At 64.7% G+C, this 55403-nt stretch carries 51 protein-coding genes, 1 tRNA gene and 1 other RNA gene (1 of these 53 running past the window's edge); 26 read left to right on the top strand and 27 right to left on the bottom strand.

Annotated features, from left to right (window positions below; translation table 11 throughout):
- A protein-coding gene (locus SIL87_RS18495) for a CsbD family protein (RefSeq protein WP_319615619.1) crosses the window boundary here: on the top strand, positions 1-16 show its 3' portion. Its footprint begins 170 nt before the window's first position; the window shows 16 of its 186 coding nt (coding positions 171-186); the start codon falls outside the window, past its left edge; the stop codon is at positions 14-16.
- Positions 17-114: 98 nt separating this feature from the next.
- A complete protein-coding gene (locus SIL87_RS18490; RefSeq protein WP_319615618.1) occupies positions 115-375 on the top strand; it encodes a GlsB/YeaQ/YmgE family stress response membrane protein in 261 nt (86 codons plus the stop codon).
- A 106-nt stretch (positions 376-481) separates the two neighbouring features.
- Here SIL87_RS18490 and hemB read toward each other — a convergent pair whose 3' ends face one another.
- Complete coding sequence (gene hemB / locus SIL87_RS18485) at positions 482-1474, bottom strand: porphobilinogen synthase (RefSeq protein WP_319615617.1); 993 nt, start codon at positions 1472-1474, stop codon at positions 482-484.
- 788 nt (positions 1475-2262) lie between these two features.
- Here hemB and SIL87_RS18480 point away from each other — a divergent pair.
- A complete protein-coding gene (locus tag SIL87_RS18480; protein WP_319615616.1) occupies positions 2263-2985 on the top strand; it encodes an Npun_F0296 family exosortase-dependent surface protein in 723 nt (240 codons plus the stop codon).
- Between the two features lie 605 nt (positions 2986-3590).
- Here the strand turns inward: SIL87_RS18480 and SIL87_RS18475 are convergent.
- From SIL87_RS18475 to SIL87_RS18460, 4 genes are read right to left on the bottom strand one after another with little or no spacing between them, the layout of a single operon-like run.
- Positions 3591-5684 (bottom strand): ABC transporter ATP-binding protein, encoded by a 2094-nt coding sequence (locus SIL87_RS18475; RefSeq protein WP_319615615.1) that lies wholly within the window; start codon positions 5682-5684, stop codon positions 3591-3593.
- Positions 5681-6541, bottom strand: coding sequence for an ABC transporter permease (locus tag SIL87_RS18470; RefSeq protein ID WP_319615614.1), 861 nt, complete (start codon positions 6539-6541; stop codon positions 5681-5683). The genes SIL87_RS18475 and SIL87_RS18470 overlap by 4 nt, the downstream gene beginning before the upstream one ends.
- A gap of 1 nt (position 6542) precedes the next feature.
- Positions 6543-7505 carry an ABC transporter permease gene (locus SIL87_RS18465; RefSeq protein WP_319615613.1) on the bottom strand — a complete coding sequence of 321 codons (963 nt, stop codon included), beginning with the start codon at positions 7503-7505 and terminating at the stop codon, positions 6543-6545.
- 17 nt (positions 7506-7522) lie between these two features.
- Positions 7523-9172: an ABC transporter substrate-binding protein gene (locus SIL87_RS18460; RefSeq protein ID WP_319615612.1), complete on the bottom strand. Its 1650-nt coding sequence runs from the start codon at positions 9170-9172 to the stop codon at positions 7523-7525.
- Between the two features lie 456 nt (positions 9173-9628).
- Here SIL87_RS18460 and SIL87_RS18455 point away from each other — a divergent pair, with 456 nt between their 5' ends.
- A complete protein-coding gene (locus tag SIL87_RS18455; protein WP_319615611.1) occupies positions 9629-10786 on the top strand; it encodes an MFS transporter in 1158 nt (385 codons plus the stop codon).
- Here the strand turns inward: SIL87_RS18455 and SIL87_RS18450 are convergent.
- From SIL87_RS18450 to SIL87_RS18420, 7 genes are all read right to left on the bottom strand, one after another.
- Complete coding sequence (locus SIL87_RS18450; protein ID WP_319615609.1) at positions 10764-11492, bottom strand: ABC transporter ATP-binding protein; 729 nt, start codon at positions 11490-11492, stop codon at positions 10764-10766. The genes SIL87_RS18455 and SIL87_RS18450 overlap by 23 nt on opposite strands.
- A gap of 325 nt (positions 11493-11817) precedes the next feature.
- The gene (locus SIL87_RS18445; protein WP_319615608.1) at positions 11818-12825 is read right to left on the bottom strand and encodes a taurine ABC transporter substrate-binding protein; all 1008 of its coding nucleotides are present in this window, start codon (positions 12823-12825) and stop codon (positions 11818-11820) included.
- 17 nt (positions 12826-12842) lie between these two features.
- The gene (locus SIL87_RS18440; RefSeq protein WP_319615607.1) at positions 12843-13691 is read right to left on the bottom strand and encodes an ABC transporter permease; all 849 of its coding nucleotides are present in this window, start codon (positions 13689-13691) and stop codon (positions 12843-12845) included.
- Positions 13692-14164: 473 nt separating this feature from the next.
- On the bottom strand, positions 14165-15781 hold the full coding sequence (ctaD, locus tag SIL87_RS18435) for a cytochrome c oxidase subunit I (RefSeq protein ID WP_319615606.1): 1617 nt from the start codon (positions 15779-15781) through the stop codon (positions 14165-14167).
- 27 nt (positions 15782-15808) lie between these two features.
- Positions 15809-16669, bottom strand: a complete 861-nt coding sequence (locus tag SIL87_RS18430; RefSeq protein WP_319615605.1) for a cytochrome c oxidase subunit 3 — start codon at positions 16667-16669, stop codon at positions 15809-15811.
- 268 nt (positions 16670-16937) lie between these two features.
- The gene (locus SIL87_RS18425; protein WP_319615604.1) at positions 16938-17801 is read right to left on the bottom strand and encodes a DUF2189 domain-containing protein; all 864 of its coding nucleotides are present in this window, start codon (positions 17799-17801) and stop codon (positions 16938-16940) included.
- 154 nt (positions 17802-17955) lie between these two features.
- Positions 17956-18032, bottom strand: a tRNA-Ile gene (locus SIL87_RS18420).
- A gap of 91 nt (positions 18033-18123) precedes the next feature.
- Here SIL87_RS18420 and ppa point away from each other — a divergent pair.
- Together ppa and SIL87_RS18410 are read left to right on the top strand one after the other, a co-directional pair.
- Positions 18124-18645, top strand: a complete 522-nt coding sequence (gene ppa, locus SIL87_RS18415) for an inorganic diphosphatase (RefSeq protein ID WP_319615603.1) — start codon at positions 18124-18126, stop codon at positions 18643-18645.
- A gap of 176 nt (positions 18646-18821) precedes the next feature.
- Positions 18822-19730, top strand: coding sequence for a formate/nitrite transporter family protein (locus tag SIL87_RS18410; protein WP_319615602.1), 909 nt, complete (start codon positions 18822-18824; stop codon positions 19728-19730).
- Positions 19731-19854: 124 nt separating this feature from the next.
- Here SIL87_RS18410 and SIL87_RS18405 read toward each other — a convergent pair whose 3' ends face one another.
- Both SIL87_RS18405 and SIL87_RS18400 read right to left on the bottom strand, forming a co-directional pair.
- Positions 19855-20709, bottom strand: coding sequence for a Rossmann-fold NAD(P)-binding domain-containing protein (locus SIL87_RS18405; protein ID WP_319615601.1), 855 nt, complete (start codon positions 20707-20709; stop codon positions 19855-19857).
- A 25-nt stretch (positions 20710-20734) separates the two neighbouring features.
- A complete protein-coding gene (locus SIL87_RS18400) occupies positions 20735-21373 on the bottom strand; it encodes a DedA family protein (RefSeq protein ID WP_319615600.1) in 639 nt (212 codons plus the stop codon).
- A gap of 84 nt (positions 21374-21457) precedes the next feature.
- Between SIL87_RS18400 and SIL87_RS18395 the strand changes: the two genes are divergently transcribed.
- The 11 genes from SIL87_RS18395 to SIL87_RS18345 all read left to right on the top strand — a co-directional run bounded on the left by SIL87_RS18395 (position 21458) and on the right by SIL87_RS18345 (position 28793).
- Positions 21458-21688: a hypothetical protein gene (locus tag SIL87_RS18395; RefSeq protein WP_319615599.1), complete on the top strand. Its 231-nt coding sequence runs from the start codon at positions 21458-21460 to the stop codon at positions 21686-21688.
- Positions 21689-22012 carry a cell division protein ZapA gene (locus tag SIL87_RS18390; RefSeq protein WP_319615598.1) on the top strand — a complete coding sequence of 108 codons (324 nt, stop codon included), beginning with the start codon at positions 21689-21691 and terminating at the stop codon, positions 22010-22012.
- Between the two features lie 9 nt (positions 22013-22021).
- Positions 22022-22179: non-coding RNA, 6S RNA (gene ssrS / locus SIL87_RS18385), on the top strand.
- 29 nt (positions 22180-22208) lie between these two features.
- Entirely contained in the window at positions 22209-22769 is a 561-nt protein-coding gene (locus SIL87_RS18380; protein ID WP_319615597.1) for a 5-formyltetrahydrofolate cyclo-ligase, read from the top strand.
- Positions 22766-23959, top strand: a complete 1194-nt coding sequence (locus tag SIL87_RS18375) for an aminotransferase class I/II-fold pyridoxal phosphate-dependent enzyme (RefSeq protein WP_319615596.1) — start codon at positions 22766-22768, stop codon at positions 23957-23959. Before SIL87_RS18380 ends, SIL87_RS18375 begins: the two co-directional genes overlap by 4 nt.
- A gap of 29 nt (positions 23960-23988) precedes the next feature.
- Positions 23989-24528, top strand: a complete 540-nt coding sequence (locus SIL87_RS18370; RefSeq protein ID WP_319615595.1) for a hypothetical protein — start codon at positions 23989-23991, stop codon at positions 24526-24528.
- 107 nt (positions 24529-24635) lie between these two features.
- Positions 24636-25712 carry a type III polyketide synthase gene (locus SIL87_RS18365; protein ID WP_319615594.1) on the top strand — a complete coding sequence of 359 codons (1077 nt, stop codon included), beginning with the start codon at positions 24636-24638 and terminating at the stop codon, positions 25710-25712.
- An 8-nt stretch (positions 25713-25720) separates the two neighbouring features.
- Positions 25721-26419 carry a methyltransferase domain-containing protein gene (locus SIL87_RS18360; protein ID WP_319615593.1) on the top strand — a complete coding sequence of 233 codons (699 nt, stop codon included), beginning with the start codon at positions 25721-25723 and terminating at the stop codon, positions 26417-26419.
- On the top strand, positions 26416-27567 hold the full coding sequence (locus tag SIL87_RS18355) for an NAD(P)/FAD-dependent oxidoreductase (RefSeq protein WP_319615592.1): 1152 nt from the start codon (positions 26416-26418) through the stop codon (positions 27565-27567). The genes SIL87_RS18360 and SIL87_RS18355 overlap by 4 nt, the downstream gene beginning before the upstream one ends.
- Positions 27568-27694: 127 nt before the next feature.
- Positions 27695-28243, top strand: coding sequence for a GPR1/FUN34/YaaH family transporter (locus SIL87_RS18350; protein ID WP_319615591.1), 549 nt, complete (start codon positions 27695-27697; stop codon positions 28241-28243).
- Between the two features lie 412 nt (positions 28244-28655).
- Positions 28656-28793 (top strand): hypothetical protein, encoded by a 138-nt coding sequence (locus SIL87_RS18345; protein ID WP_319615590.1) that lies wholly within the window; start codon positions 28656-28658, stop codon positions 28791-28793.
- 104 nt (positions 28794-28897) lie between these two features.
- Here SIL87_RS18345 and ftsY read toward each other — a convergent pair whose 3' ends face one another.
- The 7 genes from ftsY to SIL87_RS18310 form a co-directional block, all read right to left on the bottom strand.
- A complete protein-coding gene (gene ftsY / locus SIL87_RS18340) occupies positions 28898-29839 on the bottom strand; it encodes a signal recognition particle-docking protein FtsY (protein WP_319615589.1) in 942 nt (313 codons plus the stop codon).
- Positions 29839-31074, bottom strand: coding sequence for a tRNA (N(6)-L-threonylcarbamoyladenosine(37)-C(2))-methylthiotransferase MtaB (gene mtaB, locus SIL87_RS18335; RefSeq protein WP_319615588.1), 1236 nt, complete (start codon positions 31072-31074; stop codon positions 29839-29841). The genes ftsY and mtaB overlap by 1 nt, the downstream gene beginning before the upstream one ends.
- Positions 31071-31904, bottom strand: coding sequence for a diaminopimelate epimerase (gene dapF / locus SIL87_RS18330; RefSeq protein ID WP_319615587.1), 834 nt, complete (start codon positions 31902-31904; stop codon positions 31071-31073). Before dapF ends, mtaB begins: the two co-directional genes overlap by 4 nt.
- 43 nt (positions 31905-31947) lie before the next feature.
- Complete coding sequence (locus tag SIL87_RS18325; RefSeq protein ID WP_319615586.1) at positions 31948-33420, bottom strand: APC family permease; 1473 nt, start codon at positions 33418-33420, stop codon at positions 31948-31950.
- Complete coding sequence (gene nth, locus SIL87_RS18320) at positions 33417-34094, bottom strand: endonuclease III (RefSeq protein ID WP_319615585.1); 678 nt, start codon at positions 34092-34094, stop codon at positions 33417-33419. The genes SIL87_RS18325 and nth overlap by 4 nt, the downstream gene beginning before the upstream one ends.
- Before the next feature lie 81 nt (positions 34095-34175).
- Positions 34176-35627: a dihydropyrimidinase gene (gene hydA / locus SIL87_RS18315; RefSeq protein ID WP_319615584.1), complete on the bottom strand. Its 1452-nt coding sequence runs from the start codon at positions 35625-35627 to the stop codon at positions 34176-34178.
- Between the two features lie 13 nt (positions 35628-35640).
- Positions 35641-36363 carry a TetR/AcrR family transcriptional regulator gene (locus tag SIL87_RS18310; protein ID WP_319615583.1) on the bottom strand — a complete coding sequence of 241 codons (723 nt, stop codon included), beginning with the start codon at positions 36361-36363 and terminating at the stop codon, positions 35641-35643.
- 68 nt (positions 36364-36431) lie between these two features.
- Here SIL87_RS18310 and SIL87_RS18305 point away from each other — a divergent pair, with 68 nt between their 5' ends.
- From SIL87_RS18305 to SIL87_RS18290, 4 genes are all read left to right on the top strand, one after another.
- Entirely contained in the window at positions 36432-37820 is a 1389-nt protein-coding gene (locus SIL87_RS18305) for an NAD(P)-dependent oxidoreductase (protein WP_319615582.1), read from the top strand.
- A complete protein-coding gene (preA, locus tag SIL87_RS18300) occupies positions 37813-39096 on the top strand; it encodes an NAD-dependent dihydropyrimidine dehydrogenase subunit PreA (protein WP_319615581.1) in 1284 nt (427 codons plus the stop codon). The genes SIL87_RS18305 and preA overlap by 8 nt, the downstream gene beginning before the upstream one ends.
- The gene (locus tag SIL87_RS18295) at positions 39093-40358 is read left to right on the top strand and encodes a Zn-dependent hydrolase (protein ID WP_319615580.1); all 1266 of its coding nucleotides are present in this window, start codon (positions 39093-39095) and stop codon (positions 40356-40358) included. Before preA ends, SIL87_RS18295 begins: the two co-directional genes overlap by 4 nt.
- 75 nt (positions 40359-40433) lie before the next feature.
- The gene (locus SIL87_RS18290; protein WP_319615579.1) at positions 40434-41930 is read left to right on the top strand and encodes an NCS1 family nucleobase:cation symporter-1; all 1497 of its coding nucleotides are present in this window, start codon (positions 40434-40436) and stop codon (positions 41928-41930) included.
- Positions 41931-41969: 39 nt separating this feature from the next.
- Here SIL87_RS18290 and SIL87_RS18285 read toward each other — a convergent pair whose 3' ends face one another.
- The 3 genes from SIL87_RS18285 to SIL87_RS18275 form a co-directional block, all read right to left on the bottom strand.
- The gene (locus tag SIL87_RS18285) at positions 41970-43316 is read right to left on the bottom strand and encodes an MFS transporter (protein ID WP_319615578.1); all 1347 of its coding nucleotides are present in this window, start codon (positions 43314-43316) and stop codon (positions 41970-41972) included.
- Entirely contained in the window at positions 43309-46056 is a 2748-nt protein-coding gene (locus SIL87_RS18280; RefSeq protein ID WP_319615577.1) for a bifunctional YncE family protein/alkaline phosphatase family protein, read from the bottom strand. Before SIL87_RS18280 ends, SIL87_RS18285 begins: the two co-directional genes overlap by 8 nt.
- 98 nt (positions 46057-46154) lie before the next feature.
- Positions 46155-48461, bottom strand: a complete 2307-nt coding sequence (locus tag SIL87_RS18275; protein WP_319615576.1) for a TonB-dependent receptor — start codon at positions 48459-48461, stop codon at positions 46155-46157.
- 542 nt (positions 48462-49003) lie between these two features.
- On the opposite strand from SIL87_RS18275, the gene SIL87_RS18270 reads away from it, so the two are divergent.
- The 4 genes from SIL87_RS18270 (at position 49004) to SIL87_RS18255 (ending at position 52018) form a co-directional block, all read left to right on the top strand.
- A complete protein-coding gene (locus SIL87_RS18270; protein ID WP_319615575.1) occupies positions 49004-49462 on the top strand; it encodes an energy transducer TonB in 459 nt (152 codons plus the stop codon).
- A gap of 33 nt (positions 49463-49495) precedes the next feature.
- Positions 49496-50206: an NRDE family protein gene (locus SIL87_RS18265; RefSeq protein ID WP_319615574.1), complete on the top strand. Its 711-nt coding sequence runs from the start codon at positions 49496-49498 to the stop codon at positions 50204-50206.
- Between the two features lie 69 nt (positions 50207-50275).
- On the top strand, positions 50276-50794 hold the full coding sequence (locus SIL87_RS18260) for a DUF2244 domain-containing protein (protein ID WP_319615573.1): 519 nt from the start codon (positions 50276-50278) through the stop codon (positions 50792-50794).
- Between the two features lie 69 nt (positions 50795-50863).
- A complete protein-coding gene (locus SIL87_RS18255; protein ID WP_319615572.1) occupies positions 50864-52018 on the top strand; it encodes an MFS transporter in 1155 nt (384 codons plus the stop codon).
- A 118-nt stretch (positions 52019-52136) separates the two neighbouring features.
- Here SIL87_RS18255 and SIL87_RS18250 read toward each other — a convergent pair whose 3' ends face one another.
- The 3 genes from SIL87_RS18250 to groES form a co-directional block, all read right to left on the bottom strand.
- Positions 52137-52718, bottom strand: a complete 582-nt coding sequence (locus tag SIL87_RS18250) for a TMEM175 family protein (protein WP_319615571.1) — start codon at positions 52716-52718, stop codon at positions 52137-52139.
- A 111-nt stretch (positions 52719-52829) separates the two neighbouring features.
- Complete coding sequence (gene groL / locus SIL87_RS18245; protein ID WP_319615570.1) at positions 52830-54482, bottom strand: chaperonin GroEL; 1653 nt, start codon at positions 54480-54482, stop codon at positions 52830-52832.
- 39 nt (positions 54483-54521) lie between these two features.
- Positions 54522-54839 carry a co-chaperone GroES gene (gene groES, locus SIL87_RS18240; protein WP_319615569.1) on the bottom strand — a complete coding sequence of 106 codons (318 nt, stop codon included), beginning with the start codon at positions 54837-54839 and terminating at the stop codon, positions 54522-54524.
- A gap of 274 nt (positions 54840-55113) precedes the next feature.
- On the opposite strand from groES, the gene SIL87_RS18235 reads away from it, so the two are divergent.
- Entirely contained in the window at positions 55114-55371 is a 258-nt protein-coding gene (locus tag SIL87_RS18235; protein WP_319615567.1) for an usg protein, read from the top strand.
- Positions 55372-55403 lie beyond the last annotated feature (32 nt).

The following is a 55403-nucleotide window of genomic DNA, read 5'->3' as shown; positions in this document are numbered from 1 at the left end:
CGCCGTCAAGCGCTGAGTTTCAACGGGATTTGACCCGGCTCCCGGCCCCGATGCCGGGGGCCGGTGCGTGTTCGAGGCATCGGGATCATATCAAACAACAAGAGGTGACTTCACATGGGTATCATTGCATGGCTCGTTCTGGGCCTGATCGCCGGTTTCATCGCCAGCAAGCTTGTGAACAAGCAGGGTGAGGGGCTGATTCTCGACATGGTGCTCGGCATCATCGGCGCGATCGTCGGCGGGTTCATCTTCAACGCGTTCGGCAGCGTGGGGGTGACCGGGTTCAACATATATAGTCTGATCGTGGCCGTGATCGGTGCGGTCGTGGTGCTGGTGATCTACCACGCGCTGGTCGGCGGACGCCGCCGGATTTAAAGGCTCGACGATCAGGGGCGTGAGCGGCTTCACCCGCACCACCCCTGATCACCGAAGTTTTTTTGCTTCTTTTTTGTTCACAAAAAAGAAGACGCTGTGTTCCCTTTTACGCCCTGAGCAGCCGCGCCGCTTCGACCGCGAAATACGTCAGCACCCCCGAAGCGCCGGCCCGGCGAAATCCCATCAATGTTTCCAGAATGCCGCGTTCGCGGTCGATCAGGCCGAGATTCATCGCGGAGGCCAGCATCGCGTATTCGCCGGACACCTGATAGGCGAAGGTGGGGACGTGGAACGTCTCGTGGACGCGGCGGACGATGTCGAGATAGGGCATGCCGGGCTTGACCATGACCATGTCCGCCCCTTCATCCAGATCCATCGCGACTTCGCGCAGGGCTTCATCCGAATTGGCCGGGTTCATCTGGTAGGTTTTCTTGTCGCCCTTGAGGGCGGCGTTCGAGCCGAGCGCCTCGCGGAACGGGCCGTAAAAGGCGGAGGCGTATTTTGCGGCGTAGCTCATGATGCGGGTGTGGATCAGCCCCTCGGCATCGAGTGCGGTGCGGATGCTGCCGATCCGCCCGTCCATCATGTCCGAGGGGGCGATGATGTCGATGCCGGCCTGGGCCTGATTGACCGCCTGACGTTCGAGAATCTCCACCGATTCGTCGTTGGCGACGTAGCCATTACGCAGCACGCCGTCATGCCCGTGATCGGTGTAGGGGTCGAGCGCGACATCGCCGATCAGGCCGAGATCGGGGAATTCCGCCTTGAGCAGGCGCGCGGCCTGACAGATCAGGTTTTCCGGGTTCAGCGCCTCGGTGCCCTCGGCGGTCTTGAGGTCGGCGGGGGTCGCGGGGAACAGGGCGATGGCGGGGATGCCGAGGCGGGCCGCGTCCTCGACATGCCTCGCCAGCCGGTCGAGCCCGACACGGACCACGCCGGGCATGGTGGCAACCGGAGTCGGCTCGCCCTCGCCCGCGCGGACGAAGATCGGCCAGATCAGATTGTCCACCGAAAGCGTGGTCTCGGCGACCATGCGGCGGGTCCACGGATCGAGCCGGTTGCGGCGCAGGCGGGTGGTGGGGAAACTGCCGGTGATCATGGGATGCTCCTGAAACGCTGGATCTGATATCGCCATCGCGCGAACATGGGCGAGGCGCAAGGTTCCCGTGCTGCTGGCCGGCCGTTATTCCTCAGGCTACGAGAGACGCGTGGCTGCCGGGGTGGGCGGGAAGGCGTTGGTGGGGGCAGGGAAGTGAGCAAGGCTTCTTTTTTGGAAAAAAGAAGCAAAAAACTTCCTTTAATCTGGGACATGGGCGTTTCGACTGGCACGGACTCAGGGAATTAAAGTTTTTTGCTTCTTTTTTTCAAAAAAGAAGCGCTTTCTTCCTCCTTCCCGCTGCCCCCACGGCACTCACACATTTCAATCGACGCCACGCTGATGCCGGCTGCCGAGGCTATCGCCCCGACGCTCGACGGCAAAACACGGCGCCAGCAACACCCTCATCCGCCCCGTTCTCTCGCATGGCTTTGCTGGATCGTGGCACGCCTCGGAGGCTGGAACGGCTACTACAGGCCTCCGGGACCAGAAACCATGCGTGCCGGATAGGCATGTTTCGCCTCAATGGCCGCAGGCTTCGCCCTCGCGACCCCGCCAATGTGTGAAACTGGTCGGCAAGACAGGGGAGGGTGTGAATGGTGATGCGTCTCATGGATCAAGAAATCGTGTGTCAGAATTCTTTACACTTCCGAGCAATGCCTAATGTTTCGTTTTCGCTAATAGACTGTATTCCGAGTACTTTTCATTGTGGCATGTTTTTTGCTTTATAGAGTGGCCGGGCTAGAAATGGCAAGAACGTCAACTTCGTAAATGAGATTGGATCGTAAAAAATGAGAATATCCTTAAAATCAATACTACTCGCAAGTGCTGTAGCGGGATTTGCGACTGTTGGAATCGCTCATGCAGGTGCCATCAACTTCTACGGATCGCCGAGCGCCCTGCTAACTGGTACAACCCCGATCGCTGCTGTGGCCGGCACCACGGGTAACGTCACAATCACGGCTACTTATCCGGGTGCAATCGTCACCGGTAGCGTAGCGGACAAGTATGCTGCGCCGATCACCGACGCCGCCGGAACAGCCTATTCCGGACCTTATTTCTCGACCGGGCTGACATCCGATCCGTCGATCTCCGGAAGCTATTCCGTATCCCCGACATCGAACGGAACAATCGATTTCACGTTTGGGACCTCGCAGAGCTACCTCGGACTGCTCTGGGGTTCGGTCGATGGTCAGCCTAATAACGAAAATGTTCTGTCCTTTTATAATGGTTCAACGCTGCTCGGATCGATCACAGGCGCCGAGGTCGCAGCAGCGGCAAATGTCCCTGCCACCGGTGTCCGGACGTATGGTGGATCAGCTTACATCAACATTAATGTCGATGGCGGATTCAATGAGGTTGTCGCTGGAAGCCAGAAAGTCTCGTTTGAATTCGCTGCTGTGACATCGAGCGCCCAGGAAATCCCGGTTCCGGAACCTGGCTCGTTGCTGTTGCTTGGTACTGGCCTTCTGGGTCTGGGCCTTGTTGTTCGCTCCCGTCAGAAGCGTGCCTAACCGACCAGGCGCTTGCGTCTGTTGATGCGCTGCCCTGCCTTTTGTGGCGCGGTGGTGCCAGGAGGCCCGACAGGTTCCGGGGGAGAGTAAGCTTGGGCTGGTGTCACAGTTTCAGGTAAACATGATCCTCCGGACCCAATTCGGCACCAATCCTTCGGTTGATGTGGCGTTGTGAAGCTTGTTGGCAGTCGCTGGCCTGTGGGCCGGGCCGGGAGAACACAGTTCGTGCCGGGCTTGTCCACAGGAGGGCCGCGTCTTCGCCGTCGGGCGCGACGATGGGCAGCCGACTGTCATAAATTCACAAGGTCGTGGTTCTGTTGGCTGCTTCAGTCCTCAAGCCCGACGGGTAGCTGATCCCAAGCTGCGTGGCTGCTACCCAGTCAGATGTGCGGACCCCTTTACACCCAGAATCGTTGCCATTGACGCATCTGTTGGATGCTTCGGTATGGATTGCTTTGTCGCGAGCGCTCCTCGCGATGACGGGTATTTTGCAGCGGGTGCGATTTGGTTCGTGCTCGGTCGTTTCAGCGGCGTTCGGCCCGACTCATGGGAGTTTTTTGCTTCTTTTTTGCAAAAAAGAAGCCTTGCCTTTGCTTCTTTTTGCCTTACGGGCGGCGGCCGAGTTGGGGGCGGGGGATGTGGCAGGCGATGGTGTGGTTGTCGAGGGTTTCGGGTGGGGGGGTGGTGGTTTCGCAGATGGGGCCGAGTTTGCGGGGGCAGCGGGTGTGGAATGGGCATCCGGTGGGGGGGTTGAGGGCGCTGGGGATTTCGCCCTGGAGGCGGATGCGGGTGGTTTTGGGTTGGAGCGGGGTTGGGATCGAGGAGAGGAGGGCTTCGGTGTAGGGGTGGTGGGGGCCTTCGAAGACGCTGTGGGCGGGGCCGATTTCCATGATGCGGCCGAGGTAGAGGACGGCGATGCGGTCCGAGAGGTAGCGGACGACGCCGAGGTCGTGGCTGATGAAGATGTAGCTGGTGTGTTCGCGCGCCTGGAGGTCGGCCAGGAGGTTGAGGATGGCGGCCTGGACCGAGACGTCGAGCGCGGAGGTGGGTTCGTCGCAGATGACGATTTCGGGGGAGCCGGCGAAGGCGCGGGCGATGGCGACGCGTTGTTTGAGGCCGCCGGAGAGTTGGCGGGGGCGCATGGGGAGGTGGCGGTCGGTGAGGCGGACGGCGTGGATGAGTTCGGCGAGGCGGGTGGTTCGGGCGGGGCCGGAGAGGTTGGCGAGGCGGGCGAGGGCGCGGGTGATGAGGTGGCGGACGGTGTGGGCGCGGTTGAGGGCGGAATCGGGGTTCTGGAAGACGATTTGGAGGGATTTCTGCTGGGCCCGGGTGCGGGCGGCGGCGGTGGGGGCGGTGGGGTGGCCGGTGAGTTCGATGGTGCCGCCGGGGTCAGGCTGGATGAGGCCGAGGAGGAGGCGGGCGAGGGTGGTTTTGCCGGAGCCGGATTCGCCGACGATGCCGATGGTTTCGCCGGCGGCGAGGGTGAGGGAGATGTCGGTGACGGCCTGGAGGCGGTGGGGGCCGAGGTGGAAGGTTTTGGAGAGGTTGGTGGCGCGGAGGACGGGTTCGGCCGGAGCGCGGGTGGGTACGCTGGTGGGGGTGGGTGTGGTTGTGGTGGTGGGCGGGGTGGTGGGGAGTTCGGCGGCGCGTTGCCAGTGGTGGCAGCGTGCGGTGTGGGGGGTGGGCGAGCTGGCGGGGGCGTGGTGTTCGGGTGGGGGGGTGGTTCGGCAGAGTTCGGTTGCGAGATCGCAGCGGTCGGTGAAGACGCAGCCGGGGAGGGTGGCGCCGGGGGGTGGCAGGAAGCCTTTGATGGTGTCGAGCCGGGCGGTGGTTTTGCTGCGTCCGGGGGTGGGAAGGCAGCGGAGCAGGCGGGTGGTGTAGGGGTGGAGCGGGCGGCGGAGCAGGGGTTCGGTGGGGCCGGTTTCGACCAGGCTGCCGGCGTAGAGGATTCCCACGCGGTCGCACATGCGTTCGATGACGCCGATATTGTGGCTGATGAAGAGGATGGCGGTTGAGAATTCGTGGCGGAGGGTTGCGATGAGGTCGAGCACTTCGGCTTCGACGGTGGCATCGAGGGCGGTGGTGGGTTCGTCGAGGACGAGGAGGCTCGGTTGTTTGGCGAGGGCCATGGCGATGACGACGCGTTGGAGCATGCCGCCGGAGAGTTGGTGGGGGTAGGCGTCGAGCACGCGGGCGGGGGCGGAGATTTGGACGCGGGTGAGGATGGCGGTGCAGCGCTCGCGGGTGTCGGCGCTGGTGGGGGGGAGGAGGTCGAAGACTTCGGCCATCTGGCGGTGGATGGTCAGCGAGGGGTTCAGGGCGCGCCCGGCATCCTGATAGACCATCGAGATCTGTTCGGCGCGGAGGCGGCGGAGGGCGTGGGGAGTGAGGCTGGCGAGGGTTTGGCCGGCGACGCGGATGGTGCCGGCGCGGACGAAGCCGTTGCGGGGCAGGGCGGCGAGGGCGGCGAGGGCGACGGTGGATTTGCCGCAGCCGGATTCGCCGACGAGGCCGTAGCTTTCGCCGGGGCCGATGGTGAAGGAGACGTTGCGGAGGACTTTGAGGTCGCGGCCCCGGGTGCGGTAGGCGACGTCGAGGTTTTCGATTGCCAAGGCGGGGGCCAAGGCGGTTGTGGCGGCGGGTGTGGCGGCGGGGGTTAGGGTTTCGAGGGTGGGGGTGGTGAGGGTGGTTTGGGTCATTCGATCGCGCCCTGGATGCCGTCCGCGATGAGGTTCACGGCGATGACGAGGGAGGCGATGGCGATGGCGTCGAAGGTGACGGTCCACCAGTAGCCGCCGGTGATGAGCTGGTAGTTTTCGGAGATGGCGAGGCCCCAGTCGGGCGAGGGGGGCTGGATGCCGAAGCCGAGGAAGCTGAGGGAGGCGACGGTGAAGATGGCGTAGCCGAGGCGGACGGTGGTTTCGACCAGGATGGGGCCCATGACGTTGGGGAGGATTTCGACGAACATGATGTGGAGGGAGGATTCGCCGCGGAGCTGGGCGGCGGCGACGTAATCGAGTTCGCGTTCGGAGAGGACGGCGGCGCGGACGGTGCGGGCGATGAGGGGGGCGAAGATCAGGCCGATGACGACGATGACGGTGGTGTTGGAGGGGCCGAGGGCAACGAGGGCGAGGAGGGCGACGATGATGAGGGGCAGTGCGAGGAGAACCTCGATGAAGCGGCTGATCGCGGTATCGATGAAGCCGCCGAAATAGCCGGTGATCAGGCCGATGGTGGTGCCGAGGAGGGTGCCGAGCAGGGTGGCGAGGGGGGCGACCGAGAGGATGGAACGGGCGCCGACGATGACGCGGGAGAAGATGTCGCGGCCGAGCTGGTCGGTGCCGAACCAGTGGGCGGCGCTGGGCGGGGCGAGGGTGTTCATGAGGTCGTCGGCGTAGGGGCTGTAGGGGGCGATTTCGGGGCCGAGGATGGCGCAGACGATCCAGAAGGTGAGGATGGTGGCGCCGACGATGAACATCGGCGCGGTGAGGACGGCGCGGAGGTGGCTGGTGCCGGGGGTGGTGGGGTCGGTGAGGATGGGGAGGGCCTGGCTCATGTCAGCGGCCTCCGGTGCGCAGGCGGGGGTTGAGCAGGATCAGGGCGATGTCGGCGAGCATGGTGACGAGGACGTAGACGATGCCGATGGTGAGGATGCCGCCTTCGAGCATGGGGAAGTCTTTCGAGCGGGCGGCGGTGAGGATGAGGCTGCCGATGCCCTGGTAGCGGAACAGGGTTTCGACGATGACGAGGCCGCCGACGAGGTAGCCGACCTGGGTGGCGACGACGGTGATGGTGGGGAGCAGGGCGTTGCGCAGGACGTGACGGCGGATGACCACGGATCGGGGCAGGCCCTTGAGGATGGCGGTGCGGGTGTAGTCGGCATCGAGGGCGTCGATGGTGCCGGCGCGGGCCATGCGGGCGATGTAGCCGAACAGGATGAAGACAAGCGGCAAAGCGGGGAGGATGAGGTGGTCGATCACCACGAGCGGGCCGGCATGGGGTGGGGGTGTGGCGGCGATGGGGAGCCAGTGGAGCCAGATGCCGAGGATCAGGATGAGGATGATCGAGGAGACGAATTCGGGGATCACGGTCATTGAGAGGCCGGCGATGCTGATGGTTTTGTCGATCCAGGTGCGGGCGTGCATCGCCGCGTAGACGCCGCCGATGATCGAGAGGGGGACGACGATGACGAAGGCGACGGCGGCGAGTTTGAGGGAGTTCAGCAGGGCGGCGATGACGAAGGGGGCGACCGGGGTGCGGTAGGTGTAGGAGATACCCATGTTGCCGGTGACGAAATTGCTGATCCAGCGCCAGTATTGGACCGGGATGGGCAGGTTGGTGCCGAGCTGGCGGTTGAGGGTGGCGACGGCGACCGGGCTGGCGAGTGGGCCGAGGATGGCGCGGCCGACATTGCCGGGGAGGAGTTGCGCGCCGGCGAACACCACCATGCTGAGCAGCCAGAGCGTGATCAGCGCGAGGCCGAGACGCTGGGCCAGCATTGTCGCGAGGCGGGCGGGCATGGTTCAGATGCCCATGGTCAGGCGATGGTTGCGTGTTGCAGGAAGACCTGGGACATGCCGGTGACCGCGACGCCGGAGACGTTGGGGGCGGTGGCGGCGAGGTAGTTGTAGAAATAGGCGAAGATGATCGGGGTTTCATCGAGCAGGAGGCGTTCGATCTTGCCGGAGGTGACGCGCTGGCGGCTGAGATCGACGTCGGCGATGTAGTCGGCGACCAGCTTGTCGTAGGTCGGGTTTTTGAAATGGGCGGCGTTCCAGGTGCCGTTGCTGAGCAGGGGGGCGGCGAGGAAGACATTGGGCACGCCGCGCGCGCCGTAATCGGTGATGCCCATCTGGCTGTCGAGCCAGTCCGAATTTCCGAAGGTGGCGGCACCGTAATAGGCGGCGCCGGTTTCGATTTTCAGGTTGATTTTGATGCCGATTTCGGCGGCGGCGTTCTGGATCAGGACGGCGTAGTCGGGGATTTCCTGGACCTGTTCCGTGGTGAGGGTGACGGTGGCACCTTTGGACATGCCGGCTTCCGCCATCAGGTGCTTGGCCTCGGCGATGTTCATGGCGCGCTGGGGGACGGATTTGTTGGTCGAGGGGAAGATGGGGGCGAAGGGACTGTCGTTGCCGAGGTCGGAATAGCCGCGGAACAGGCCCTGGATGATGCCGGGGCGGTTGAGGGTGAGGGCGACGGCGCGGCGGACCCGTTTGTCGGTGAAGGGGGCCATGTCGCAGCGCATGTGGACCTGACGGTGGGCCGACGAGCGGAGGTTGAGGATCTTGACGCTCGGGTTGTTCAACAGGCCCTGCGCGCCCTGCACCGCGATTTGCTGGATGACGTCGACCTGATTGCCCTGCAAGGCGAGGATTTGCGATTGCTGGTTGGTGTAGAAGCTGAATTCGGTGCGGGCGGGCAGGACCTTGCCGCCCCACCAGTGGGGGTTGGGCAGGAAGCTGGCGCCGCGACCCGGCGTGTATTTATCGAGGATGAAGGGGCCGGTGCCTTCGAATTTTTCCTGATATTTCGCGGCGTCCGACCCGGCGGGGCAGATGATGGCGTTGTAGTTGTCCGACGAGACCAGATAGGGGAAGTTGCCGTTCGGGGCGTCAAGATGGAAGGCGACGGTGTGATCGTCGACCTTGACGACGCCTTTGGGGCTGAGCACGCCCTTGAAGGTCGAGAGGGCGTTGGAGCCGAGTTTGGGGTCGGCGAGGCGGGCGAGGGAATAGACCACGTCATCCGCGGTCATCGGCTTGCCGCCGTGGAATTTCACGCCTTTGCGGAGCTTGAAGGTCCAGATCGCGCCGGTTTTGTCCGACGACCAGGAGGTGGCGAGCTGGGGTTTCAGATGGAGGGTGGGATCGTCGAGGCAGAGGAATTCGCCGGCCTGCTGGAGCATGCAGAGGCCGCCGGTGTCGCCCACGGTGATCGGGTTGATCGGGCCGGTCGGGCCGAGCATGGCGACGCGGATGGTGGCACCCGGTTTGCCGGCGGCGCGGGCGAGGCCGGGGGTGCCGAGAAGGCCGGCGAGCATGGCGGCGGACAGACCGTAGGCGGTGCCGTGGCGGAGCAGGCCGCGACGGTCGATATGTCCGGCGAGGTATTCGTCGATGACGTGGCTCTGCAGCTCGTTCGCGCTGCGGCGGAGAAGGTCGAAATCGTTGGATTGACGCGTCACCTGTTGGTCTCCCGATGCTTGTTCATGTCTGGGCGTGAACCCGGTTGGGTTTGGGCCCGGCGGCTTGGCAGGGTGATGTGATCCGGAGCGAGTGTGGGGGGATTTTCCGGTCAGATCAAATCATTTGTGTGCAGGGCGGGTGAAAGCGGGCAGGAAGCGGGAAGACTTCTTTTTGTGAACAAAAAGAAGCAGAAAAACTTTGTTCCTTTGGGACTGGGGCGTTTAAGCCACTTGAGACCCAGATCAAAAAAAGTTTTTTGCTTCTTTTTTACAAAAAAGAAGCGCTTCCTCTCGCCTGCGGAAACCACAATGCTGCCAAACTGAAACATCCGGCCAGCGCAAAAATGCGATTTGCCTATCTGATTTCGTCATATCGCTACGGCGTCGATCTGCTTTCGGGGGCAGGCGCGATCTGCGATAATCGGGTCTTCCAGCCAGGGTCGTCCGTTCACTGCAATGATAAAATATGCGCCGCTCTACGCGACCGTGCTGTTCGCCCAGATCGCGCTGGGGCTGCTGACGCCGCTGACCCCGATTTTGCTGCTTTCCCACGGGATTGCGACCTTCGCGATCGGGATCGTGGCGTCGGCCTATTATGGCGGGACGCTGGTGGGCAGCCTGGTGGTGCCGTGGGTGCTGATGCGGATCGGGCATATCCGGGCGCTGGTGATTTTCTGCGTGGTGGCGGCGGATGCGACGCTGCTGACGCGCGGGGTGGGATCGGTGGTGCCGTGGATCGGCATCCGCTTCGTCGTCGGGATGTGCAGCATCGGCGTGTTCACCGTGGTGGAAAGCTGGCTCAATGCCACGGCGCGGCGCGGGGTGCGGGGGCGGGTGTTCGGGTTTTACATGTTCGCAAGCTGGACCGGCAGCGTGTTGGGGGCGTCCTCGCTCTCGCTGTTCAAGTCCGCCGGGTCGCTGCTGAGCCTCGGGGTGGCGGCGTTTCTGACCGCGTTGCTGCCGACCACGATATTGACGAGGGTAGGGCCGGCGCTGCCGGCGCGGGCGCGGCTGTCGCTGCGGGATTTATGGGCGCTCTCGCCTGCCGGGGTGGTGACCTGCTTTACCGCCGGAATGTCGAGCGGGATGTTTTTCTCGATGTTTCCGGTAGTGATGGAACGCGCCGGGATCAGGCAGGACGGGGTTTCGGTTGCAGTGTCGCTGAGCCTGCTCGCGGGGATGGCGATGCAGTTTCCGGTGGGGATGCTGGCGGACCGGATTCGGCGGGTGGTGATCGTGCGGCTGGTGCTCGCGGTGGCGGTGGCGGCGTGCGCGGGGTTGTTCGTCAGTCATGGTCTGGTCTGGTTCGCGGCGTTTGGTGCGGTGTATGGCGCGACGGCGGGGGTGCTCTATGGGCTCGGCGTGGGGTTGACCGCCGACCGGGCGGCGCAGGAGCAATTGCTCGGGGTGAGTTCGGGGGTGCTGTTCGCCTGGGCTTCGGGCGCGTGCACCGGGCCGCTGATCGCCGCCGCCGCAATGGCGCGGCTGGGGTATTCCGGGGTGTTCGCCATGCTGGTGACGCTGTTCGTCATTGCGCTAGTGGTGGTGATGCGCCGCCAGCCGGCCGGGCGAATGGACGATGAGGTCGGGACTACGCTGCCAGAACCGACATGACCCTGCGCTTGAGATGGAGAAAGTCGGGCTCCAGCGTCATGTCCCAGCTTCGGGGGCGGGCGAGGGGAATCGGCTGATCGATCGCGATGCGGCCGGGGCGGGCCTGCATGACGACCAGACGATCGCCCAATATGATCGCCTCGTCGATATCGTGGGTGATGAAGATGATGGTGGCGCCGATCTTGTCCCACAGTTCGAGCAGAAACGCCTGCATGCGGTGACGGGTCTGGGCATCGAGCGCGGCGAACGGTTCGTCCATCAGTAGCACCTTCGGGTTCATCACCAAGGCACGGGCGAGGGCGGCACGCTGCTGCATGCCGCCGGAAAGTTCGTACGGGCGATGGGATTCGAAACCGCCGAGACCCATGATGCCGATGACCTCGTCGATGCGGGGCCAGTCGATGCTGCCGCGCATGCGCTGGCCGAAGGCGATGTTGTCGCGCAAGGTTAGCCACGGATACAGGCCGGGTTGCTGGAAGACCACGACACGATCGGGGCCGGGCTTGGCGATCGGCACACCATCGATGGCAAGACGGCCCGAACTCGGCGCATCGAGCCCGGCAATGAGGTTCAGCAATGTCGATTTGCCGCAGCCGGACGCGCCGAGAATGGTCAGGAACGTGCCATCCTCGATGGTGAGATTGATGTCGTCGAGGGCGCGAATGGAGGCGAAATCGCGGGTGACGCGGGTGAGGGTGATGGGCATCAGAAAGGCAAGGACTTCTTTTTTGTAAAAAAGAAGCAAAAAACCTTCCTTATCCGGGGCACGGGCGTATTCAACAGCACAGTCCCAAAGGAACAAAGTTTTTTTGCTTTTTTTTGTTCACAAAAAGAAGTCTTACCCTGTCTTGCCCTCATATCGCTGCATCGTGCTGTTGGAAGAAAAGGAAGGGCTTCTTTTTTGTAAAAAAGAAGCAAAAAACTTTTTTGATCCGGGGCATGGGCGTGTTCAACGGCGCAGTCCCAAGGGAGCAAAGTTTTTTTGCTTCTTTTTGTTCACAAAAAGAAGTCTAGACTTCCCCGACCTCATTTCAGTGTGCTGCGGTTTCGGCATATTGCGGCAGCACGGCGTTGGCGGGATGGGGGGGCAGTTTGTCGATGCGGCCGATTTTGAGGAGGGTTTTGGCGGTGTTTTCGATGGTTTTGGTGGTGGCCGAGGTGGCGACGGTTTTGGGTGTGCCGAGGACGTGGGGTGTGGTCTGGTCTTTGGCGGAGAAGATCTGGTAGCCGGCGAGTTCGGTTTTGGCGGTGGCTATGGTGATGCCGGCTTGTTTGGCCATGAGGGCGAGGGCCTGGTGGGGGTGGGTGCGGGTGAAGGTGACGCCCTGGTCGAGGGCGCGAATGAAGTCGGTGACCAGTTTGGGGTGGGTTTTGGCCCATTGCGTGTCGGCGATGCAGATATTGTAGGAGGAGGCGTCGGGCGGGAGGTCGGCGTCGGTTTTCAGGATTTTGCCGCCCATGCTGTGCAGCGCGTCGAATACCGGGTCCCAGACGATGGCGGCGTCGATGCTTTTGGTGGTCCAGGCGACGCGCATTTCGGGCGGCGACATGTTGAGCTGGTGGACGGCGCTGAAGGGGATGTGGGCTTCGGCGAGGAAGGTGGCGAGTTCGAAGGAGGATTGGGAGCCTTCGACGATGGCGATTTTTTTGCCCTTGAGGTCGGCGATGGTTTTGATGCCGCCGCCGGGGCGGACGACGATGCCGGCGGCGCTGGTGTAGCGTTCCTGATTGAAGATGATGCCGAGGGGGACGCCCTGGGAGATGGCGGCGACGAAGGGCGGCACGCCGAGGCCGCACATGAATTGCAGGGAGTTCGAGGCGAGGGCGCTCATGGCGGCGGGGCCGGAATCGAAGAATTTGAGCTGGACGTTGGCGGGCATGGTTTTCTGGAACAGATGTTGGGCCTGGCTGACCATCCACGGATCGGCGCCGTTGTTTTCGTAGCCGATGACGACGCTGGGTTTGGCCCAGGCCGGGGTGGTGGTGACGGTGGTGATGACGGTGGAGAGGATCAGGGCGGCGAGGGCGGTTTTGCGCATCGGGGGCTCCGGTTGGGTCAGTTGTGGCCGCGCCAGGGGACGGCGCGGCGTTCGAGCAGGCGGATGATCAGTTCCATCGCGTAGCCGAGCAGGCCGATGACGATGATGCCGACGATGACGATGGCGACCTGCAGGGCCTGACCGGCATATTGGACCAGCCAGCCGAGGCCTTTATCGGCTGCGATGAGTTCGGCGGCGACCAGACAGGTCCAGGCGACGCCGATGCCGACGCGCATGGCGGTGAAGATTTCGGGCAGAGCGGAGGGCAGGATGACGTGGCGGAAGATCTGGCTTTCGGTGGCGCCGAGGGTTTTCGCGACCGAGATGCGCAGGGCGGGGGTGGCTTTGACGCCGGAGATGGTGCCGATGATGATGACCGGAATGGTGCCGAACAGGATCAGCAGGATTTTCGGCAGTTCACCGATGCCGAACCAGACCACCAGCAGCGGAATATAAGCCAGCGGCGGCACGGGGCGGGCGAATTGCAGGAACGGATCGATCAGGCGGAAGGTGAAGGCGTTGCGGGCCATCAGCAGGCCGATCGGCACGCCGAGGACGATCGCGGCGACGAAACCGACCGCGATGCGGGCGGAACTGACCCAGATATCGTCGAACAGGGAATTGCCGCCATAACCGTGCAGCAGCAGCCGGATGAAGGCACGCCACACCGCGACCGGTGAGGGCAAGGCAATCGGGGGGAAAATATGAAGGACACTCGCGGCCTGCCACAGGATCAGGGCGATGATGACCGCAATCAGGGTGGTGAAACGCGATACATGATGCCAGGTGCCGCGCACCTCGCGGGCGGCGAGGGGGTCCACTTCGATGAGGGGAGGCTGCGCACTGACCTGATCGGAATTCGGCATTATTCCGATTGTCGCGCATGCCATGCTGCGATGCAAGAATAATGCGCCGGCGTGGAGTGGCGGTGCGCTGGGGAGGGGCGGTTCGGGAAGGAAGGGCTTCTTTTTTGTAAAAAAGAAGCAAAAAACTTTTTTGATCTGGGGCATGGGGGGTTTCGAAGGCGCAGTCCTGCGGGAGCGAAGTTTTTTTGCTTCTTTTTGTTCACAAAAAGAAGTGCTGGCTGGATTATGCGCGGGATGGGGTGAGGATTGCAGGGAAGGAAGGGCTTCTTTTTTGTAAAAAAGAAGCAAAAAACTTTTTTGATCTGGGGCATGGGGGGTTTCAAAGGCGCAGTCCTACAGGAGCGAAGTTTTTTTGCTTCTTTTTGTTCACAAAAAGAAGTCTTGACTCCCCTGCCACCTTCGCAAGTGAGGCAAAAAAAACCCCTCCGCACAGACGTGCGGAGGGGGCTTTGTCGGCCGAGTTGTAGGGAGACTCAGCGGATGACCGGGATTTCCGAGAAGGTGTGTTCGGGGGCCGGGGAGGGGATCATCCATTCGAGGGAGGTGGCGCCTTCGCCCCAGTAATTGTCGGCGAGGACTTCCTTGGAGGTGAAGATGCGCACGATGACGTAGAAGAAGATCAGCATGCTGAGGGCATCGACTGCGGCGCCGACCGAGGAGACGAAGTTCCAGCCGGCGAAGGCGGTCGGGTAGTCCGGGTAGCGGCGGGGCATGCCGGCGAGGCCGAGGAAGTGTTGGGGGAAGAAGGTGAGGTTGGTGCCGATGAAGAAGGTCCAGAAGTGCACTTTGCCCCAGAATTCCGGGTAGGGTTTGCCCGACATTTTGCCGATCCAGTAGTAGAAGCCGGCGAAGAGGGCGAAGGTGGCGCCCATCGAGAGCACGTAGTGGAAGTGGGCGATCAGGAAGTAGGTGTTGTGCAGGTCGGTATCGAGGCCGGCATTGGCGAGCACGACGCCGGTGGCGCCGCCGACGGTGAACATGAAGATGAAGCCGAAGGCCCAGAGCATCGGGACTTTGAAGTCGATCGAGCCGCCCCACATCGTTGCGATCCAGGTGAAGATTTTAACGCCGGTCGGGACTGCGATGACCAGGGTGGCGGCTTCGAAATAGGCTTTGCTGTCGTGGCTGATGCCGGAGACGAACATGTGGTGGCCCCAGACCAGGAAGCCGACGAAGCCGATGGCGCAGGTGGCGTAGACCATGCCGGCGTAGCCGAAGATGGGTTTGCGCGAGAAGGTGGGGATGACCTGGTTCATGATGCCGAAGGCGGGCAGGATCATGATGTAGACTTCGGGGTGGCCGAAGAACCAGAACAGGTGCTGGAACAGGACCGGGTCGCCGCCGCCGGCGGGTTCGAAGAAGGAGGTGCCGAAGCTGCGGTCCATGGTGAGCATGGTGATGGCGCCCGAGAGGACGGGGACCGCCATCATGAGCATGAAGGAGGTGACCAGCATGGCCCAGACGAACAGGGGCATTTTGAACATGTTCATGCCGGGGGCGCGCATGTTCAGGATGGTGACGATGAAGTTGACCGCGCCCGCGAGGGAGGAGACGCCGGCGAGCTGGAGGCCCATCAGGGTGAAGTCGACCGCGGGGCCGGGCTGGTACTGGGCATCGGACAGGGGCGGGTAGAGCGACCAGCCGATACCGGCGCCGGGGCCGACCAGCAGGCCGAGGTTGACGAAGAAGAAGCCCATGACCAGGAACCAGAAGCTCATGTTGTTCAGGCGCGGGAAGGCCATGTCCGGCGCGCCGATCATGATCGGGACCATCCAGTTGCCAAAGCCGCCGATCAGGGCGGGCATGACCAGGAAGAAGATCATGAGGAGGCCGTGGGCGGTGACGATGGCGTTCCAGGCCTGACCGTTGGCGACGACGGTGTTGCCGGGTTCGGCGAGCTGGGCGCGCATGATGAAGGAGAGCACGCCGCCTTCGATGCCGGCGACCAGCGCCCACACCATGTAGAGGGTGCCGATATCCTTGTGGTTGGTGCTGAGGAACCAGCGGCCGAGGAAGGATTTCCGGTCGGTGTGGTGGTGATGGTCGGACACGGCGTGGCCGTGGGCCGCCTGGAAGGTGTTATCGGACATTGATTGGTCTCCGGAGGGTCAAACGGGTCAGCCTGCGGTCACGGCGCTGGCGCCGATCCAGTAAACGGACACGAACATGAACAGCCACAGCACGTCGACGAAGTTCCAGTACCAGGCGATGGTCTGGAAGCCGGCGTAGCGCTCGGGGGTGAAGGCGCCGCGCATGATGCGGATGGTGGCCATGGCGAGCAGGATGACGCCCATGATCACGTGCAGCATGTCGAAGCTGGTGAGGATGAGGAAGAGCGAGGGGTAGATGCCGCCGTGGTAGACCGGGAAGGGCAGGTTCGCGAATTCCCAGATCTGGCCGAGCAGGAAGACGATGGCGAGGAGGGTGGTGGCGGCCATGCCGAGGGCGGCGTTGGTGCGGTTGCCTTGCAGGATGCCGTCGAACGCGCCGGTCAGGGTGGTGCTGGAGAGGAGCATGACCAGGGTAGCGAACAGGGGTTCGCCGAGCGGGTTGATGGTGTGGATATGGGCGGGCGGCCAGACGGCGACGTGGCCGATGCCCATTTTCGCGGGGAAGAAGAAGAAGTTGAAATAGCCCCAGAAGAAGGCGACGAACAGCATGAGCTCGGCGACGATGAACAGGGTGACGCCGTAGCGGAAGCTGATTTGGGGGATGATGCCGGCTTTGATGAGGTTGGGGCCGTCGTTCAGGGCATCGCGCGCCCAGAGGGCGATGGAGGCGAGGAACATCAGCAGGCCGACCGCGAGCAGGGTGATGCCTTCGTGGAAGGTATAGGCGATCACGCCGCCGGCGGTGACCATGGCGGAGACAGCGATGGCGAGCGGCCAGGGGCTGAGGCCGACCGGGGTGAACGGGCTGGTGACCGTGGCCGGGCCGTAATGATGCGCATCGGCATCGGGAAGTGTGTGATCAGTCATCCAGCGTCACCTTGCAGATCATGGGGCGTCCCCGACGATGTTGTTTTATGGAGTTGTTCGGCAACAGTTACGAATTTAGCTTAGAACACGCATTATTGAATTGGAATATATCAACCGTAACGGCGAGGCAAGAGGTGTTTTTGCCTCGCCTGCCATTATGGCCGGGATATTACGATGATGTTCCGGTTTGCCGGGCGGATTCGGGATCAAGTTCCCGCGAGGCGGCGCTCCCCTGCGCGTTGGATGGGTGGTGCGCCGCTGTGGGGTGTCAGTAATGGACGAGGCGGCGGTAGAGGTGCCAGGTGGCGTGGCTGAGGATGGGCAGGACGACCACGAGGCCGACCAGGGCGAAGGCGACGCCGACGAACAGGCCGAGCGAGACGATCAGGCCCCAGGCGAGCAGCGGGCCGACATTGAAGGCGAAGGCCTTGAGCGAGGTGCCGATGGCGCCGACGAAGCCTTCGGGACGATCGAGCACCATCGGGAAGGAGACCACGCTGAGGGCGAGGACGATGACGGCGAAGACGAAGCCGACCGCGAAGCCGCTGATGATGAGGCCCCAACCGCGCAGATGGGTCAGGATGTGGACCAGCATGACGCCGAGGCTGATCGGGTGCTGTTTGCCGGAGAAGGCGACGAACAGGAAATGGGCGGCACCTATCCAGAGGATGAAGATGGAGATCAGGGTCAGGCTGAGCAGGGCGATGGTGCCGATGGCGGGCGAGGTGAGGACGCCGAGCGCATCGGTCCAGCCGGCGCGCTGATCGGTCTCGAGGCGGCGGCTCATTTCGTAGAAGCCGAACGCGGCGATCGGGCTGACCAGGACGAAGCCGGACAGGAGGGGAAACAGCAGGTCGGCATAGCCGGGGCCGCTGGCGGCGACGATGGCGGCGACGCCGATGATCGGCAGGATGAAGACCAGGAGGATGGCATCGGCGCGGGTTTTGGCGAAATCCTGCGCGCCTTCGGACAGGACGGCGAACAGGTCGCTATAGGTGATGCGCTGGATGACCGGGGTGGTGCGCGCGACGGCGGCGCTGTCCCAATAGGTTTGGTCGGCTGATTTTCCGACCGAGGAAAAGCCGCTGAAGACCATCTGGAACGGCCAGAAGAACGGGTTTTGCGCACGCATGTCGGTTCTCTCCACTATCGGCAGCTTTTTTCTCGTCGTCATGGCCGGCCTGTGGGGCCGGACACGGATTGGCGAGCTTATTCGAATTATAGAATGAAAAGGCAAGCCCCGCCAGAATTTTCTGAGCGGGGCGGGTCCGGGTGGGGTGGTGACCTGGTGCGCCGGGCAGGACTTGAACCCGCAACCAAACCGTTATGAGCGGTCCGCTCTGACCAGTTGAGCTACCGGCGCACACGGGGCCTGTATGGCCAGTGCCGGGCATGATTGGCAATATGCGGTGCGGCGGCTAGAAGGCGGGGCAGGATTTTTCGGGAGATTTTTTATGGATCTGAGCAAGCTTTCAGCCGGCAAGGCGCCGCCTTCGGATATTCATGTGGTGATCGAGATCCCGCAGGGGTCGGCGGTGAAGTATGAGGTAGACAAGGAAAGCGGGGCGATCATGGTCGACCGGTTTCTGTTCACGCCGATGGCGTATCCGGCGGCTTACGGGTTCATTCCGGGAACGCTGGCGGATGACGGCGATCCGGCGGATGCGCTGGTGCTGACGCCGGCGGGGGTGGTACCGGGGGCGGTGATCCGGGCGCGGCCGATCGGGGTGTTGCGGATGGAGGACGAGGCGGGGATGGACGAGAAGATCGTTTGCGTGCCGCACGACAAGATCCATCCGCAATGGAGCGGCGTGACCGAGGTTTCGGAACTGCCGGCGATCACGCGCGATGCGATCGAACATTTTTTCACCCATTACAAGGATCTGGAAAAGGGCAAATGGGTGAAGGTGACCGGCTGGGAAGGACGCGCGGCGGCCGAGGCGGCGATTGCGGAGAGTTTGGCGCGGGTGAAGTGAGGGAAGCGCTGTTTTTTTTGTAAAAAAAGAAGCAAAAAAACGTCTATTCGCGGGGCGGTGCCGGTTCCACAGCCGCAGACCAGATTGAAAAGAGTTTTTTGCTGCTTTTTTTCAAAAAAGCAGTGCTGTCTCGTCTTCTCTTGACCGGGCGCGATCATCATGTGCGGACAACGTGCATGGGAGTCGGAATGGACGAGGATGGCAAGGCGGCGGGATCGGACTCGCCGCATCTCGATGAGGGCGAACAGTCGCAGGCGGCGCAGCATTCCGGGCTGAGGCCGCTGGTGATCCATGAGATCATCCGCGAGGAGGGCGAGGACGAACTCGAGAGGTCGAATGGGGCGCTGACGCTTTCGGGGTTTGCCGCCGGATTGTCGATGGGGTTTTCGTTTCTGACCGAGGCGTTGATCCGCGCGGATCTGCCGGCGAGCAAATGGCGGCATCTGATCGCGAGTTTCGGCTACAGCGTCGGATTCATCATCGCCGTGCTCGGGCGGCAGCAATTATTCACCGAAAGCACGCTGACCGCGATTCTGCCGCTGCTGACGCGGCGCAACGGCGAGACGGCGCTGGCGGTCGGGCGGTTATGGGCGATCGTGCTGGTGATGAATCTGGTGGGAACTTGGGCGTTCGCCGCGCTGCTGCTGGTTCATGGCGTGTTTTCGGATGCGGTGGTTGACTCGCTCGGGGTGATTGCGCGCGAGGCGATCCATGACGCGTTCGCGGCGACCTTTATCAGGGCGATGTTCGCGGGCTGGCTGATCGCGCTGATGGTGTGGATTTTGCCGAGCGCGCGCTCGGCGCGGTTGCTGACGGTGCTGCTGATCACCTATGTTGTCGCTATCGCGAAACTGTCCCACATCGTCGCGGGATCGGCGGAAGCGGCCTACGCCGTGCTGACCGGGACCGCTTCGTTCGGACAATATCTGACTGGATTTCTGGCCCCGACCCTGCTGGGGAACATCGTGGGCGGGGTGGCGCTGGTCGCGCTGCTCAACCACGGCACGGTGGCGGAGGAAATTCAGGATGGGATCGATGAGCGGGGTGGGCGGAAGGCCGAGGGAGGTACGGTAAGGGAAGGGTAAGACTTCTTTTTGTGAACAAAAAGAAGCAAAAAAACTTTGTTAATTGGGTTCGTGCCGGTTTAAGCGCCCTTGCCCCAGGGAATAAAAGTTTTTTGCTTCTTTTTTACAAAAAAGAAGCGCTTCCTTACTTCCCCTCTACTTCCATAATCGCCGCAAGCCCCTCCCGATAGCTCGGATAGCGCCATGCGAGGCCGAGGGCGGTTTTGGTGTCGTGGTTCAGGACGACGCGGTTTTCGCTCCAGAAGGACAGGGCCATGGGGGACATGGTGCGTTTCGCGTCTTCGAAGGGGATGGGTGGGGGTGGGGCGATGCCGAGCAGGGTGGCGGCGTAGGTGATGACGGTGGCGCTGGGGGCGGGTTCGTCGTCGCCAAAGTTGAGGATGCGGGTGCCGGTGGTGGCGGTGGCGATGGCGGCCATGGTGCCGTGGGCGATGTCGTCCACATGGATGCGGCTGAATTTGTGGCCCGGCTTGTCGATCCGGCGGGCGGTGCCGTGGCGGAGGTCGTCGAGCACCGAGCGGCCCGGGCCGTAGATGCCGGCGAGGCGGAGGATGTCGACCGCGTGGTGTGCCGCGCGTTGCGACCAGGCGGTTTCGGCGGCGACGCGGCGGCGGGTGCGGTCGGTGCCGGGGGCGGGCGGGGTGGTTTCATCGACCGCGCCGCCGCCGTGATCGCCGTAGATGCCGGTGGTGGAGCAATAGCCGATCCAGCGGAGGTTGGTTGCGCGGTTCAGGCCCGCTTCGTGCTCGGTGAGGATGGGATCGCCGGTTTCGGTGGGGGCGGCGGTGATGACGAGGTGGGTGGCGGTGGGCAAAACCTCGCCGATGGCGGCGAAGGGGATCAGGGTGACGCCGTCCGGCGGGGATTTTCCGGCGGGGTCGCGCGTGGTGGCGGTGATACTCATGCCGGCGGCGCGGGCGGCGCGGGCGATGGCGGTGCCGCTGTAGCCGAGGCCGGCGATGAGCAGATGGGGGGTCATGATTGCTTGCTCCGCGCGGAATTCATCATTGCTTGCTTTGCGCGCGGGCGGCGGCGATGCGTTCGAGGCGGTCGCCGTGGCGGTGGAACATCACGGCGGCGACGATGATGGCTGCGACGATGGCGACGCCGATCGCGACGCCGACCGGGCCGGCGACGTGTTCGATCTGTTTGCCGAAGATGTCGGCGGCACCGCCGTAGAGCCCGGCCCAGAGGATGCTGGCCGCGATCTGGAAGATCAGGAAGCGGCGCCAGTCCATGCGGGTGACCCCGGCGAGCAGGGCGGCGAGGGCGCGCAGGACGGCGAAGAACCGCCCGAACACCACGATTTTGCCGCCGTGGTTTTCGAACAGCCAGTGACCGGCGAGCAGGCGGCGTTCGGTGAGGCCGATGCGCGAGCCGTGGCGCAGCAATGCCGGGTAGCCGGCGCGGCGGCCGATCCAGTAGCCGATGATGCCGCCGAGACTTGCCCCGGCGGCGGCGCTGGCGATCAGGACGACGATATCGATGTGATGGGTGGTGCCGGCATAGATCGCGGCGGAGACCAGGGCGGTTTCGCCGGGCAGCGGCAGGCCGAGGCTTTCGAGCATGACGAGGACCGCGACCGCGAGGCTGCCGTAGGAGGTGATCCAGGGTTCGAGGGCGTGGTGGAAGAAATGGAGCATCGTTTCCTTGTGCCGTGATGCGGTGGGGCGGGCGATCGGGTTTCCCGACTTCCCATGTAACGCAAAATCTCCGATAACCATGCCATGAGTGAGCCGGAAACCGAAATCGACACGCTGGATCGCCTCGAAGCCGCGCTGGGACGGATTGCCGCCAGTGCGGGCAGGCCGGATCGACCGCGCCCGGATGAGCAGCGGCGGCAGGTGGCGGAGGCGCTCGACCGGATGATCGGGCAGCTGCGCGCGGCGCTGGCGGCGACCGGGGACGATGCCGGGGATGGCGCCCCGGTCGATACGGCGCAGGGGGAGGGCGGCTAGATGGCGCAGGTGACGATCCGGATCAACGGCTATTCCTATGCGGTGAGCTGCGAGGATGGTCAGGAGGGGCATCTGGCGGAGATGGCTTCCGAGATCGATCGGCGGGTGGGAAGCATCAAGTCGATCGGCGGGCAGTCGGGGGAATCGCGGCTGCTGGTGCTGGCGGCGCTGCTCCTGGCCGACGAGTTGCACGATACCAAGGCGTCGCTGGAGATGGCGAAGCATGCCAGGCCGGGCGGGGCGGCCTCGCCCGAGCATAACGCGCGGCTGCGGCGCATCGCCGCGCGTGCGGAAGAGATTGCAGCGGACCTCGCGGAGCCTTAAGTTATGCGGGCGAGGCTGCCCGGTTCGTCAGGCACGTTCATCCCCGGGGCCAATAAGTACTCCCAGGGAGCTGGCTCTGTCGGAACCGTGGTTCCGGTATTTCCGGCGCCCACCTGCTCTGCAGGCCTTGGGAGGATGACATCGCCAACGGCCAGGGCGGCTTCGCACTTTCCAGTTTCGATCCTGATGATGATCCATGCGTGACGAGGGGCTTGCGGTTGCGAAGGTGGCGGCGCGGGCGGCGGCGCTGGCGCGGCGGGCGGGTTCCTGCGGCGATCGCGGCGAGCGGCTGGCGGCGCATGTTCTGGCCGATTGTGCGCCGCCGGCGGGGGCGGTGGTTTCGGGGTTCTGGCCGATCGGGGATGAGATCGATGTGCGGCCGCTGATGGTGGCCTTGTCGGCGCTGGGGCATCGATTGTGTCTGCCGGAGACGCCGAAGCGGGGACTGCCGCTGGTGTTTCGGCACTGGATGCCGGGGGAGGCGCTGGTGGCGGGCCGGTTCGGGACGTCGCACCCGGTGGGGGAGGTGGTGGTGCCGGATTTCGTGCTGGTGCCGCTGCTGGCGTTCGACCGGAAGGGTAATCGGCTCGGGTATGGGGCGGGGTATTATGACCGGACGCTGGCGGCGATGCCAGGGGCGTTCCGGCTCGGCTGCGCCTTTGCCTGCCAAGAGGTGGCGGCGGTGCCGGTGGGGCCCCATGATGAGCGGCTGGATGCCGTGGCGACCGAAATCGGGGTGATCGGGATGATGCGATGAGTGGGGCGACGAGCGGGATGATGCATGGGGCGATGCATGGCGCGATGGGGATTTCGGAGGTGCCGCGCTCGAAGATCGGGGATATCGGGCGGATCGCGTTCGGGGACCCGGCGATTGTCAATCTGGCGTTCGGGGAATCGGATTATCCACCGCCGGCGGCGGCGACGGCGGCGCTGGTGGGGGCCGTGGCGGCGGGGGAGACGTTTTATGTGGATAGCCGGGGCAAGTCGGCGCTGCGGGCGGGGTTGGCTTCCTATTTGAGCGGGTTGCACCGGTTGCCGGTCGATGAGGGGCGGATCGTGGTGACCGCTTCGGGGATGGCGGCGATCGCGGTGGCGTTTGCCGCGCTGGTCCGGGCGGGGGATCGGGTGGTGATCCATGAGCCGGAATGGCCGAACCTGGCTGCGGCGGCGCTGGCGCGGGGCGCCGAGCTGGTGCGGTTCGGGCTCGATGAGGATGGCGCGGGCGGGTTTCGGCTGGATCTGGCGCGGCTGGAGACGGTGCTCGTCGGGGCGCGGGTGTTCTGCCTGAATTCGCCGAACAATCCGACCGGGTGGATGGCGAGCGATGCCGAGATCGCGGCTGTGGTGGCGCTGTGCCGCAGGCTCGGGGTGTGGCTGCTTTCCGATGAGGTGTATTCGCGCCTGACCTTCGATGGCGCGGCGGCGGCGCCTTCGGTGCTGGATCATGCCGGACCGGATGATTGCGTGATGGTGGCGAATTCGGTTTCGAAGACCTGGGCGATGACCGGATTCCGGGTGGGGTGGCTGGTGGTGCCGGCGCGGGTGCGCGATGCGCTCGGCGAGTTGACCGAGGTGACCCATTCGACCGTGGCGCCCTATTCGCAGGCCGCGGCGCTGGCCGCGCTGGGATGCGAAGCGTTCGTGGCGGATTTTCGCGCATTCTGTGCCGAGGGGCGGGGGATCGTGCTGGAGGGGCTGGCGGGGTTGAACCGGGTGCGGCTGCGGGCGCCGGCCGCGAGTTTCTATGCGTTCGCGCGGATCGAGGGGGTGGCGGACAGTCTGGCGCTGGCGCGGCGTCTGGCGCTCGAGCACAAGGTGGCGGTGGCGCCGGGGGTGGCGTTCGGTGCGGCGGGGGAAGGGTATTTGCGGCTATGTTTTGCCCAGAGCCCGGCCAAACTGGCGCTGGCGGTGGAGAGATTGCGGCGCGGGTTGGCGTTGTTAACGTAATCTTGATGATTTGCCGGTATAGACCGGTCATGCGGTGGATATTGATCGTTCTGGCGATGATGGTTCCGGGCCTCGGGTGGGCGCAATCGGTGCTGCCCGATCGGGCGCGGACGCCGGGGGCGATCAATCCGGCGGTGACGGCGGCGACGATCGATACGACGATTTGCGTGCGGGGATGGACGCAGACGGTGCGGCCTCCGGTTTCGTATACCGAGCCTTTGAAGAAGAGGCAGATCCGCACCTTCGGCTATGCCGACCGGCGGCCCTGGCACTACGAGGAGGATCATCTGATTCCGCTCGATCTGGGCGGATCGCCGGCATCGCCGCTGAATTTATGGCCGGAGCCGCATCTCGGGGCGGGGGCGTGGGGGTCCTATGCCAAGGATCGGCTTGAGGCGGTGATGGTGCGGCTGGTGTGCGATCATCGGGTGGGGTTGCGCCGGGCGCAGGCGATGATGGCACGCGACTGGATCGCGGGGTATCGGCGGTATATCGGGCCCGATCCCGACAATTCGCGGCCGCATCGGTGGCACGAGGCGTGGCAGCCCGCGCCTAGTCCGGCGTGGTGAGCTTCCGGCATCTATCGTTTTGGTCATGTTGGCTTGTGGAGCTCCGGCTTGTCCACATGTTCCGTGACGTGCGCCGCCGAGGTGCCCTTCTGCTGGAAGCGAGTTTGATGACCGTTGCTCATATCAACCGGATCGGTACCGCGGTGCCGGAGCATGATATTCACCACGGGTTCGTGGATTACGCACGGACCATGCTGGATGCGCGAAAGGCGGCGGTGTTTTCGCGGATGGCGGAGCGGGCGGCGATCACGCACCGGTATTCGCATCTGGCCATGGGGGATCTGGTCGAGGGCGAGGTCGATGCGCAGGATTTCTACCGGCGGGGGGCGTTTCCGGATATCGGACGGCGGATGGCGCAGTATGAGAAGACCGCGCCGGGTCTGGCCGAGGAGGCGATCGCGGCGCTCGGGCTGAACGGGTCGGTGGCGGAGATCACGCATCTGGTGGTGGCCTCCTGCACCGGGTTCACCGCACCGGGGCTGGATCAGCATATTGCGTGGCGGTTGGGTTTGCGGCCCGATATCCAGCGGACGCTGGTGGGGTTCATGGGATGCTCGGCGGCGGTGCCGGCGTTGCGGATCGCGCAGGCGGCGGTGCTGGCCGATCCGGCGGCGCGGGTGCTGGTGGTGAATCTGGAATTATGCACGCTGCATCTGCAGGAAACCGGGGATCTGGAGACCGCGCTGACCTTCATGCTGTTCGGCGACGGGTGTGCGGCGACGCTGGTGACCGCCGAGCCGGAGGGGTTCGCGATGGCGGATTTCCGGGCGGCGACGATTCCACAGACCGAGGATCTGATCACCTGGGATATCGGGGCGCAGGGGTTTCTGATGCATCTTTCGGGCGGGGTGCCGGGCAAGATCGCGCAGGCGTTGCGCGAGGATCTGGCGCGGGGCGATGATGGCGGGCTGTTGCGCGGCGAGGGGACCCAGGCGGTCGATTTATGGGCGGTGCATGGCGGCGGGCGGACCGTGCTCGATGCGGTGGAATCCGGGTTCGGGTTGGCGCCCGATGCGTTGGCGCCCTCGCGCGCGGTGCTGGCGGCGCATGGCAATATGTCCTCCGCCACGGTGATGTTCGTGCTGAGGCGGATGATGGCGGATGCGGTCGCGGGGGCGCGCGGGATGGCGATGGCGTTCGGGCCGGGGATGGTGGCGGAGACGTTCCGGTTTCGCAAGGTCTAGGGGGTTCGATGGCGGGTTTGGCTGATCTTTCGCGTCGCAGCACGGCTGGCGAGCTGATGGACGATCCGGCGCTGGACCCGGCGGTATATGACCGGTGCATCCGCGATCTGGCGACGCTCAACCGGGTGACGCTCACGCATCGTCCGGTGTTGCGGTGGCTTGCGGCCGCGGCGCCGGATGACGGGTTTTCGGTGCTCGATGTCGCTTACGGCGATGGCGATCTGTTGCGGGCGATTTCGCGGTGGGCGGCGAAGCGGGGGGTTGCGGTGCGGCTGGGCGGGATCGATCTCAATCCGCGCAGTGCTGCGGCGGCGCGGGCGGCGACGCCTGCGGGAATGGCGATCGATTATGTCACCGGGGATGTGTTCGATTTCGAGCCCGAGGTGGCGCCGGATTTCATCGTGACGTCGCAATTCACGCATCATCTCGACGATGCGGCGCTGGTGCGGCTGCTCGGGTGGATGGACCGGCATGCGCGGCGGGGCTGGTTCATTACCGACCTGCATCGGCACGCGATCCCTTATTACGGGTTTCGCTATCTGGCGCGGCTGGCGGGGTGGCACCGGATCGTGGCGTTGGACGGGACGGTTTCGATCGCGCGGGGGTTTACCGCCCGCGAGTGGCGGGCGCGGCTCGATGAAGCCGGGCTGGCGGCGCGGGTCGGGTGGCGGTTTCCGTTTCGTCATGCGGTGGCGCGGCTCAAGTGAGCGAAATCGTCGTGGTCGGCGGGGGGCTGGCGGGCGGGGCGGCGGCGTGCGGGCTGGCATTGGGCGGGTTTGCTGCGGGTGGGCGGGCGGTGACGCTGCTGGAGCGGGATCGGGCGCCGGTTCACAAGATTTGTGGCGAGTTTCTCAGTGTGGAGGCGCAGGCTTCGCTTGCGGCGATCGGGCTTGATGTCGCTGCGCTCGGCGGGCACCGGATATCGCGGTTGCGGCTGGTGCGCGGGGCGGGGGTGGTCGAGGTCGGGTTGCCGTTCGAGGGGGTGGGAGTGACGCGGCGGACCCTGGATGCGGCGTTGCTGGAGCGGGCGGAGTCGCTGGGGGTGACGGTGCGGCGCGGGGTGGCGGTGCGTGAGGTGGGGTTCGAGGGCGGGCTTCGGGTGGATCTGGCCGGGGAAGCGGCGCTGCGGCCCGCGATCGTGGTGCTGGCCAGCGGGAAGCACGAGGTGCGCGGGGTGCGGCGGCGGGTCGGGACGGTCGAGGACCTGATCGGGTTCAAGATGTATTTCCGGCTGGATGCGGCGCAGACGGCGGTGCTGGCGCGGCATATCGAACTCTATTTGTGGCAGGACGGGTATGGCGGGTTGCAGCTCGTGGAGGACGGGGTGGCGAATTTCACCCTGCTGATCGAGCGGGCGCGTTATCGGGCGGCTGGCGGCACCTGGGCCGGGTTGCTTGCGGCGCTGCGGGCCTCGTGCGGGGTGCTGGATGCGCGGTTGCGGGGGGCGGTGGCGGTACTCGACCAGCCGCTGACGATTTTCCGGGTGCCGTACGGGTTCGTGCATCGGCCGGGCGGGGATGATGTGCCGGGGTTGTTCCGGCTCGGGGATCAGATGGCGGTGATCCCGTCTTTTACCGGGGATGGCATGGCGATCGCGCTGCACAGCGCTGCGGTGGCGGTGGCGGCGATTCTGGCGGGGGAGCCGGCGCTGGCTCATCATGTCCGGGTGCGGCGGGATGTGCGCGGGCAGATCGCGCGTGCCTCGGTGCTGGCGGGAATGGCGCGGTTCGGGTTTGGCCAGGCGGCGCTGTTTCAGGCGGCGCGACTGTCGCCCGCGCTGCTGCGGCTCGCCGCGCAATGGACCCGGGTGCCACCATCGCGCGGGCCCGCAGCGACGCGGATTTTGCGGATATGACCGGATCGGGCGGCGAGGAGACGTTTTCGGTCCCGTGTATGCCGAGAGACGAATAAAAAAACTTGAAATTGGTAAAAAATTAGATCAAGGCTGCGATCGCTAAAACAATACACAAGGGAGTAAACAAATGAGAGATCCGATTGCGATCGGCCTGTTCGGGTTCGCTGTTCCGTTATTCATATTGGGTGCCATGTTCTATGGCTCGGTGCCGATGGCCGGGCTGGGCAGTGAATTGGCGATCTGCTTTTCGTTTGGTGCCGCGGCGATGTTCGTCGGGGGGTTTCTGACGTTTCAGATGCCCAATTCGTATGTCGCGACGGTGTTTTTCACCTATGGCGCGTTTTTTCTGGCGCTCGGGATCACCGGTGCGGACGGATCGCTCGCTATGACCATGAAATCCTCGCCGCAGCTTCTGTCGGTGTGGTTTTCGCTGATGGCGGTGATCACGGTGATTTTCATGCTCGCGGCGTTCCGGCTGAATGTCGCACTTGTGATCATGTTCGGGGTGCTGGCGGCTGCGTTCATTCTGTTCGTGGTCGGTGACGTCAAGCTCGCCGCGATGCTGTTCATGGTCGATGCGGTCATCGGGTTCTATCTCGGCGCCGTCCACATCATCAATCCCGTGATGGGTCATGCGTTGCTGCCGGTGGGTAGCCTGGCGCGCAAGGCGGCCTGATTCTACAACCTCACGGTGGGGTGGCGACACCCCGCCGTAAAAAATACGCCGTAACGACATCGACAAAAAAAAGCCAACGATCATGTAGATCGTTGGCTTTCAGTCATTTGTGTGAGGCGGTGGGGGCTGCCTCCACATCGGCAAAACAAGAAAGTTTCGCCGAAATGAGACATTATCATACTTGGCAAAAAAATATAGTGTTATTTTGTAATTATTTTTCAGAACTGGGGTCCGAGGGCATCCGGGTGTGATGATATCGGGCATTGTGCAATGCAACATCTGCGGGTCAGATACCCCGAAATGGGACTATCTGCCGCGATCGATTCGGGATTACCAAACTCATGGCCGCGCAGGCATTAGGCGGTCGAACCGGATCAGCCAATCCAGACTGGTCGCACAGATGGTGACGCACATGTTCGTTGTTACAGCCCTGATCCTCGCCGCCTTCGCCGCAGCGCCGCTCTACCAGACGGTTGCGAAGCATTTCGAGGATGGTTTTCTGAAGTCGATGGCCAGCCACCTTCACATCAACGGCTCGCACTCGCACTGAGACTGAATTCGTCCGGGACGCGCCATGACGGCGTGACCCGGATACCGGTGCCGGGCTGCGGGTTCCGGTAGCACTCCAAAACCCACGACCGAGAGTTTGATTGATTACGCCGGCGGGCCGGGATCGGCATCGGCTCCGGTCAGGGCGCGCGCGAAATCGGTGGCGCTGAACGGGCGCAGATCGGCGGCTTGTTCGCCCACCCCGATTGCGTGGATCGGCAGGGCCGAGGACTCGGCGAGCGCCACCACCACGCCGGCGCGGGCCGAGCCGTCGAGCTTGGTGACGATCAGGCCGGTGAGATCGACCATTTCCTTGAAGGTTTTGACCTGGGTCAGCGCGTTCTGACCTGTTGTCGCGTCCAGCGTCAGCAGGATGGCGTGGGGGGCGGTGTCGTCGCGCTTGCGGATGACCCGGATGATTTTCCGCAATTCCTCCATCAACGCCGCCTTGTTGTGCAGGCGTCCGGCGGTGTCGATCAGCAGGATGTCGGCCCCTTCGCGGCTGGCGCGGACCATGGCGTCGAAGGCGAGGCCGGCGGGGTCGGCATCCTGCGGGCCGGTGACGATGGGGACGCGGGCGCGTTCGGCCCAGATTTGCAGTTGTTCGACCGCGGCGGCGCGGAAGGTGTCGCCCGCGACCATCATGGGTTTGTGCCCGGCATCGGCGTAGGATTGGGCGAGCTTGCCGATCGTGGTGGTCTTGCCGGTGCCGTTGACGCCGACCATCAGGATCACGAAGGGTTTTCGGCTTTCGTCGATGGTCAGAGGCTGGGCGACCGGGGCGAGGATTTTCGCGATTTCATCGGCGAGGGCGGCGCGGATTTCCGGCGGGGTGACGTCCTGACCGAAGCGGGCGCGGCGGAAGGCGCGGATGACCTTGGCCGCGACGGTGGGGCCGAGATCGGCGCCGATCAGGAGTTCTTCGAGTTCCTCGAGGGCGAAATCGTCGAGTTTGCGCTTGGTGAAGGTATCGGTGATGCCGGTGGTGAGTTTGGTGGTGCTGCGGGTGAGACCGGCTTTGAGGCGGGAGAAGAAACCGAGCGCCATTATGCCGCGTCCAGGGTGATCGTGGTGGCGTCCGCACCGATCACGCGCCCGGTGATCAGGCTGCCCGGCGCGACGGCGCGGGTGAAACGGACCGGGGCGAAATTTTCGGCATGGCCGGTGGTGGGGGCTTCCGCGAGCGCAATGACGGTGCTGCCGATCATGGACTGGAACCGCGCGGCGGCGCGGCGGGCCCCGGCTGCGCGCAAGGTGGCGGCGCGGGCGCGGCGTTCGGCCATCGGCAGGGCCGGAATCCGGGCGGCGGGGGTGAGTTTGCGGGCGCTGTAGGGAAAGACGTGCAGGTAGTCGAGCCCGGCTTCGTCGATCAGGCGGAGCGTGTCGTTGAACATGGGTTCATCCTCGGTCGGGAAGCCGGCGATCAGGTCGGCGCCGAAGGCGATACCGGGGCGCAGCGCGCGGGCACGGGCGGTGGCTTCGATGACGTGATGGCGGAGGTGGCGGCGCTTCATGCGCTTGAGGATCATGTCCGATCCGGCCTGCACCGAGAGGTGGAGATGGGGCATCAGGCGGGGTTCGTGCTCGATGACGTGCCAGAGATCGGGGTCGATTTCGGCGGGGTCGATCGAGGAGAGGCGCAGGCGGGGGAGTTCGGGGATGGCGGCGAGCAGGCGGCGGATGAGCTGGCCGAGACGCGGCGTGCCGGGGAGATCCGTGCCGTAGGAGGTCAGGTCCACGCCGGTCAGGACGATTTCATGGTAGCCGTTGGTGATCAGGGTGCGGATCTGATCGGCGATCGCGCCCATCGGGATCGAGCGGGACGGGCCGCGACCGTAGGGGATGATGCAGAAGGTGCAGCGGTGATCGCAGCCCTGCTGAACCTCGATGAAGGCGCGTGCGCGGGTGCCGAAGCCTTCGATCAGATGGGCGGCGGTCTGGCGGACCTGCATGATGTCGGCGACCTGAATCGCTTCGGGCGCGGTCCAGGCGGCGGGGGTGAGTTTTTCGACGTTGCCGATCACGCGGGTGACGCCTTCGAGACGGCTCCAGGAGTGCGGGTCGATCTGGGCGGCGCAGCCGGTGACGATGATGCGGGCGGCGGGGTTGGCGCGGTGGGCGCGGCGGACGGATTGGCGGGCCTGACGCTCGGCTTCGGCGGTGACGGCGCAGGTGTTGACGATGATGGTGTCGGCAAGACCGGCGGCCTCGGCGTGACCGCGCATGACTTCGGATTCGAAGGCGTTGAGGCGGCAGCCGAAGGTGAGGATGTCGATGCTCATGCCGGAAGCAACTCGGGGGCGAGGGTGCCCTGACAGGTCAGGGCGACCGGGCCTTCCATCAGGACGTGATTGTCCTCGCGCCAGGTGATGGTGAGGATGCCGCCATCCATTTCGATCTCGGCGCGGCGGTCGGCGAGGCCGCGGCGGTTGGCGTTGACCAGGGCCGCACAGGCGCCGGAGCCGCAGGCGAGGGTGAGGCCGGCGCCGCGCTCCCACACCCGCAGGCGGATGCGGTCCTTCGCCTCGATGCGGGCGAAGCCGATATTGGCGCGTTCGGGGAAGATGCGGGCGGATTCGAGGCGGGGGCCGATGGTATCGAGCGCGAGATGCCTGAAATCATCGACGAAGAAGGTGGCGTGGGGGTTGCCCATCGAGCAGGCGGCGGGGTCTTCGACCGGGCCGAGGGCGAGGCGGAGGTGGAGCGTGTCCATCGCTTCGAGCAGCGGGATGTCCTGCCAGTCTAGCCTTGGTTCGCCCATGTCGATCTCGACGAGGTTGGGGCCTTTGATGATGGCGGCGAGGTGGCCGGCATTGGTTTCGATGGTCAGGGCGCGCGCGCCGGTCTCGGCGGCGAGCAGGGCGGCGACGCAGCGTGTGGCGTTGCCGCAGGCGCCGGCTTCCGAACCGTCGGCGTTGAGGATGCGCATGAAGGCATCGGCGCTGGCGGAGGGTTCGATCAGGATGATCTGGTCGCAGCCGATGCCGCGCCGGCGATCCGCGAGGAGGGTGGATTGCGCGGTGGTCAGGGCGATCGGGTCGGTCCGGGCGTCGAGCACCACGAAATCGTTGCCGGCACCATGCATTTTGAGGAAGGGAAGGCCGTTGTCCATTGCGGCGGGTATATGGCGTCGGGCTACCGGGTGGAAGGGGTGGCTATTCGAGAGGGAGGGTTGCGGTGGTCGCGGCTAGGTCGGGGTGGATCGCGCGGGCGCGGAGGTAGAGGGCCGCGCCGATCAGCGCCATCACGCCGCCCTGGAACAGCGGCTGCACGTAGAACGGAGTGTGGGGCAGGATGATGACCGAGCGGATGAAGGCGATGGTCACCACGATGGAGAGGAGGGCGATCGGGATGGTGAAGAGCGAGCGGCGGAACGGCTCGGACCAGGGGCTGGACCGCAGGCGCGGGTTGAGGCGGAGGTTGAGGGCGGCGATGGCGACGGCGAGCCAGACCAGCAGGATGGTGATCGAGCGGGCGACCACGCCGAAAGCCCAGCCGATATAGGTCGCCTGGATCAGGAAAAGCGAGGCGAGAACCACCGTGAGGGTGAGGGCGGCGACCGGGGCGCGGCGGTGGGAGGTTTCGGCGAAGACCGGCGGGAGCAGACCGTCTTCCGCCCAGGCGAACACCATGCGGGAGGTGACGACCATTTGCGGGGCGAGGGTTTTGCCGACGATCAGGGCGATGACCAGGCCGATGATCGCGGCGACCGCGTGGGGGGCGGCGAGGCCGAGGATGCCGGGGGCGGTGACCAGGGCTGCGTGTTTTTGCGCGATCAGGGCGGCGGCGGCCCACCATGGGGCGGCGTGCAGCAAGGCGGCGCTGACCAGGGTGAACAGCACGACCGAGGTGATCCAGGCGAACAGGATGCCGCGCGGCATGGTGTGGGCGGCGTCGCGCGCTTCCCCCGAGAGGGCGGGTGCGCCGGATAATCCGCCATAGGCGAAGATGAACAGGGTGCAGACCGCGAGGAAGGCGTGGAGATCGAACGGGGCGGGATGCGCGGGCGGGGCGAGGGTGAGGCCGGTGCGGGCGCTGGCGGCGCGGACGAAGGCCGCCGGGGAGGTGGCGAAACCGATGACGCAGACCGCGATGGCGGTGAGGGCGACCAGAATCAGCAGGATGGTGACGAGACGGCCATAGTCGCGGATACCGGCGACGTGGATGGCATAGATGATCCAGAGGGCGGCGAGGCCGGCGATCAGGTGGCCGGGCGGGGTGAGGATGGCGTGGCCGCCTGCGATTCCGGCGGCGATCAGGGCGTTGCCGAGGAAAGTGCCGAAGGCGAAGGCGATGAAGCCCATCGCGGCGGTGATGCTGGCCCACCAGACGAAATGGAGGATGAAACCGAAGGGCAGGTTGAGGGCGCGGACGGTCCAGACATAGGAGGAACCGGCGCGGGGCATGGCTTCGGAGAAGCGGGCGTAGAGAAAGACTTTCAGGAAGATGACCATGCCGGTGGCGAACATGGCGAGCGGGACGAGGTTGGCGATGCCGGGATAGACGCCGATGCTCTGGGGGACGATGAAATTGATCCCCGCCCCGTATTCCTGGGTGACCGCCGAGGCGACGATGGCGAACAGGCCGAGCGATTTGTCGAGCCGGTAGGTGGGGGACGGTGCGGTCATGACGGATCTTTCGGGAGTTCGGTCGGGATCCGCGCGGCGGCGGCGGTGGGCTTGGGCTGGTAGCGGCACCAGGACGCGCCGGGGCAGCGCCAGCATTCGGGTTTGCGGGCCTTGCAGATGTAGCGCCCGTGCAGGATCAGCCAGTGATGGGCGGGGCGGAGCATGGGTTTGGGGATGCGGGCGATCAGGGCATCCTCGACCGCGCGGACAGTGGCGCCGGGGGCAAGGCCGGTGCGGTTGCCGAGGCGGAAGATGTGGGTGTCGACTGCCATGGTGGGCTGGCCGAAGACTTCGTTGAGCACGACGTTGGCGGTCTTGCGGCCGACGCCGGGGAGGGCTTCGAGCGCTTCGCGATTGTCGGGGACCTCGCCGCCGTGGCGTTCCAGCAGGAGGTGGGACAGGCCGGCGACGTTTTTCGCCTTGGCCTGCCAGAGGCCGATCGAGCGGATGTGCCGGGCGATGCCGGTGGCGCCGAGGGCGGCCATCGCGGCGGGGTCCGGCGCTTCGGCGAACAAGGCGGGGGTGGCTTTGTTGACCGCGGCATCGGTGGTCTGGGCGGACAGGACGACGGCGACCAACAGGGTGAAGGGGGTGGTGTAGAGCAGTTCGGTCTGCGGGGTAGGATTGTTCTGGCTGATCGCGGTGAGGAAGGGGGCGATATCGGCCCGCTTCATCGGTTTTGGGGTGCGGGGCGTGGGCATCGGGGATTTGTGTCGGCGGGCGGATGATTTGGCAAGGAGGGGCGGATGGTTCGATCAGGCCGGGGGATGGCGCGGGGTGGCGGCGGGTTGGGTCAGGGCGTTGCGGGTGGCGATGGTTTGCATGAGCGGGGCGAAGCAGGGGCGGTCGATGTAGCGGCCGGCACCGCGCCGGGCGCGCAGGTCGCCTTCGGTGAAGACCAGGTGGCCGGATGCGATGGTGTGGCGGGCGACGCCCTGGACTTCCATGCCTTCGAACACGTTGAAATCGACGTTCTGGTGATGGGTGCGGGCCGAGATGCGGCGGCGGGCGGCGGGGTCCCATACCACGAGATCGGCATCCGCGCCTGGCGCGATGGCGCCTTTGCGGGGGTGGAGGTTGAAGATTTTTGCCGCGTTGGTCGAGGTGATCTGGACGAATTCCTGCGGGGTGAGCCGGCCCTGCGCGACGCCGTGATGCCAGAGGATGCTCATGCGGTCCTCGATGCCGCCGGTGCCGTTGGGGATGAGGGTGAAATCATCGGCGCCGGCGGCTTTCTGCGGCGCGCAGAAGCAGCAGTGATCGGTCGCGGTGGTCTGAAGCTGGCCCGAGGCGAGGCCGGACCACAAGGCGTCCTGATGATGTTTCGCGCGGAAGGGCGGGCTCATGACATGGGCGGCGGCGAAGCCGAAATCGGGGTTGCGGTAAACGCTTTCGTCGATCACCAGATGCTGGGCGAGCACTTCGCCGAACACGCGCTGGCCGCTGGCCCGAGCCCGGGCGATGGCGGAGGTGGCCCCTTCGGTCGAGACGTGGACGATATAGAGCGGTGCGCCGATCACCCCGGCCATCGCGATCGCGCGGGTCGCTGCTTCGGCTTCGACGGCGGGCGGGCGCGAGAGGGCGTGACCTTCCGGCCCGGTGATGCCCTGGGCGAGCAGGCGGCGTTGCAGGTGAAACACCGCCTCGCCGTTTTCGGCATGGACCGTGGGGATCGCGCCGAGTTCGAGGGCGCGGGCGAAACTGTTCAACAGGATGCCGTCATCGACCATGATGGCGTTTTTATAGGCCATGAAATGCTTGAAGCTGTTCACCCCGTGATCGCGGGCGAGGATGCCCATTTCGGTGTGGACCTGATCGGACCATGAGGTGATCGCGACGTGGAAACTGTAGTCGGCGGCGGCCTTTTCCGCGCGGGCGCGCCAGATGTGGTAGGCGGCGAGCGGGGATTCGGTGGGGCCGGGAATGACGAAATCGATGATCGTGGTGGTGCCGCCGGCGAGGCCCGCAGCAGTGCCGGTGTAGAAATCCTCGCTCGCCACGGTGCCCATGAAGGGCAGTTCCATATGGGTGTGCGGGTCGATGCCGCCGGGGATGACCAAAGCCTCGCCGGCATCGACGATGGTGGTGCCGTGGGGTGCGGCGAGATCGGGGCCGATGGCGGCGATGGTGCCGCCGGCGCACAGGACATCGGCGCGGAACGAGTGCTCGGCGGTGACGATGGTGCCGCCTCGGATCAGGATTGTCATGACGCCGTGCCTTTCATGGGGGTTCGATGCCGCAGCCGCGCAGGATGAGTTGCAGGATCAGCGCCTCGCCGGTGGCGTAGGCGGGCGGGGTGATCGTGGGGAGGCCGAGGACGGCGGCGATCTGGATGTCGAAATCCGCGTAGGTCTGGGTCATTGCCCAGAGCAGGAAGAACAGGTGCCGGGGGTCGGTTTCGGCCATGACGCCCCGGGCGATCCAGCCTTCGATGACCGCGGCCTTTTCATCGACCTTCCGGCGGAGCGCGAGGCCGAGATAGGAGCGCAGATGGATCGCGCCGTGGAGGACTTCGTTGGCGAAGACCTTCGAGGCGTAGGGGCGCTGGCGCGAGAGGGTCATTTTCGCGGCGATGTAGGCGCTGAGCGCGGCGTGCGGATGGGAGTCGGGCTGGATGCTGTCGGTCGCGTCGAGCCAGAGGGCGAGGATGTTTTCGAGAACCTCGGTGTAGAGGCGTTCCTTGGTGCCGAAATAGTAATGGAGATTGGCCTTGGGCAGGCCGGCGGCGGCGGCGAGCCTTGTCATGGTGGCACCCGCGAGGCCGGATTCGGCGAAGACCCGCTCGGCGGTGGTCAGGATGTGGCTGATGAGTTCGGCCGATCGGGCCTGACGGGGGCGGCTTGCACTCGCCGTGCGCAGGGCAGGCGGATGCGGCGCCGGTTGGGGCGGATAGTCTGCATAAGTTTTGGGCGAATGGGTCCGTTTGTCTGGCGCGCTGGTCATTGCAAGAAATAACTTGACCATCCGGTCAGGTCTGGTCAAGCTGAATGTGATGACGGGGTTGGGTCGGGATGAACGAAACCATCATTTGTGATCGCGCTGACGTGCCGGATGTTGCGGCGGGGCGCCTGCCGCCGGAACGGATCGCCGCCGGGTTCTGCGAGGCGCATCCGCCTTTGTCGCTGGATCAAGCGGCGATCGAGGCGGCGCGGTGCTATTTTTGCCACGACGCACCGTGCGTGACGGCGTGCCCGACCGGGATCGATGTTCCCGGCTTCATTCGGGGCATCGCCACCGGGAATCTGACCGGGGCGGGGATGCGGATTTTGCGGGCGAATATCATGGGCGGGTCGTGCGCGCGGGTGTGCCCGACCGATATTCTGTGCGAGGGCGCCTGCGTTCGCACCGCCCAGCAGGGGCAGGCGGTCGCGATCGGGGCGTTGCAGCGGGTCGCGACGGATCATGTCATGGCGCGGGCGGCGGCGAGCGGGGTTCATCCGTTTGCGCGCGCGGCGGCGAGCGGGCGGCGTGTGGCGATTGTCGGCGCGGGTCCCGCAGGGCTGGCGTGCGCCCATGCGCTGGCGCGGGCCGGGCATGAGGTTGCGATATTCGAGGCGCGCGGCAAGCCGGGCGGGCTGAACGAATACGGCATCGCCGCCTACAAGCTGGTGGATGAGTTCGCAGCGCGCGAGGTTGCGTTTGTTCTCGGCATTGGGGGTATCACCATCGTGCCGGGGCGGCGGTTGGGGCGCGGGGTCGATCTGGTGGCTTTGCGGCGGGATCATGATGCGGTGGTGCTGGCGATCGGGCAGGCCGGGGTCAAGGCGCTGGGGATAGCGGGCGAGGAGCGGGTTCATGTGCTCGATGCCGTCGATTTCATCGCCGCGTTGCGTCAGAGCGGCGATCGGTCGCGGCTGGCGGTGGGGCGGCGGGTCGTGGTGATCGGGGGTGGCAATACCGCGATCGATGCGGCGACCCAGGCGAAGCGGCTGGGGGCGGAGGTGGTGACCATCGTGTATCGGCGGGGGCGGGGCGAGATGTCCGCGACGCCGGCCGAGCAGGAGTGGGCGCTGACCAACGGGGTGGCGCTGCGGCTTTGGGCGATGCCGGTGGAGATCGAGGGCGGTGATGGCGTGCGCGCGGTGCGGTTTGCCCGGACGTCGCTCGATGCGGCGGGGCGGCTGGTGATCGGGGCGGAGGAGTTTTCGATCGAGGCGGATATGGTGCTCAAGGCGGTGGGCCAGACATTGCAGGCGGATGAGGCTGACCTGCTGCCCGCCCTGTCCGGCGGGCGGATCGTGGTGGACGGGATCAGCCGGGAGACCTCGATGCCAGGGGTGTTCGCGGCGGGGGATTGCATCGCCGGGGTCGATCTGACGGTGCAGGCGGTCGAGGACGGGAAGCGCGCGGCGGCGGGGATCGAGGCATGGTTCGGCGGAGCGGGGTCGGGATATGGCTGATCTGAGGGTCGATTTCGCGGGAATCCGGGCGCCGAACCCGTTCTGGCTCGCGTCCGCGCCGCCGACCGACAAGGCGTATAATGTCGAGCGGGCGTTTCGCGCCGGGTGGGGCGGAGTGGTGTGGAAAACCCTCGGCGACGATCCGCCGGTGGTGAATGCGAGCAGCCGTTATGGCGCGGTCGCGTTCAACGGCGAGAGACTGATGGGGATGAACAATATCGAGCTGATCAGCGACCGTCCGCTGGAGGTCAATCTGCGCGAGATCACGCAGGTCAAGCGCGACTGGCCGGATCGGGCGATGGTGGTGAGCCTGATGGTGCCGTGCAACGAGGCGGCGTGGCAGGGGATTCTCGCACGGGTCGAGGAGACCGGGGCGGATGGGGTGGAGCTGAATTTCGGCTGTCCCCACGGCATGTCCGAACGCGGGATGGGGGCGGCGGTCGGGCAGGTGCCGGACTATGTCGAGATGGTCACCCGCTGGTGCAAGCAGCATTCGCGGCTGCCGGTGATCGTGAAGCTGACGCCGAATGTGACCGATGTTCTGGCCCCGGCGGCGGCGGCGCGGCGCGGGGGGGCGGATGCGGTGTCGTTGATCAATACCGTGCTGTCGATCGCCGGGGTCGATCTCGATGCGATGGCACCGATGCCGACGGTGGAGGGGATCGGCACCCATGGCGGATATTGCGGCCCGGCGGTCAAGCCGATCGCGCTGCGCATGGTGGCGGATATCGCGCGTGATGGGGCGACCGCCGGATTGCCGATTTCAGGGATCGGCGGGATCGGGAATTGGCGGGATGCGGCGGAATATATCGCGCTGGGGGCCGGGACGGTGCAGGTTTGCACCGCGGCGATGCATCATGGCTTCCGGATCGTCGAGGACATGATCGATGGGCTGGCGAACTGGATGGATGAGAAATCCTATGGCGATATCGCGGCGTTCCGGGGGCGGGCGATTCCGCGCTACGTGCACTGGGAGGACCTCAACCTGGCATGGGCGACGGTGGCGCGGATCGATCCGGCTGCCTGCATCGGCTGCGGGCTGTGCCATGTCGCGTGCGAGGATACCGCGCATCAGGCGATCACGGCGCAGCGCCTTGGCGATCGGCGCATTTATGCAGTGGTCGATGCCGCGTGCGTCGGCTGCAATTTGTGCGCTCATATCTGCCCGGTGCGGGGATGTATCACGATGTGCCCGCAACCGGCTTCAGGGGCGAAGGTGACGTGGCGGGAGCATCCGCATAATCCATTGCGGGGGGCGGAGGTGGTGGCATCATGAGCGGGATCGGGGGTAATCTGCGGATCGATGCGGAGCGGTTATGGGCGAGTATCATGGAGACCGCGGCGATCGGGGCGACCGAAAAAGGGGGCATCCGGCGGCTGACCCTGACCGATCTCGACCGGGCGGTGCGGGACTGGTTCGTGGCGCGGTGCACCGAGGCGGGGTGCAGCATCAGTGTCGATGAGCTTGGCAATATCGCGGCGCGGCGGCCGGGGCGGGATAATTCGCTGCCGCCGATCGCGATCGGGAGTCATCTGGATACCCAGCCGACCGGGGGGAAGTTCGACGGGGTGATCGGTGTGCTGGCCGGGCTGGAAGTGCTGCGGACGCTCAACGATGCCGGTTACCAGACCCATGCGCCGATCGAGGTGATCGACTGGACCAATGAGGAAGGCTCGCGCTTTGCCCCGGCGATGCTGGCTTCCGGCGTGTTCGCCGGGGCGTTCGACCGGGATTATGCCTATTCGCGCACCGATCGGGAGGGGTTGAGTTTCGGGGCGGAGCTGGAACGGATCGGCTACCGCGGCGACGAGATCTGCGGGGCGCGCCGGCTCGGTGCGTTTTTCGAGCTGCATATCGAACAGGGGCCGATCCTTGAGGCGGAGGGCAAGACCATCGGCATCGTGACCGGCGTGCAGGGGATGCGCTGGTACGAGGTGACGGTGACCGGAATGGAGTGCCACGCCGGGAGCACGCCGATGCATCTGCGTGCCGATGCGCTGGTTGCCGCCGCGCGGATGATCGGGGCGGTGCAGGCGGTCGGGCTGGCGCATGCGCCGGATGCGGTGGCGACGGTGGGTCTGGTCGAGGTGCGGCCGAACAGCCGCAATGTCATTCCCGGCGAGGTGTTCTTCACGATCGATCTGCGTCATCCCGACGATGCGGTGCTGGCCGCGATGGAGGCGGCGTTGCGGGAGCGGCTGGAGGCGGCTGCGCGCGAGGATGGCGTTGCGATGGCGTTGACGCGGATCTGGGATTCGCCATCGGTGCATTTCGATGCCGGGTGTATCGAAGCGGTCGAGGATGCGGCGCGGACGCTCGGGTTCGGCGCGCGGCGGATGGTTTCGGGGGCGGGGCACGATGCCGCCTATATCGCGCGGGTGGCACCGACCACGATGGTTTTCGTGCCGTGCGAAAAGGGGATCAGTCATAACGAGGCGGAAAAATCCGAACCCGGCGATATCGCCGCCGGGGCCGATGTGCTGCTTCGCGCGGTGCTCGCGACCGACGAGCGGCTGGCCGCGCGCAAGCCGGGCTGAGATGGGCGGGCGCGCGATAATCGGCGCGGTGCCGGCCGTGGCTTCAGGTGTTTCAGGTATTTTCGAGGTGTCATCATGACCGATCCCGCGCTGACCAATGCCGATCTTGCCCCGACCACCGCCGCGCAGCGGACTTGGCGGTGGTATCATTTCGTTGCGCTGTGGATCGGGATGGTGATGTGCATTCCGGCCTACACGCTCGCATCGAGCATGATCGGGGTCGGAATGTCGTGGGGCGAGGCGGTGTTCACCGTGTTCCTCGGCAATCTGATCGTGCTGATCCCGATGTTGCTGATCGGCCATGCCGGGGCGCGGTTCGGGATTCCCTATGCGGTGTTGGCGCGGGCCTCGTTCGGCACGACCGGGGCGCGGCTGCCCGCGATGATGCGCGCGCTGGTCGCCTGCGGGTGGTACGGTATTCAGACCTGGTTCGGCGGGGAGATGATCTATACGCTGATCGGGGTGCTGCGCGGCCATCCGATCGGCGGGGCGATCATTCCGGGGATCGGGATCAATGCGGCGCAGCTTGTGTGTTTCCTCGCGTTCTGGGCGATGGAGCTCTGGTATGTGATCCACGGGATGGACGCGATCCGCAAGCTGGAGACCTATACCGCGCCCGCCAAGATCGTGATCTGCGCGGTGCTGCTCGGCTGGATCTATCACCGGGTCGGCGGGTTCGGGCCGTTGCTCGACAAGCCTTCGGCCTTTGCGGCGGGGGGGCCGAAGGCCGGGCAGTTCTGGTCGAGTTTCTGGCCCTCGCTGACCGCCATGGTCGGGTTCTGGGCGACGCTGGCGCTCAATATTCCCGATTTCACCCGGTTTGCCCGGACCCAGCGGGATCAGCTGATCGGCCAGACGATCGGGCTGCCGGTGCCGATGGGGCTGCTCGCGCTGTTTTCGGTGCTGGTGACGTCGGGGACCGTGGTGATCTATGGCAGCGCGATCTGGGACCCGGTGAGCCTTGCGAGCCGGATGACCGGCGGGGCGGTGCTGCTCGCGCTGGTGTTTCTGCTGGTCGATACCATCAGCGTCAATCTGGCGGCGAATCTGGTGGGACCGGCCTATGATTTTTCATCGCTCAGCCCGCGCCATATTTCGTACCGGACCGGCGGGTTCATTACCGCGGGGATCGCGGTGGTGATGATGCCGTGGAAGATTCTGGCCTCGACCCACGGATATATCTTTACTTGGCTGATCGGGTATTCGGCGCTGCTCGGGCCGATCGCGGGAATATTGATCGTGGATTACCTGTTCATCCGCAACCGACAGCTCGATGTCGCGCAGATGTATCAGGCGGATGGCCGGTATTCGTATCGGAACGGCTGGAACATGGCGGCGGTGATCGCGCTGGGACTGAGTATCCTGCCCAATCTGCCGGGGTTTCTCAATGCGGCATTTCCGGCGGCGTTTCCCGATGTCGCGCCGGTGTTCAGGACGATCTATACCTATTCGTGGTTCGTCGGCATCGTGATCGCATCGGTCGTTTATGGCGTTCTGATGCGCGGGGTGCGCGAGGCCGAGCGGCAGCGCATGCAGGGACATATCGGGATCGCCACGGCGGGCGGGGATTGAGGCCGGGCCGTCGTTGCGGGGGCGTGGCGCGGGACGCGTTCAGCCTCGGCGACGGAGGGGGCTGACTTCGCCCGAGGCGATCCCGAGATCGGCACCGCTGCCGGTTTCGATGCCGAAGATCGACCACAGGAAGGCCCCGCACAGGCCGATCGCCCAGACCGCGAGGTTGAAGCCGAGGTATTCGGTGATGCTCAGGGTTTGCGTCGCGAAGATGGTGACGACGTAGAAGCCGATCGAGATGAACCGGACCAGCGCGGTCATGGTGCCGCGCATTGCGGTGGGCCAGATTTCCGCCTTGAACGTGTCTTCGGTGATGTAGGCGATGTTGATGAAGATGTTGAGGATGAACACGAGCGCGAGAAACCGGATGGCTTCGGTGTGCCACCATTGCCGGGTGAGCAGGATCACGAGGCTGACGCCGGTGCAGGCGATGTAGCCGAACAGGAGGGTTCTGCGCCGGCTGAGGCGATCGCCCGAGAGGAAGATCAGGCCCGAGAGCACGGCGGCGAGACCGGCGGCGAGGAGGATCTGGTCGGTCAGCGCCTTGAAGAAATAGGGGCCGACGACATAGGTGATCATGCCGTAGCCGGCGGCGTTGCCGAAGGACATCATGGCGCTGCACACGAGTTTCAGCACCATGCCGGGCTCGCGCAGCACCGCGCGGATCGAGACCGGGGCGCTTGGGAGGCCGCGCATGTCCGCCTCGATCGCGGCGAGGCGGGCGGTGGCCTGATCGGGGTAGAATTTCAGGGCTTCGCGCTCGGCGCGGGCAGGATCGATGCGGTAGAGCCAGCGGATCGATTCCGGTGTGCGGCCGCGCACGTAGAGCAGCAGGATCACGATGACGAAGCCGAAGCCGCCGACCACGGCGCGCTGGACCGGGACCGCACCGTAGGATGAGGAGAAGGCCGCGATGGCGAGCAGCAATCCGCCGATCGAGACGAAATTGACCGCCGCCATGGTCGCCTTGCCGCGATGGCGCGGCGGCATCAGTTCGTGGGAGGCGACCAGGATGGTGTTCATTTCACCGCCCGAGGCGAGCAGCATGATCGCGAGGAACAGCAGGATCAGCACATAGCCCTGGCTGAAGGCGAGGCCGAGGGCGCCGACCGCGTAGAGCACCATGGTGATGTAGAACATTTTTTTGCGGCCGAGCCGGTCGGACAGTTTGCCGGAGATCGCGATGCCGATGATCAGCCAGATCGGTGCCCAGGCGAGCAGCAGGGAGAGCAGGGATTTCGGGATGGTGACCCAGCCGGTCGCGACCGAGGCGACGCCGAACGCGTAGGATTCCGCCAGCATGCCGATGGCGAAGGAGAGGAAATTCCAGGTGTCGGTGCGGGTCCAGGTGATGCCGGTGGCGGAGACGGCGGTGCGTTCAGTCATTCGCGCGGAACGCGGAGAGCGGAGCACCTTTGGCGGCGGCATAGCGGGTGAGGGCATTCATGACGTGTTGATAGCTCGCCTTGCCTTTCGAGGCGATCCATTCCTGGCGCATCTGTTCGCCGCCCGCGACCTTGAGCAGGGAGGTCGGGGTGTAGCGGTCGCCGGGGGTGAGAGCGGCGGCTTTGCCGTGGGCGGCGGCGAAGGCCGGGGTAAGGAGTTTGCCGCTGGTGCCGGCATCGAAACGGAGCCGGGTTGCGAGGGTGCAGGTGCCGGGGTTGACCGCGCGGGCGGTTTGCATCGGCAGGGGGGTGAACGGCGCATCGTCGGGGTGGTGCGCCCAGATGCCGCTGATGACCCTTGCGTTCTGGTCCCATTGCGAGAGCGGCGGGATGTGGGTGACCGCTTCGATGGTGCGGATCAGATCGACCTGGGAATAGGGTTTGGTCATGATGGTGGCGGGCTTCACCCACGGGCCGTAGGCGACCAGGAAGGTGCGGTGGGCGTTGATGTGATCGGCGCCGGATTGCGCGTCATCCTCGGTGACGAACACCGCCATGTGGGCCCAGGCTGTGGTGTGCGACAGGGCGCTGACGATCTGCGCGGTCGCTTCATCGTTGTTCGCGACGTAATAATCGGGCGTGTAGTAGCAGGGGTTGCGCCCGGCGGTGTGGTCGTCGGGCAGCCAGATATAGATGAAGCGGGGCATGGCGGTGCGGTGGGCGGCGATCCAGCGGTCGACCACGCGGGCGCGGACGGTGTCGAGCAGCATGCGGTCCCATCCGGGATAGCCGGCATCGGTGCTGGCGAGGATCGCGGGGCGGACAGTGCCGGCGCGGTCGCGGGCGATGAATTCGCCGAAATTCTCGAAACCGACATGGTGGCGGGAGAGATCATCGAACAGGAAGCGGCCGTTGGGGTAGGAAATCCAAGGGTTGGTGGCGGGGCGGCGGAGTTTGGCGAGGTCGATATCGTCGGCGAAGGGATCGTCCGGGTCGGTGTTTTTCGCGGGCGTCGAGAGGGGTTGGGTCCAGCCCGGATTACCTTGCAGGCCGCGGTTGGAATAATACTGGCCCCAGGTGCGCTGCACGAAATCGGAATCGCTGGCGGCGGTGGTCCATTGATGGCCCTGGGCGGTGACTTCGCCGTCGGCGTCGAAATCGACGAAGAGCGCGCCGGTGGCGGCCATGTGATAGAGGTTGGGCAGTTCCTTGCGGTCGTAAAGGTCGAGCTGCGGGTCGGCCCAGTGGCCGAGGCCGGGATAGCGGCCGAATTCCTCGTCGAAGGTTTTGTTCTCGCGCAGGATCAGGACGACGGTGTGGATGCGGCGGTCGAGGCGACGGGTGACGCGGGCGTTGCGGGCGGCGAGGGCGGCGCGCTGTTCGGGCAGGAAGTGGTTGTCGGCGAGGGCGGCCCGGGTGAAGGCGGTTTGGGCCGATGGCGCGGGATGGCGGGGGATCTGCTGGAGCAGGCCGTGCATCATGTCGCCGACCCATTGATGGTCGAGGTTCGGGCCGGAGCCGAGGCCCTTGGCGGCGACGGCGTAGAGGTGATGTGGGGTGACGGCCAGCGCGGTGGGATACCAGCCGGTCGGGGTGAGGCCGCGTTCGGCGCCGGTGCGGGTATCGATGGTCATGATGTCGTCGTTGCCGGCGTTGGCGACGTAGAGGCGCGTTCCGTCGAGGGCCAGGGCGTCGGGGTAGGAGCCGGAGGCGGCGTTGCGGTAGGGCAACACCGAGATGCGGCGGAGGATTTTGCCGGTGGTGGTGTCGATTTCGACGATTTGATCGCCGTTGGCGAGGGCGACGTAGAGATGTGGGGTGGAGCGGCGGCCAGCGAGGGCGATCGGGTGGAGTCCGGCTTCGATCGAGGTGGCGGTGAGGTGGGGGCCGACCGCGATTTTGGCGAGGAGTTTCATCGTGGTCGGGTCGACCAGGGCGACCGCGTTGTCGCCCCAGAGGGAGACCGCGAGGATTTTGCCGTGATCGGCGAAGGCGATGGCGTTGGGGTATGCGCCGACGTTGAGGTAGGTGGTGGCACCGGTGGCGAGATCGATCCGCGCGAGGCTGTTGGCGAGCAGGCCGGTGGTGAATACATGATGCGCGGTGGCGGCCACGGCATCGGGGAAGAAATAGCGGGGGTGGGACTGTTTGTCGGCTTCGAGACCGGCGGGTTTATGAACGTCCGCGTGGTGGGCGCCCTGATAGACATAGGGGTACTGGTTGTGCGGGAAGGGTTGCCAGATGAGGCGGTAGGTGTGGATGACGCGCGGGGTGGGACCGGCAGTGTCGATCGCGAGGATGTCGTTCGAGGCGCCGCCCGCCGCGTAGAGCGTGCCGGTCGGTCCGGTTGCGAGGCCCTGGAAGAAATCCTGATGCTTGAGCACCTGGGCACCGGAGGGCAGCGGGGTTTTCAGGGGTTTGGCGAGGCCGATCAGCGAGGTCTCGGCGGTGAGGGTGGTGCGGTCATAGAAGGCGATGGATTGCGCGCGGGAGGCACCGTTGGCGAGGACGGCGATGCGATGACCGAGAATCGCCACGCCGGTCGGGAAATTCGGGGTGGCGACGATGGTGCCGACCGGTGCGGCGAGACGACCGGCGGGGAGGGTGTGGGTGTAGGCGGCCTGATTGGCGCTGGTGATCGTGACCGGGGCGTCGGGCGGGCCTGACCAGGCGCCGCAGGCCAGCGCGGTCAGGGTGAGGGCTATGATGGCGATTCCGGTCGAGGGTCTGGATGCCGGCACGCGGGGTGCTCCCTTTGGATGAGTTCGAGACTGCCGGAAGCGGGCGCTCCCGGCAATGCCGGTGCCCGCGACCGGGGGATTGTCCGTGCGGTTCGGGATCAACTCAGCTTGAGCTTGAGGCCGAGGCCGATGAAGACCGGGGCGCCGGTTTCGACCGCGATGTAGTTCGGGCTGCCCTTGGGACCGCCGCCGATCTGCTGGTATTCGTAGGGGTTGTAGTTGGTGTCGAACAGGTTATCGACATAGGCGTTGAGGGTCCATTTGTGGACATAGGGCGACCGGGTTTTCCAGCTGTAGCCGATGTTGAGATCGACGATGTTGTAGGGGTGGACGGCGGGCAGGGCGGCGGGGGAGCCGAGATCGGTGTTCATGTGCCAGGGGCCGACCAGACTGTCGGTCAGTTTGGTGGTCAGGCCCGATTTTTTATACTGGACGCCGAAGTTGAGGTTGTAGAGCGGCACGCCGCCGACCAGTTCGCCATTGTAGACGCTGGCACCATCGTTCGCGAGGTAGTTCGAGGTGTATTTCGCCGATGTGTAGTCGTAATTGACGTAAACAGAGAGCTGCGGGGTGAGGGCGGCATCGATCGATGCCGTGGCACCCTGGTAGAGCGCGGTGCCGACATTGTACTGGATGGTCTGGCCGGTGGCATTGTTGTAGTAATAGCCGAATTTATTGCTGAAGCTGCGGCGGAAATAGGCGAGGGTGGTTTTGATCTTGCCGATATCGTAGCGCACGCCGGTGTCGATCGCGTCGACATATTCCGGGCGCACCAGTTCGAGGCCGGGGGTGGGGGCGTTGCCGATCACGGAATAATAGGCGCTGATATTGGGAACTTTGTAGACGCGGCCGTAATGGGCATAGAGGTCGAGGTTTTTCAGGGCCTCGTAGCTGACGCCGAACGAGGGTTCGGAGTAATTGAAGCGGTTTTTCACTGTGCCGGCATAATTATAGTAATAGCCGCTGATATCGTTGGATGTTGTCAGGACCGTGTAGTATTTGAGGCCGGGTGTGATGCTCAATTTGTTGTTGAGCAGGCGGATGTGGTCCTGGATGTAGATATCGGCGTAGTTGCGCAGATCGTGTTCGTCCCACGCGTCGTTATAGCCGTCGGTGGTGGGGACGTTGCCGGCACCGTACCAGTATTCGGCGCTGTGATCCTGCGAATGGATGTAGAGGCCGCCGACCGTGATGGTGTTGTGCGGCAGGAGGAAGGACAGTGACGGGGTGACGCCGATATTGTTGAAATTGTCGATATAGCGCTGATATTGAGTGCCGTTATAGCTGCTGCCGAACAGGGCGGTTGGGTTGTAGGTGTTGTCCGGGATGCCGTTGGGCGCGGGGTTGGCATAGCTTTTGAGCGAGGTCGGCAGGGGATAGCCGCCGAAACCGCCGACATAGGCCGCGTTGGAATAGGCGGTGCGGTCGTTATTGTCCTGGGTGTAGAACAGCTTGGCGCGGGCGACGACGTACTGGTTGATGATCGAGCGCCAGCCGACGATGGTGGTGAAGGATTTCGTCGTGGTGCGGTTGTTCGAGATGTTCAGGGGATATTGAAAATCGCTGCCGTATTGTTGAACCAGTGCGAGAGGGATGGTTTCGGGCTGCTGGGCGCGTTCGGCGTTGTTGATCAGGATGAAGGAGAATTGCGAGCGGCCTTCGTCGTATGGCTGGAGGGCCGAGAGGTAGGCGTTGTTGTTGATCGAGAAGACGTGCTTGAGGTAGCTCTGATAGTTGGTGTGATAGAAATTGCCGTAGAGTTCGGTGCCTGTACTGTTCAGCGCGCCGGAGTTGATCGAGATGCCGCCATTGTCGAGTCCGCCTTCAGGGTTGCTGGCGTAGGAACCTCCGTGGCCCGAGATGGTGGCGTAGAATTGCGGGGTGGGCAGTTTTGGCAGGTAATTGATCGTGCCGCCGAGTGCGTTGATGCCGGTTTCGGACGGGGAGTTGGCGCCGCTGTAGATCACGACGCTGTCGAACTGGCCCGAGGCGACCGGTGACAGGGCGTGGTCCGAGCCCTGGCCGTTGGTGCCGCCGCGAAAGGCGTTGATGATCGGCACGCCATCGAACTCCATGCCGACCTGATCGCTGTTGAAGCCCTGATAGGTGAAGGTGGTGTCGCCCGCTGTGAGGTTGCCGGGGTTGGTGTTGCGGACGGTGAACCCCGGCACGGTTTTCAGCACGGATTGGAAACTCTGGACCGGGCTGGTGTTGCGGACGGCTTCCTTGCTGACCGAGCCGGTGCCGCGCTCGGCACGTTCGATTTTTTTGATCAGCTTGATGTCGATGGCGCTGGATGCGGGGGTGACGACCTGCGCGTGGGCGGCGGCGGTGAGGGCGATGGTGCTGGAGAGCGAGAGTAGCAGGATTTTGGTTGCGCGCGATGGGGTGGGGCGAGGCTGCACGGGGTTCACCTTTATGACGGGTTCGGTGTCGAAAGGTGCGACGGCGTGACCCTTCGACCGGGGGGCGTTATAGCTTCGGGTCGTGACGGTTCCGTTGCAGCGGCGCGGCAGTTCGATGAAACCGGGGGGATCGCGGCGCGTTCGGGGTGGGTGTGGCGGTGCGGTGACAGGGCGGCGACGCGGCGGCGTTTCACTGGCAAAGCGGCGTCGGGGAGACGCGAATGACGCGGTGCTGACATTGTGGGGCGATCGGCGGAGTTCTGATCATCCAATCCCCTCATTTGGCAAAAACGACCAAAAATTATGCATGTGTATTTGGTGCAGTGTGATGTAAACTGAGAGATCAGTTAATAATGCGCGTAAATAGGCTCACTAGATTGTGATGTGACCGTTTATGTTCGAAAAATAGGCATTGTGATCGGGCTTGGGATTGGCGCGGCCCTCCCTAGGTCAGGCCGGTATCGATACAAGGCGGGATCGTGGGATTGTAACTCGGAGGGTAATCGCTTTATCCAAACCGAACACGGCAGACGAGTTGGGTCATGAAGACAGGTTCGACTTTTGCGGCAGGGCTTTTGCTTGGGACCGGATTGCTGGTTTGCAGTCTTTCGGTGGCGGGCGCTGACGATCCGGGGTCGGTCGGCCATGGTGATTGGTATTCCTCCACCGTTATCCGCCCCGCGCCGGGCTCGCAGTATCGGGGCGTGGTGGATCGCGTGTTGTTTGATACGTTCGGCCATGGCGGGACGGGGCGCAATCTTTATTGCGAGGGCCCGGCGATCGTGCGGTTTCGGATCGCGCCGGATGGTAAGGTGAGCGGGGCTCGTCTCGTGAAGCCGAGTTTAACTGCGGTGAATGCGAGGTTGCTCGCGACGATCAGCAATCTGCGGTTCCCTGCGTTCCCTGCGGGAATGACGGTTCGTTCGCTGACGGTGACGTTTCGCTATGGAATATGGGATCTGGCCAGACCGTATCTTGCGGCGCGAACCAACTGCCGATGAGCGGCCCGCTTCGATTGTGGAATTGAGGCGGCGATGTGTTCCCTGATCCTTTCTTTCGATCCTTCGGCTCGATGGCCGGTCGTGATCGCTGCAAATCGCGATGAACGGATCGACCGGGCCTGGGACCCGCCGGCGCGATACTGGTCGGGAATTACCGCAGGCCGGGATCGTCTGGCCGGGGGAACCTGGCTGGGGGTCAATGATGACGGGGTTGTCGCGGCGTTGCTGAACCGGACGGGCAGTCTTGGGCCGCAGCCGGGCAAGGCGAGCCGGGGCGGGTTGCCGCTCATGGCCTTGAAGGAACGGAGTGCTTCGGCGGCGCGCGACCGTGTGGCGCGGGAAGAGCTGGAGCGGTATCGCGCATTCAACCTCGTGCTGGTTGATGCGAGCGGCGGCTGCGTGTTGCGCAGTGAGGGCACCGGGACAATCGCGACGAGGGTGCTGGCACCGGGGATCACGATGATCACAGCCTCCGATCCGAACGATATGGGCAGCCCGAGGATTGCGCGTTACAAGCCGTTGTTCGAGGCGGCCGCGCGCCCCGATCCCGCGAGCGGTGACTGGCGGGAGTGGCAGGCATTGCTGGCGGCGCGAACACCACCGGTGGACACCGCGCTCAATGTCGGGCCACACGAGGGGTTTGGCACGGTGTGCTCGAGTTTGGTCGGGCTGGCGCCGGGCGAGGTTCGATTTCGGTTTGCGGATGGGCCGCCGGATATCGTGGGGTTCAGGTCGATCATGTGATGGCGTTTTGCAGTGCCGGGATGGTGGATTTCTGCTTGCGATCCGGCAAATAAATGCGAAAATGGGGATATGTCAGATACGACGGACACGATCGAGGCGCCGGGACCGATTTTCGAGGCGATCCTGACGCCGCACCGGAGCATGAGCCGGCGCGGCATGTTTATCGTGTTCGGGGTGATGGCCGCGGGCTCGATGCTGGTGAACGGGTTGATGTATTATCTGGGCGCGTTGCCGGTGATCGGGTTCGACGTGGTGGATCTGCTGCTCGCGATCATGCTCTATGCGATGAACATGCGGGGCGGACGGGCCTCGGAAGTGATTTTGCTGACCGAGGACGGGTTGACGATCACCCGGACCTCGCCGCGCGGGCGGCGCAATCAGATTGCGATGGCGCCAGGGTGGCTGCGGGTGCAGCTTGAGGAGACGGCGGGGAGTAATCCGGTGCTGTCGATCGTCAACCGCGAGGCGAAGCATATCGTGGGCACCGATCTGGGCGGGGCGGAGCGGCGGGATCTGGCGGAGGCGTTGAAAGCGGCGTTCGCGCGGCTGCGGTCCCCGCGTTTCGACAACCCACAGACGCGAAATTAGAACAGGTTTTCCGCTTCTTTTTTTCGTGAAACGGGCGCTTTCTGCGCGCTTCACTTTTTGCGGTTGTGTATGCCCTTACCCTTGATTGCGCTGATCGTCGCGAGTTTCGCGATCGGCACCAGCGAATTCGTGATTGTCGGCCTGGTGCCGGAACTGGCGCGGGACTTCGCGGTATCGGTGCCGCAGGCGGGGTATCTGGTGACCGCCTACGCGCTGGGGGTGACGTTCGGCTCGCCCTTCGTCGCCGTGCTGGTGGGGCGGTGGCAGCGGCGGACCGCGCTGATTTCATTGATGGGCGTGTTCGTGCTGGGCAATGCCCTGTGCGCACTGGCACCCGGTTATTGGACGATGATGGCAGCGCGGATCATCACCGCATTGTCGCACGGGGCGTTTTTCGGGATCGGGTCGGTCGTCGCGGCGGATCTGGTGCCGCGCGAGAAACGGGCGCGGGCGGTGGCGCTGGTGTTTCTTGGTCTGACCATGGCCAACGTGCTCGGGGTGCCGGCCGGGACGATTCTGGGGCAGGCGGCGGGATGGCGCGCCACGTTCTGGGCGGTGATGGCGATCGGGCTGGTGTCGATGGCGGCGATCGCGGTGCTATTGCCGAAAGGGATGCCCGGAGGGTCCGGGCGGTTGCTGAACGAGGTGCGGATTCTGGGGCGGACGCAGGTGCTGCTCGCGATGCTGATGGCGGTGCTGAGCTCGATGAGCCTGTTCAGCGTGTTCACCTATATCGCGCCCCTGCTGGAGCACGTCAGCGGGTTGTCGCCACATTGGGTGAGCGTGGCCTTGCTGATTTTCGGGGCGGGACTGACCGCCGGCGGGCTGCTGGGCGGGCGGCTGGCGGATCGGCACTCGGCGCGGACCATCGTGCTCACGTTCGCTGCACTGGCGGTGATTCTGGGCGTGCTGCGGCTGGTGAGCTTCAGTGGCGTGCTGGCGATCGGCGTGCTGCTGGTGTGGGGGGTGGCCGTGTTCACCATGGTGTCGCCGCTGCAGACGCGGGTGATCGATTTCGCGCGGGATGCGCCGAACCTTGCCTCGACCATCAATCAAGGCGCGTTCAACCTGGGTAACGCCGCCGGGGCATGGATCGGCGGCGCGGCGCTGGGCATCGGGGTGAGCTACCTCGACCTGCCGCTGGTGGGAGCGGCAATGGCGGCACTGGGACTGATCGTGGCACTCTGGACATTCCGGCTGGAACGACACGCCGCGCGCGGATGATATCGGAGGGCTGGGGGTTGTGGCCGCTTATGCAAGCCAGACGGGGGACTTTGCCACCTCGACCCCCACTGAGGGCGGAGCCCTTGGAACCCGCTCGTTTCAGGCAAGGGGAGGGCGATCAGTCTTCGTGTGGGAGTGCTTGTTCGACCCGGCGGTCCGGGATCAGCCAGAGGAGGGCGACCAAGGCGTAGGTTCCGTCGGCGAGGGTGGTGTTGATGAAGGCGAGGAGGATGCCGGTGGTGTAGAGGAGGGGGGAGGTTTTGCCTTTGAGGTCGCGCCCGATGGCTTTGGCGAGGGGTGATCCGGTGCCCTGGGCGCGGATGATGGTGGTTTGCAGGGTGAACCAGGCGAGGGCGGGCATCAGCAGGGCGGTACCGTAGAGGGCGGTGGGGATGGCGGCGGTGTGGTGGGTGCCGACCCATGCAGTGGCGAAGGGGATGAGGGAGAGCCAGAACAGCAGGTGCAGGTTCGCCCAGAGGATGGCGCCGGTGACACGTGGGACGAGCTGGAAGAAATGATGGTGGTTGTTCCAGTAGATGGCGACGTAGATGAAGCTGAGGATGTAGCTGACGAAGGTGGGGGCGGCGGTGGCGAGCGCGGCGAGGCTGGTGCCGTGCGGGAGTTTCAGGTCGAGCACCATGATGGTGATGATGACGGCGATGACGCCATCGGAGAAGGCGGTCAGGCGGTCTTTTTCCATTGCGAGGAGTCTTTCATGGTTTGAGAACCGGCGCAATGTGAGGGGGCGGGCAAAAAGAAAGGCCGTGGATTGCTCCACGGCCTCTTTGACGTAACTGCGGTGAGGGCTGGATCAGAAATCCATATCGCCCATGCCGCCCATGCCGCCCATTCCGCCGCCGCCGCCACCCTGGGGTGCCTTTTTCTCGGGGCGTTCGGCGACCATGGCTTCGGTCGTGACCAGCAGGCCGGCCACCGAGGCGGCGTCCTGCAGGGCGGTGCGAACGACCTTGGTCGGGTCGATGATGCCGGCCTTGACCAGATCCTTGAACTCGCCGGACTGGGCATCGAAGCCCCAGCCATACTCGTCCTTGTCGAGCACTTTGCCGGAGATCACGGCACCGTCTTCACCGGCGTTTTCGGCGATCTGGCGCATGGGCACCAGGATGGCCTTGCGGATGATGTCGATGCCGAAGCGCTGGTCGTCGTTGTCGGCCTTGACCTTGGAGAGGATCAGCGAGGCGCGGGCCAGGGCGACGCCGCCGCCGGGGACGATGCCTTCTTCGACGGCTGCGCGGGTTGCGTGCAGCGCGTCATCGACGCGATCCTTGCGCTCCTTGACTTCGGCTTCCGACGAACCGCCGACGCGGATGACCGCGACGCCGCCGGCGAGCTTGGCGAGGCGTTCCTGCAGCTTCTCGCGATCGTAGTCCGAGGTGGTTTCCTCGACCTGCGCGCGGATCTGGTTGCAGCGACCGGTGATGTCGGCCTTTTTGCCGGCGCCTTCGACGATGGTGGTGTTTTCCTTCTCGATCAACACCTTCTTCGCGCGGCCGAGCATGGCGAGCGTGACGGTTTCGAGCTTGATGCCGAGGTCTTCGCTGATGACCTGGCCGCCGGTGAGGATCGCGAGGTCTTCCAGCATCGCCTTGCGACGATCACCGAAGCCCGGAGCCTTGACGGCTGCGATTTTGAGGCCGCCGCGCAGCTTGTTCACGACGAGGGTGGCGAGGGCTTCGCCTTCGACATCTTCAGCGATGATCAGCAAGGGCTTGCCGGACTGGACGATGGATTCGAGCAGCGGCAGCATCGGCTGGAGGCCGGAGAGTTTTTTCTCGTGGATCAGGATGTAGGGGTTATCCAGGTCCGCGACCATCTTTTCCGGGTTGGTGATGAAGTAGGGCGAGACATAGCCGCGGTCGAACTGCATGCCTTCGACGACGTCGAGCTCGGTCTGAATGCCTTTGGCTTCTTCGACGGTGATGACACCCTCGTTGCCGACCTTCTGCATCGCTTCGGAGATCATTTTGCCGATTTCGGCTTCGCCGTTCGCGGAGATCGTGCCGACCTGGGCGGTTTCGTTCGGGTTGTTGATTTTTTTGGTGCGCTTTTTGAGCTCTTCGACAACGGCGACGACGGCCTTGTCGATGCCGCGCTTCAGGTCCATCGGGTTCATGCCGGCGGCGACGGCCTTGACGCCTTCGCGGACGATCGCCTGGGCGAGCACGGTGGCGGTGGTGGTGCCGTCACCCGCGAGGTCGTTGGTTTTCGAGGCAACTTCGCGCACCATCTGCGCGCCCATGTTCTCGAAGCGGTCGGCGAGCTCGATTTCCTTGGCGACGGTGACGCCATCCTTGGTGATGCGCGGCGATCCGAAGCTCTTTTCGAGGACGACGTTGCGGCCTTTGGGGCCGAGGGTGACTTTTACGGCGTTGGCGAGGAGGTCGACGCCGCGGAGCATGCGCTCACGGGCATCGGCTGAAAAACGGACGTCTTTAGCAGCCATAATGGTGTTCCTTTTGCAGAATTAGGGGGTCGGGAAGGTTCAGGCGGCCTTTTTCTTGGTGGCCGGCGTGCCTTCGATGACGCCCATGATGTCGGATTCCTTCATGATCAACAGCTCTTCGCCGTCGAGCTTGACTTCGGTGCCGGACCATTTGCCGAACAGGATGCGGTCACCGGCCTTGACGTCGAGCGCTACGATGGCGCCGGCTTCGTTGCGGGCACCGGCACCGACGGCGATGACTTCGCCTTCCATCGGCTTTTCCTTGGCGGTATCGGGGATGATGATGCCACCGGCGGTCTTTTCCTCGGCGTTCAGCCGGCGGACGACCACGCGGTCGTGGAGGGGACGGAATTTCATCGGATCGCTCCTGATTTGGTTACAGTCGTAAACGGCTCAGCCGGCGCCGACCCTGATGAGGCATCGGTCGCTGCTAGCACTCTCATCGGGAGAGTGCCAGACACATAAAACCTGGGTGGCATTGTGTCAAGACCGGCAGCACTTGGGGGTTGTGAGTGCTAATGTGTTGATAACGCGGATTTTTCTTGCCAGCCCCCGGGGGTGTCATGCCATGTTCATCAAAGAGGGACGCGGTGGCGCAGGGCTCTTTCAACGGGTTCGATGAGGTGAAACCATGAGTTTGAGCAAGCAATTACAGGGGTATCGGCTGACGACGGCGGAGATTCTATATCATTTGCCGGATCATCCCGGAGTGTTGCAGAGTTTTGTCTGGCAGGAGCTGGACATTGCGCCGCGCTATCCGGTGTTGCACGGGTTCCTCGCGTTCTGGGCGCGCCAGATCGAGGGGCGGTTGCATTCGGTGCGGGTGGGGTCGGCGGCGTTGATATCGCCGGGGGAGATGCGGCATGGGACGCTGATGATGCTGCAGTAGCGTGGCGCGGCGGACACGGCGCCGGATTTTGG

Source organism: Acidiphilium acidophilum (assembly GCF_033842475.1).
Classification (GTDB): Bacteria; Pseudomonadota; Alphaproteobacteria; order Acetobacterales; family Acetobacteraceae; genus Acidiphilium; species Acidiphilium acidophilum.
This window is presented reverse-complemented; position numbering and strand designations above follow the sequence as displayed.

Excerpts from the sequence above, each read along its gene's own strand:
- SIL87_RS18490 (WP_319615618.1), top strand. The coding sequence starts at position 115 with ATGGGTATCATTGCATGGCTCGTTCTGGGCCTGATCGCCGGTTTCATC.
- hemB (WP_319615617.1), bottom strand. The coding sequence starts at position 1,474 with ATGATCACCGGCAGTTTCCCCACCACCCGCCTGCGCCGCAACCGGCTC.
- SIL87_RS18480 (WP_319615616.1), top strand. The coding sequence starts at position 2,263 with ATGAGAATATCCTTAAAATCAATACTACTCGCAAGTGCTGTAGCGGGA.
- SIL87_RS18475 (WP_319615615.1), bottom strand. The coding sequence starts at position 5,684 with ATGACCCAAACCACCCTCACCACCCCCACCCTCGAAACCCTAACCCCC.
- SIL87_RS18470 (WP_319615614.1), bottom strand. The coding sequence starts at position 6,541 with ATGAGCCAGGCCCTCCCCATCCTCACCGACCCCACCACCCCCGGCACC.
- SIL87_RS18465 (WP_319615613.1), bottom strand. The coding sequence starts at position 7,505 with ATGCCCGCCCGCCTCGCGACAATGCTGGCCCAGCGTCTCGGCCTCGCG.
- SIL87_RS18455 (WP_319615611.1), top strand. The coding sequence starts at position 9,629 with ATGATAAAATATGCGCCGCTCTACGCGACCGTGCTGTTCGCCCAGATC.
- SIL87_RS18450 (WP_319615609.1), bottom strand. The coding sequence starts at position 11,492 with ATGCCCATCACCCTCACCCGCGTCACCCGCGATTTCGCCTCCATTCGC.
- SIL87_RS18445 (WP_319615608.1), bottom strand. The coding sequence starts at position 12,825 with ATGCGCAAAACCGCCCTCGCCGCCCTGATCCTCTCCACCGTCATCACC.
- SIL87_RS18440 (WP_319615607.1), bottom strand. The coding sequence starts at position 13,691 with ATGCCGAATTCCGATCAGGTCAGTGCGCAGCCTCCCCTCATCGAAGTG.
- ctaD (WP_319615606.1), bottom strand. The coding sequence starts at position 15,781 with ATGTCCGATAACACCTTCCAGGCGGCCCACGGCCACGCCGTGTCCGAC.
- SIL87_RS18430 (WP_319615605.1), bottom strand. The coding sequence starts at position 16,669 with ATGACTGATCACACACTTCCCGATGCCGATGCGCATCATTACGGCCCG.
- SIL87_RS18425 (WP_319615604.1), bottom strand. The coding sequence starts at position 17,801 with ATGCGTGCGCAAAACCCGTTCTTCTGGCCGTTCCAGATGGTCTTCAGC.
- ppa (WP_319615603.1), top strand. The coding sequence starts at position 18,124 with ATGGATCTGAGCAAGCTTTCAGCCGGCAAGGCGCCGCCTTCGGATATT.
- SIL87_RS18410 (WP_319615602.1), top strand. The coding sequence starts at position 18,822 with ATGGGAGTCGGAATGGACGAGGATGGCAAGGCGGCGGGATCGGACTCG.
- SIL87_RS18405 (WP_319615601.1), bottom strand. The coding sequence starts at position 20,709 with ATGACCCCCCATCTGCTCATCGCCGGCCTCGGCTACAGCGGCACCGCC.
- SIL87_RS18400 (WP_319615600.1), bottom strand. The coding sequence starts at position 21,373 with ATGCTCCATTTCTTCCACCACGCCCTCGAACCCTGGATCACCTCCTAC.
- SIL87_RS18395 (WP_319615599.1), top strand. The coding sequence starts at position 21,458 with ATGAGTGAGCCGGAAACCGAAATCGACACGCTGGATCGCCTCGAAGCC.
- SIL87_RS18390 (WP_319615598.1), top strand. The coding sequence starts at position 21,689 with ATGGCGCAGGTGACGATCCGGATCAACGGCTATTCCTATGCGGTGAGC.
- SIL87_RS18380 (WP_319615597.1), top strand. The coding sequence starts at position 22,209 with ATGCGTGACGAGGGGCTTGCGGTTGCGAAGGTGGCGGCGCGGGCGGCG.
- SIL87_RS18375 (WP_319615596.1), top strand. The coding sequence starts at position 22,766 with ATGAGTGGGGCGACGAGCGGGATGATGCATGGGGCGATGCATGGCGCG.
- SIL87_RS18370 (WP_319615595.1), top strand. The coding sequence starts at position 23,989 with ATGCGGTGGATATTGATCGTTCTGGCGATGATGGTTCCGGGCCTCGGG.
- SIL87_RS18365 (WP_319615594.1), top strand. The coding sequence starts at position 24,636 with ATGACCGTTGCTCATATCAACCGGATCGGTACCGCGGTGCCGGAGCAT.
- SIL87_RS18360 (WP_319615593.1), top strand. The coding sequence starts at position 25,721 with ATGGCGGGTTTGGCTGATCTTTCGCGTCGCAGCACGGCTGGCGAGCTG.
- SIL87_RS18350 (WP_319615591.1), top strand. The coding sequence starts at position 27,695 with ATGAGAGATCCGATTGCGATCGGCCTGTTCGGGTTCGCTGTTCCGTTA.
- SIL87_RS18345 (WP_319615590.1), top strand. The coding sequence starts at position 28,656 with ATGTTCGTTGTTACAGCCCTGATCCTCGCCGCCTTCGCCGCAGCGCCG.
- ftsY (WP_319615589.1), bottom strand. The coding sequence starts at position 29,839 with ATGGCGCTCGGTTTCTTCTCCCGCCTCAAAGCCGGTCTCACCCGCAGC.
- mtaB (WP_319615588.1), bottom strand. The coding sequence starts at position 31,074 with ATGAGCATCGACATCCTCACCTTCGGCTGCCGCCTCAACGCCTTCGAA.
- dapF (WP_319615587.1), bottom strand. The coding sequence starts at position 31,904 with ATGGACAACGGCCTTCCCTTCCTCAAAATGCATGGTGCCGGCAACGAT.
- SIL87_RS18325 (WP_319615586.1), bottom strand. The coding sequence starts at position 33,420 with ATGACCGCACCGTCCCCCACCTACCGGCTCGACAAATCGCTCGGCCTG.
- nth (WP_319615585.1), bottom strand. The coding sequence starts at position 34,094 with ATGAAGCGGGCCGATATCGCCCCCTTCCTCACCGCGATCAGCCAGAAC.
- hydA (WP_319615584.1), bottom strand. The coding sequence starts at position 35,627 with ATGACAATCCTGATCCGAGGCGGCACCATCGTCACCGCCGAGCACTCG.
- SIL87_RS18310 (WP_319615583.1), bottom strand. The coding sequence starts at position 36,363 with ATGACCAGCGCGCCAGACAAACGGACCCATTCGCCCAAAACTTATGCA.
- SIL87_RS18305 (WP_319615582.1), top strand. The coding sequence starts at position 36,432 with ATGAACGAAACCATCATTTGTGATCGCGCTGACGTGCCGGATGTTGCG.
- preA (WP_319615581.1), top strand. The coding sequence starts at position 37,813 with ATGGCTGATCTGAGGGTCGATTTCGCGGGAATCCGGGCGCCGAACCCG.
- SIL87_RS18295 (WP_319615580.1), top strand. The coding sequence starts at position 39,093 with ATGAGCGGGATCGGGGGTAATCTGCGGATCGATGCGGAGCGGTTATGG.
- SIL87_RS18290 (WP_319615579.1), top strand. The coding sequence starts at position 40,434 with ATGACCGATCCCGCGCTGACCAATGCCGATCTTGCCCCGACCACCGCC.
- SIL87_RS18285 (WP_319615578.1), bottom strand. The coding sequence starts at position 43,316 with ATGACTGAACGCACCGCCGTCTCCGCCACCGGCATCACCTGGACCCGC.
- SIL87_RS18270 (WP_319615575.1), top strand. The coding sequence starts at position 49,004 with ATGAAGACAGGTTCGACTTTTGCGGCAGGGCTTTTGCTTGGGACCGGA.
- SIL87_RS18265 (WP_319615574.1), top strand. The coding sequence starts at position 49,496 with ATGTGTTCCCTGATCCTTTCTTTCGATCCTTCGGCTCGATGGCCGGTC.
- SIL87_RS18260 (WP_319615573.1), top strand. The coding sequence starts at position 50,276 with ATGTCAGATACGACGGACACGATCGAGGCGCCGGGACCGATTTTCGAG.
- SIL87_RS18255 (WP_319615572.1), top strand. The coding sequence starts at position 50,864 with ATGCCCTTACCCTTGATTGCGCTGATCGTCGCGAGTTTCGCGATCGGC.
- SIL87_RS18250 (WP_319615571.1), bottom strand. The coding sequence starts at position 52,718 with ATGGAAAAAGACCGCCTGACCGCCTTCTCCGATGGCGTCATCGCCGTC.
- groL (WP_319615570.1), bottom strand. The coding sequence starts at position 54,482 with ATGGCTGCTAAAGACGTCCGTTTTTCAGCCGATGCCCGTGAGCGCATG.
- groES (WP_319615569.1), bottom strand. The coding sequence starts at position 54,839 with ATGAAATTCCGTCCCCTCCACGACCGCGTGGTCGTCCGCCGGCTGAAC.
- SIL87_RS18235 (WP_319615567.1), top strand. The coding sequence starts at position 55,114 with ATGAGTTTGAGCAAGCAATTACAGGGGTATCGGCTGACGACGGCGGAG.